The organism is Streptomyces sp. NPDC021225 (assembly GCF_044332865.1).
GTDB lineage: Bacteria > Actinomycetota > Actinomycetes > Streptomycetales > Streptomycetaceae > Streptomyces.
This window is the reverse complement of the sequence record NZ_JBIRPV010000002.1, coordinates 1188957-1246627: the sequence shown is the minus strand read 5'-3', so window position 1 is coordinate 1246627 and position 57671 is coordinate 1188957. Positions and strand designations below refer to the sequence as shown.

Annotated in this window: 47 protein-coding genes and 1 pseudogene (1 of these 48 only partly in view); 16 read left to right on the top strand and 32 right to left on the bottom strand. The window is 72.0% G+C overall.

From position 1 onward, the window contains the following. Positions 1-940, top strand: partial view of an MFS transporter gene (locus ACH4S9_RS13625; protein ID WP_361192427.1) — the 3' portion only. It extends 542 nt beyond the left edge of the window; the window shows 940 of its 1482 coding nt (coding positions 543-1482); its start codon lies off the left edge, out of view; it ends in the stop codon at positions 938-940. Positions 941-975: 35 nt separating this feature from the next. After that, the gene (locus ACH4S9_RS13620) at positions 976-1491 is read left to right on the top strand and encodes a TIGR03618 family F420-dependent PPOX class oxidoreductase (RefSeq protein WP_311730721.1); all 516 of its coding nucleotides are present in this window, start codon (positions 976-978) and stop codon (positions 1489-1491) included. Here ACH4S9_RS13620 and ACH4S9_RS13615 read toward each other — a convergent pair whose 3' ends face one another. Next, the gene (locus tag ACH4S9_RS13615; RefSeq protein WP_311730722.1) at positions 1492-2898 is read right to left on the bottom strand and encodes a PLP-dependent aminotransferase family protein; all 1407 of its coding nucleotides are present in this window, start codon (positions 2896-2898) and stop codon (positions 1492-1494) included. A gap of 67 nt (positions 2899-2965) precedes the next feature. Here ACH4S9_RS13615 and ACH4S9_RS13610 point away from each other — a divergent pair, with 67 nt between their 5' ends. Further along, complete coding sequence (locus ACH4S9_RS13610; protein WP_398371765.1) at positions 2966-3574, top strand: TIGR03086 family metal-binding protein; 609 nt, start codon at positions 2966-2968, stop codon at positions 3572-3574. A 444-nt stretch (positions 3575-4018) separates the two neighbouring features. Here ACH4S9_RS13610 and ACH4S9_RS13605 read toward each other — a convergent pair whose 3' ends face one another. The 8 genes from ACH4S9_RS13605 to ACH4S9_RS13570 form a co-directional block, all read right to left on the bottom strand. Further along, complete coding sequence (locus ACH4S9_RS13605; RefSeq protein WP_311730725.1) at positions 4019-5518, bottom strand: MFS transporter; 1500 nt, start codon at positions 5516-5518, stop codon at positions 4019-4021. A 102-nt stretch (positions 5519-5620) separates the two neighbouring features. Continuing rightward, on the bottom strand, positions 5621-6343 hold the full coding sequence (locus ACH4S9_RS13600; RefSeq protein ID WP_311730726.1) for a helix-turn-helix domain-containing protein: 723 nt from the start codon (positions 6341-6343) through the stop codon (positions 5621-5623). Between the two features lie 264 nt (positions 6344-6607). After that, positions 6608-8212: a phosphoglycerate dehydrogenase gene (gene serA / locus ACH4S9_RS13595; protein ID WP_311730727.1), complete on the bottom strand. Its 1605-nt coding sequence runs from the start codon at positions 8210-8212 to the stop codon at positions 6608-6610. A 246-nt stretch (positions 8213-8458) separates the two neighbouring features. Then, a complete protein-coding gene (gene ilvC, locus ACH4S9_RS13590; protein WP_352129389.1) occupies positions 8459-9457 on the bottom strand; it encodes a ketol-acid reductoisomerase in 999 nt (332 codons plus the stop codon). 129 nt (positions 9458-9586) lie between these two features. Next, positions 9587-10114, bottom strand: a complete 528-nt coding sequence (gene ilvN / locus ACH4S9_RS13585) for an acetolactate synthase small subunit (protein WP_311730729.1) — start codon at positions 10112-10114, stop codon at positions 9587-9589. Between the two features lie 28 nt (positions 10115-10142). Next, entirely contained in the window at positions 10143-11999 is a 1857-nt protein-coding gene (locus ACH4S9_RS13580) for an acetolactate synthase large subunit (RefSeq protein WP_311730730.1), read from the bottom strand. A 214-nt stretch (positions 12000-12213) separates the two neighbouring features. After that, positions 12214-15198 (bottom strand): putative bifunctional diguanylate cyclase/phosphodiesterase, encoded by a 2985-nt coding sequence (locus ACH4S9_RS13575; RefSeq protein WP_385348942.1) that lies wholly within the window; start codon positions 15196-15198, stop codon positions 12214-12216. 286 nt (positions 15199-15484) lie between these two features. Next, positions 15485-16483, bottom strand: a complete 999-nt coding sequence (locus tag ACH4S9_RS13570) for a 2-hydroxyacid dehydrogenase (protein WP_385348945.1) — start codon at positions 16481-16483, stop codon at positions 15485-15487. Between the two features lie 73 nt (positions 16484-16556). Between ACH4S9_RS13570 and ACH4S9_RS13565 the strand changes: the two genes are divergently transcribed. The 3 genes from ACH4S9_RS13565 (at position 16557) to ACH4S9_RS13555 (ending at position 19182) form a co-directional block, all read left to right on the top strand. After that, a complete protein-coding gene (locus tag ACH4S9_RS13565; protein ID WP_385348948.1) occupies positions 16557-17555 on the top strand; it encodes an aldo/keto reductase in 999 nt (332 codons plus the stop codon). A gap of 163 nt (positions 17556-17718) precedes the next feature. Continuing rightward, a complete protein-coding gene (locus tag ACH4S9_RS13560; protein WP_398371760.1) occupies positions 17719-18900 on the top strand; it encodes a PQQ-dependent sugar dehydrogenase in 1182 nt (393 codons plus the stop codon). A gap of 96 nt (positions 18901-18996) precedes the next feature. Next, the gene (locus ACH4S9_RS13555; RefSeq protein ID WP_311730735.1) at positions 18997-19182 is read left to right on the top strand and encodes a DUF6191 domain-containing protein; all 186 of its coding nucleotides are present in this window, start codon (positions 18997-18999) and stop codon (positions 19180-19182) included. Between the two features lie 269 nt (positions 19183-19451). Here the strand turns inward: ACH4S9_RS13555 and ACH4S9_RS13550 are convergent. From ACH4S9_RS13550 to ACH4S9_RS13535, 4 genes and pseudogenes are all read right to left on the bottom strand, one after another. After that, a pseudogene (locus ACH4S9_RS13550) lies at positions 19452-19589 on the bottom strand (LuxR C-terminal-related transcriptional regulator); the annotation flags it as partial. Positions 19590-19635: 46 nt separating this feature from the next. Further along, on the bottom strand, positions 19636-22713 hold the full coding sequence (locus tag ACH4S9_RS13545) for an AAA family ATPase (RefSeq protein ID WP_398371858.1): 3078 nt from the start codon (positions 22711-22713) through the stop codon (positions 19636-19638). A 134-nt stretch (positions 22714-22847) separates the two neighbouring features. Further along, positions 22848-23042: a hypothetical protein gene (locus ACH4S9_RS13540; RefSeq protein ID WP_311730736.1), complete on the bottom strand. Its 195-nt coding sequence runs from the start codon at positions 23040-23042 to the stop codon at positions 22848-22850. A gap of 126 nt (positions 23043-23168) precedes the next feature. After that, entirely contained in the window at positions 23169-24368 is a 1200-nt protein-coding gene (locus tag ACH4S9_RS13535; protein WP_311730737.1) for an MFS transporter, read from the bottom strand. Between the two features lie 74 nt (positions 24369-24442). Between ACH4S9_RS13535 and ACH4S9_RS13530 the strand changes: the two genes are divergently transcribed. Beyond that, the gene (locus ACH4S9_RS13530) at positions 24443-25417 is read left to right on the top strand and encodes a winged helix-turn-helix domain-containing protein (protein ID WP_311730738.1); all 975 of its coding nucleotides are present in this window, start codon (positions 24443-24445) and stop codon (positions 25415-25417) included. A 13-nt stretch (positions 25418-25430) separates the two neighbouring features. Here the strand turns inward: ACH4S9_RS13530 and ACH4S9_RS13525 are convergent, their stop codons facing one another. Beyond that, positions 25431-27680 carry an MMPL family transporter gene (locus tag ACH4S9_RS13525; protein ID WP_398371756.1) on the bottom strand — a complete coding sequence of 750 codons (2250 nt, stop codon included), beginning with the start codon at positions 27678-27680 and terminating at the stop codon, positions 25431-25433. 446 nt (positions 27681-28126) lie between these two features. Here ACH4S9_RS13525 and ACH4S9_RS13520 point away from each other — a divergent pair, with 446 nt between their 5' ends. Beyond that, positions 28127-29599, top strand: coding sequence for a M81 family metallopeptidase (locus tag ACH4S9_RS13520; protein WP_398371754.1), 1473 nt, complete (start codon positions 28127-28129; stop codon positions 29597-29599). A gap of 89 nt (positions 29600-29688) precedes the next feature. Here ACH4S9_RS13520 and gatB read toward each other — a convergent pair whose 3' ends face one another. The 11 genes from gatB to ACH4S9_RS13465 all read right to left on the bottom strand — a co-directional run bounded on the left by gatB (position 29689) and on the right by ACH4S9_RS13465 (position 45122). Continuing rightward, on the bottom strand, positions 29689-31197 hold the full coding sequence (gatB, locus tag ACH4S9_RS13515) for an Asp-tRNA(Asn)/Glu-tRNA(Gln) amidotransferase subunit GatB (RefSeq protein WP_311730300.1): 1509 nt from the start codon (positions 31195-31197) through the stop codon (positions 29689-29691). Positions 31198-31211: 14 nt separating this feature from the next. Next, the gene (locus ACH4S9_RS13510; protein ID WP_311730301.1) at positions 31212-31451 is read right to left on the bottom strand and encodes a hypothetical protein; all 240 of its coding nucleotides are present in this window, start codon (positions 31449-31451) and stop codon (positions 31212-31214) included. 112 nt (positions 31452-31563) lie between these two features. After that, entirely contained in the window at positions 31564-33057 is a 1494-nt protein-coding gene (gene gatA / locus ACH4S9_RS13505; protein WP_385344412.1) for an Asp-tRNA(Asn)/Glu-tRNA(Gln) amidotransferase subunit GatA, read from the bottom strand. A gap of 5 nt (positions 33058-33062) precedes the next feature. Continuing rightward, the gene (gene gatC, locus ACH4S9_RS13500; protein WP_311730303.1) at positions 33063-33359 is read right to left on the bottom strand and encodes an Asp-tRNA(Asn)/Glu-tRNA(Gln) amidotransferase subunit GatC; all 297 of its coding nucleotides are present in this window, start codon (positions 33357-33359) and stop codon (positions 33063-33065) included. 302 nt (positions 33360-33661) lie between these two features. Beyond that, positions 33662-35845: a putative bifunctional diguanylate cyclase/phosphodiesterase gene (locus tag ACH4S9_RS13495; protein ID WP_385344408.1), complete on the bottom strand. Its 2184-nt coding sequence runs from the start codon at positions 35843-35845 to the stop codon at positions 33662-33664. 333 nt (positions 35846-36178) lie between these two features. After that, the gene (gene ligA / locus ACH4S9_RS13490) at positions 36179-38365 is read right to left on the bottom strand and encodes an NAD-dependent DNA ligase LigA (RefSeq protein ID WP_398371751.1); all 2187 of its coding nucleotides are present in this window, start codon (positions 38363-38365) and stop codon (positions 36179-36181) included. A gap of 15 nt (positions 38366-38380) precedes the next feature. Next, positions 38381-39418 carry a methionine synthase gene (locus tag ACH4S9_RS13485; protein WP_398371749.1) on the bottom strand — a complete coding sequence of 346 codons (1038 nt, stop codon included), beginning with the start codon at positions 39416-39418 and terminating at the stop codon, positions 38381-38383. After that, entirely contained in the window at positions 39415-40800 is a 1386-nt protein-coding gene (locus ACH4S9_RS13480) for an MFS transporter (RefSeq protein ID WP_385344402.1), read from the bottom strand. The genes ACH4S9_RS13485 and ACH4S9_RS13480 overlap by 4 nt, the downstream gene beginning before the upstream one ends. A 235-nt stretch (positions 40801-41035) precedes the next feature. Then, entirely contained in the window at positions 41036-41485 is a 450-nt protein-coding gene (locus tag ACH4S9_RS13475; RefSeq protein ID WP_311730308.1) for a MarR family transcriptional regulator, read from the bottom strand. Positions 41486-41551: 66 nt separating this feature from the next. Next, a complete protein-coding gene (locus ACH4S9_RS13470) occupies positions 41552-42241 on the bottom strand; it encodes an SDR family oxidoreductase (protein ID WP_311730309.1) in 690 nt (229 codons plus the stop codon). 82 nt (positions 42242-42323) lie between these two features. Then, positions 42324-45122, bottom strand: coding sequence for a BTAD domain-containing putative transcriptional regulator (locus tag ACH4S9_RS13465; RefSeq protein ID WP_398371746.1), 2799 nt, complete (start codon positions 45120-45122; stop codon positions 42324-42326). Positions 45123-45297: 175 nt separating this feature from the next. On the opposite strand from ACH4S9_RS13465, the gene ACH4S9_RS13460 reads away from it, so the two are divergent. Beyond that, on the top strand, positions 45298-46512 hold the full coding sequence (locus ACH4S9_RS13460; protein ID WP_398371744.1) for a hypothetical protein: 1215 nt from the start codon (positions 45298-45300) through the stop codon (positions 46510-46512). Positions 46513-46568: 56 nt separating this feature from the next. Here the strand turns inward: ACH4S9_RS13460 and ACH4S9_RS13455 are convergent, their stop codons facing one another. Continuing rightward, positions 46569-47093, bottom strand: a complete 525-nt coding sequence (locus ACH4S9_RS13455) for a TIGR00730 family Rossman fold protein (RefSeq protein WP_352129407.1) — start codon at positions 47091-47093, stop codon at positions 46569-46571. A 53-nt stretch (positions 47094-47146) separates the two neighbouring features. Next, positions 47147-47608 (bottom strand): ATP-binding protein, encoded by a 462-nt coding sequence (locus tag ACH4S9_RS13450; protein WP_385344389.1) that lies wholly within the window; start codon positions 47606-47608, stop codon positions 47147-47149. 159 nt (positions 47609-47767) lie between these two features. Between ACH4S9_RS13450 and ACH4S9_RS13445 the strand changes: the two genes are divergently transcribed. The 3 genes from ACH4S9_RS13445 (at position 47768) to ACH4S9_RS13435 (ending at position 51392) form a co-directional block, all read left to right on the top strand. Further along, entirely contained in the window at positions 47768-48622 is an 855-nt protein-coding gene (locus ACH4S9_RS13445; RefSeq protein WP_398371741.1) for a helix-turn-helix transcriptional regulator, read from the top strand. A gap of 12 nt (positions 48623-48634) precedes the next feature. Continuing rightward, entirely contained in the window at positions 48635-48838 is a 204-nt protein-coding gene (locus ACH4S9_RS13440) for a DUF397 domain-containing protein (RefSeq protein ID WP_398371739.1), read from the top strand. Between the two features lie 250 nt (positions 48839-49088). Continuing rightward, positions 49089-51392, top strand: a complete 2304-nt coding sequence (locus ACH4S9_RS13435) for a peptidoglycan recognition protein (protein ID WP_398371737.1) — start codon at positions 49089-49091, stop codon at positions 51390-51392. A gap of 69 nt (positions 51393-51461) precedes the next feature. Here ACH4S9_RS13435 and ACH4S9_RS13430 read toward each other — a convergent pair whose 3' ends face one another. Next, positions 51462-52064 (bottom strand): hypothetical protein, encoded by a 603-nt coding sequence (locus ACH4S9_RS13430; protein ID WP_398371735.1) that lies wholly within the window; start codon positions 52062-52064, stop codon positions 51462-51464. A gap of 60 nt (positions 52065-52124) precedes the next feature. On the opposite strand from ACH4S9_RS13430, the gene ACH4S9_RS13425 reads away from it, so the two are divergent. Both ACH4S9_RS13425 and ACH4S9_RS13420 read left to right on the top strand, forming a co-directional pair. Continuing rightward, the gene (locus ACH4S9_RS13425) at positions 52125-52778 is read left to right on the top strand and encodes a phosphotransferase family protein (protein ID WP_398371733.1); all 654 of its coding nucleotides are present in this window, start codon (positions 52125-52127) and stop codon (positions 52776-52778) included. Between the two features lie 16 nt (positions 52779-52794). Beyond that, positions 52795-53205 carry a GNAT family N-acetyltransferase gene (locus tag ACH4S9_RS13420; RefSeq protein WP_385344375.1) on the top strand — a complete coding sequence of 137 codons (411 nt, stop codon included), beginning with the start codon at positions 52795-52797 and terminating at the stop codon, positions 53203-53205. Positions 53206-53224: 19 nt separating this feature from the next. Here the strand turns inward: ACH4S9_RS13420 and ACH4S9_RS13415 are convergent, their stop codons facing one another. After that, positions 53225-53626: a nuclear transport factor 2 family protein gene (locus ACH4S9_RS13415; protein ID WP_398371730.1), complete on the bottom strand. Its 402-nt coding sequence runs from the start codon at positions 53624-53626 to the stop codon at positions 53225-53227. A gap of 96 nt (positions 53627-53722) precedes the next feature. Between ACH4S9_RS13415 and ACH4S9_RS13410 the strand changes: the two genes are divergently transcribed. Continuing rightward, positions 53723-54313, top strand: a complete 591-nt coding sequence (locus ACH4S9_RS13410) for a TetR/AcrR family transcriptional regulator (RefSeq protein WP_398371728.1) — start codon at positions 53723-53725, stop codon at positions 54311-54313. Between the two features lie 8 nt (positions 54314-54321). On the opposite strand, the gene mnmA is transcribed toward ACH4S9_RS13410, so the two are convergent. Together mnmA and ACH4S9_RS13400 are read right to left on the bottom strand one after the other, a co-directional pair. Next, complete coding sequence (mnmA, locus tag ACH4S9_RS13405; RefSeq protein ID WP_385344366.1) at positions 54322-55491, bottom strand: tRNA 2-thiouridine(34) synthase MnmA; 1170 nt, start codon at positions 55489-55491, stop codon at positions 54322-54324. An 80-nt stretch (positions 55492-55571) separates the two neighbouring features. Further along, positions 55572-56474 carry a TIGR03619 family F420-dependent LLM class oxidoreductase gene (locus ACH4S9_RS13400; protein WP_398371726.1) on the bottom strand — a complete coding sequence of 301 codons (903 nt, stop codon included), beginning with the start codon at positions 56472-56474 and terminating at the stop codon, positions 55572-55574. Positions 56475-56635: 161 nt separating this feature from the next. Between ACH4S9_RS13400 and ACH4S9_RS13395 the strand changes: the two genes are divergently transcribed. Next, a complete protein-coding gene (locus tag ACH4S9_RS13395) occupies positions 56636-57361 on the top strand; it encodes an N-acetylmuramoyl-L-alanine amidase (protein WP_385344362.1) in 726 nt (241 codons plus the stop codon). A 34-nt stretch (positions 57362-57395) separates the two neighbouring features. Here the strand turns inward: ACH4S9_RS13395 and ACH4S9_RS13390 are convergent, their stop codons facing one another. After that, positions 57396-57632, bottom strand: coding sequence for a hypothetical protein (locus ACH4S9_RS13390; protein WP_385344359.1), 237 nt, complete (start codon positions 57630-57632; stop codon positions 57396-57398). Positions 57633-57671: the final 39 nt, after the last annotated feature.

The following is a 57671-nucleotide window of genomic DNA, read 5'->3' as shown; positions in this document are numbered from 1 at the left end:
CGGGCTGGTGGCCCTCGCGATCGCCGTCCCGGTCCTGCCCGCCGACCGCGGGCTCGGCCTGCGCGCCGGAGCCGATGTCATCGGCGCCATCCTCGTCACGGCGGGGCTGATGCTGGGCATCTACACCGTGGTCAAGGTCGAGGAACACGGCTGGACTTCGGCTCACACCCTCGGCTTGGGAGCCCTCTCGCTGCTTCTGCTCGCCGGGTTCGTCGCCCGCCAGGCCACCGCCCGCACCCCGCTCATGCCGCTGCGGATCCTCCGGTCGCGCAGCGTCGCGGGGGCCAATGTCATCCAGGTCCTGATGGTCGCCGCCCTGTTCTCCTTCCAGATCCTGGTCGCCCTCTATCTCCAGCGGGTGCTGGAGTACGGCGCCGCCGAGACCGGCCTGGCCATGCTCCCGGCCGCCGCCGTCATCGGCGCCGTCTCCCTGGGCGTCTCCGCCCGGCTCAACGCCCGCTTCGGCGAGCGCAAGGTGCTGCTGGCGGGGATCGTGCTCCTGATCGGGGTCCTCGGGCTGCTCACCCGCGTCCCCGTGCACGCGGACTACGTCACCGACCTCCTTCCCGTGATGCTGCTCGCCGCCGGCTTCGGCCTCGCGCTCCCGGCGCTGACCACCCTCGGCATGTCCGGCGCGAAGGAGGACGACGCCGGTCTCGCCTCCGGGCTGTTCAACACCACCCAGCAGATCGGGATGAGCCTGGGCGTCGCGGTCCTGTCCACCCTGGCGGCGTCCCGCAGCGACAGCCTGCTGGCCCAGGGCCGGAGCCGGGCCGAGGCGCTGACCGGCGGCTACCGGCTGGCCTTCACCGTCGGTGCCGGGCTGCTCGTCGCCGCCTTCGTCGTCGCGTTCACCGTGCTCGCCCAGCCCCGGCCGCGGCCCACCGCGGTGACCGAGGAGGCCGCCGACCCGGCCGCCGCCCCCGCCCCCGTCGCCTGACCCCCTCCCCCACCACCACCGAAAGGCCCGGCCCCATGAACACGAACGTGGTCGAGAACACCAGCCCGACGAACGAGGAAGAGCACAAGCCGGGTTCCGGACCCGAGCCCCGGCCGCTCACGGACGAGGAACTGTCCCGGGTGCTGCGGGAGGGGCAGTTCGCGGTGCTCGCCACGGTCAGGCGCAGCGGCCACCCCCACCTTTCGACCGTGATCTACCGCTGGAGCCCCGAGGAGCGCGTGATCCGGATCTCCACCACCGCCGACCGCCTCAAGGTGCGTCAGCTGCGCCGCGACCCGCACGCCGCCCTGCACGTGGGCCCGGATGTCTGGTCGTTCGCCGTCGCCGAGGGCGACGCGGAGATCTCCGAGGTGACGACCGTGCCCGGCGACGCGGTCGGGCGGGAACTGCTCTCCCTGACGCCCGGCTTCGACGACCCGCGGGACGAGGCGGCCTTCCTGGAGCAGGTGGTGGCGGACCGGCGCGTGGTGATCAGGATCCGGGTGTCCCGCCTGTACGGAACGGCCCTCGACATCCCCGCCGCCGACTGATCAGACAACTGCCAGCCGCCGCAGCGCCGGACCGATGTCCGGCGCTGCGATCGCGCCGTAGCCGAAGACGAGACCCGGGCGTACGGAAGGGCTCATGGCGACCTCGGACAGGGTGTGGAGCGCCACCCCCGAGGCGCGGGCCCGGCCCACCAGTTCGGCGAGGTCGCCCGTGGCGTAGGCGGTGACATGCAGACCGGCCGAGGACGGGACGACGTCGAGCCGATCCGGGAAGTCCTGGGCGAGCGCGGTCGTGATCCGCTGGTGCCGCGCCGCGTACTCCTGCCGCATCCGGCGGATGTGGCGGGCCAGCAGGCCGTCGTCGATGAACCGGGCCAGCGCCGCCTGAGTGGGCAGGGAGGTGCTCCAGTCGGTGACGTACTTCGCCGCGCGCAGCGCGTCCCGCAGCGGGGCCGGCGCGATCAGGAAGCCGAGCCTCAGCGAGGGCAGCATGACCTTCGAGAAGGAGCCCACGTAGATCACATGTCCGGCCCGGTCGACGCTCTGCAACGGGTCGATCGGCCGCCCGCCGAACCGGAACTCGCTGTCGTAGTCGTCCTCGATCACGACCGCGCCGTGTCGCTCGGCCCACTCGACGAGCGCCATCCGGCGCCGCAGCGACATCGGCATGCCCAGCGGGAACTGGTGGGAGGGCGTCACATAGACCACGCGCACCCCGTCCGGCAAGGCGTCGACGCACAGCCCCTCGGCGTCCACCGGGACCTCCACGACCGTGGCGCCCAGCGAGCGGAAGAGCATCCGGGCCGGCGGATAGCCGGGGTCCTCGACCGCGACGCCGTCGCCCGGCCCGACCATCACCCGGCAGATCAGGTCGAGGGCCTGCTGGATGCCGTTGGTCACCACCACATCGTCGGCAGACGCCCGCACCGCCCGGGAGAGGCCGATGTGGCGGGCGATCGCCGCGCGCAGCCCGCCGTGGCCCGCCGGATGTCCGAGGCCCCGCGCGGCCGAGGCCGACGGGCGCAGCTCGCGGGCCACCAGCCGCCGCCAGGTCTGATACGGGAACAGCCGGGCGTCCGGCAGCCCCACGCGCAGGTCGTACGCGACGGAGGCCGGCTCGTCGTCGGCCCGGGCCCGCCATAGCGACACCCCGTCCCAGACGGGGCGCGGCCGCAGGACGGACGGGGTGCTCCCGGCGCCCGACGTCCGGCCGACCGCCCGTACGAACGTCCCCGCGCCGACCCGGCTCTCCAGATAGCCCTCGCTCGCCAGGCGGTCGTAGGCGACGCCGACCGTGTTGCGGGCCACCGCGAGACGCCGGGCCATCTCCCGGGTGGGCGGCAGGGCGTCGCCCGGTCGCAGCCGCCCGTCGAGGATGGCGGCACGGACCTGTCGATAGATCTGGCCGGACAGGTCGCGATGCCCGTCCAGGCTGACGTGGACCTCCATATTGGCTCAATCGTATGAGGGTTTATTGGACCTGGTGTTGGTCCACTGCCATTTTTAGGCTCGGGCCATGGAAATTCACAAGGCGGACGTCCAAGAGCTCGACCGCCGCGCGCTGACGCTCCTGGGCGAGGTCGTGGGCAGGATGAAAGACGATCAGCTGCCGCTCCCGACGCCGTGCCCGGACTGGACCCTGCACGGCCTGATCCGCCATCTCGTCAGCCAGAACGAGGGTTTCGCCGCCGCGGCGCGCGGCGCGGGCGGAACGCTCTCCGTCTGGCGCGAGGGCGACCTCGGCGGCGACCCTCGCGCCGCGTTCGAGGCGTCGGCGGCGCTGGTCGGCGAGGCCTTCGCGGAAGACGGCGTGCTTGACCGGCCGTTCGTCCTGCCGGAGGTGCGGGAGGGCGGGGCCTTCCCCGGGCGGGTCGCGATCGGCTTCCACTTCCTCGACTGCGTCGTCCACGCCTGGGATGTCGCGGTGACGGTCGGCGTCCCGTGGGAGCCCGATGAGGAGCTGACCGCCGCCGCGCTGCGGATCGCCGAGAGGGTGCCGGAGGAGGGCCGCGGCCCCGGCGCCGCCTTCGACCGGCGCCTCCCGCACCCGGACGGCGCACCGCCGCGCCACCGGCTGCTCGGCCTGCTCGGCCGTACCCCGCGCGGGGCGGGCGGGTCATGCTGAGAACCGGCTGGCGCCCCGGGCCGGAGGCGGGCACGGACGGCCCGGTGCTGGTCAGCGTCACCGACTTCACCTTCGCCAGACGGCTGGACCTGCCCGGCATCGCCCGCGCGGCCGTCCGGCTGCGGCGCGGCTGGCCCACGCTCGACGGGGCGGTCGGCCTGCGGCTGTGGACGGCGCCGTGGGCCCGGCGCTGCGGCGCGGTGTCCGTGTGGACCGGCGATCAGGCCCTGTACGGATTCGTGGGTCTGCCGGACCACGTCGCGATCATGCGCAAGTACCGTACGCGCGGCGAGACCAGGGTGACGACCTGGATGTCTCCCGGGTTCGACGAGGCCCGCGTCTGGCGGGACGCCTATCGCGTGCTCATGGGATCCGAAGACGCCGGAGCCGCCCCTGACGGGGGTAGGGGCGGCCCCGGCGCGGATGTTTCCACCCCGGACGGGGCTATCCCAGGTGCGCCGGAAGCGGCGCCACCTGCTCCGCGTCGGGCTGACGGCTCGGCCGCGGGGTGTTCATCAGCAGGCCCACCACGACCGCCGACACCGCGAGGATGACCGAGGACCAGACGAAGGCCTGGGAGAACCCCTCGACCAGGCCTTCCTTGGCCATCTGCGGGCTGACCTCACCGGCGCGGACCGCCGGGGCCAGGTAGTCGTTGGTGGCGCTGGTGGCGATCGTGTTGAGCATCGCCGTGCCGATCGAGCCGCCGATCTGCTGGGCGGTGTTGACGGTGGCGGAGGCGATGCCCGCGTCCTGGGGCTGGACGCCGTGGGTGGAGTAGTTCATCGACGGCGCCATCGTCAGGCCCATGCCGAAGCCGACGAGAAGTTCGGCGGGCAGGATGCCCGCCGCGTACGAGCTGCCGGGCTCCAGGGGGACCAGCAGCGCGACGCCGAGGGCCGCGATGAGCATGCCCGGGACCATGAGGACGCGGGGCGCCACCTTGGGGAGCAGCCGGGACCCGACGCCGGCGGCCGAGACCAGCACGGCCGCGGTCATCGGCAGAAAGGCCACGCCGCTGACCAGCGCCGAGTAGCCCTTGACGCGCTGCATGTAGTACGTGAGGAAGAGGAACATCGCGAACATGCCGACGACCGCCATCCCGACCGCGAGATAGGCGCTGCCGCGCGTACGGTCCGTGATCACCCGCAGGGGCAGCAGCGGGCGCGGGACGACGCGCTCGGTCAGGACGAACGCCGTCAGCAGGACCACGCCCAGGGTGAGCAGCCCGGTCACGGTCAGCGAGCCCCAGCCCTCGGACTCCGCCTCGCTGCACCCGTACACCAGCGCGACAAGACCGGACACGGCCAGCAGCACGCCGGGCACGTCGAAGCGGGCGCGCTCGCCCTTGGCGGGCTCGTCGGCGGGCAGGACGTACCAGCTGAAGACGGCGACGGCGGCGACGGGCACGTTCACATACAGGCACCAGCGCCAGTTCAGATACTCGGTCAGCAGCCCGCCGAGCACCAGCCCGACCGCGCCGCCGCCCGCCGCAATGGCGCCGAAGACGCCGAAGGCCTTGGCGCGCTCGCGCGGTTCGGTGAAGTTCACCGAGATCAGGGACAGCACCGTGGGGGCAAGCAGGGCGGCGAACACGCCCTGGAGCGCGCGGGCGGCGAGGAGCATCCCGAACCCGGAGGCCGCGCCGCCGAGGGCGGAGGACGCGGCGAAGCCGATCAGACCGATGAGGAAGGTGCGCCGGCGGCCGGTGTAGTCGGCGATCCGTCCGCCGAGGAGCAGCAGGCTGCCGAACGCCAGGGTGTAGGCGGTGACCACCCACTGCCGGTCGCCGTCGGAGATCCCGAGGTCCTGCTGGGCCGAGGGCAGGGCGATGTTCACGACGGTGATATCGAGGACGATCATCAGCTGGGCCAGGCCGATGAAGAGCAGTGCCAGCCAGCGCCGGGGGTTGACCGCGGGCTGCGTGTCGAGGGGCTGGGCCATAGCGGTGCCTTTCTGGGGCGAATGCGAAGATTTCGGGCTTAGAGAGGCTTCCCCGGCGGGGTTTGCCCGGGCATGGGGGTCCTCCGGAAGCGACTGGACGGGTCAGTCCGACCCGCCGCCCATCACCCGTCCTCTGAGCCGCTTGAACGCGGCGGAGTCCAGCGCCGGACCGGACAGCGGGGTGTTGGGCCGGGGGCTGCCGGCGGGGCGCAGGCCGTCGAGATATACGTCCAGATGGCGGTGCGCGAGCGCCTCGTCCTCCGGGATGAGGCCGCCCGGCAGCGGGCGGGCCAGCCGGATGAGCAGCAGGGTTATGTCGCCGAAGACGACGTCGGAGCGGACCAGCCCGGCCTCGCGGGCCTGCCGGAGCAGCTCGTCCACGGGGTCGGCGGCGTCCTGGCTGACGGCGTCCACGAGCTCGTCGACCGTGACCCGGCCGAGGAGCGAGGGCACCACCGAGCCGATCTTGAGATCGAGGGCCGCGTGCATGAAGCGGCGCAGCGCGTCCAGCGGGTCGCACGCCTCCTCGGCCGCCCGGTGCGCGGTCTCGACCAGCGCGGTGAACACGTCTATCGCCACCGCGCGGATCAGATCGGCGCGCTCGGGAAACCGCCGGTAGAGCGTCGCGATGCCCACGCCGGCCCGGCGCGCGATCTCATCGAGGGGGGCGTCGGGGCCCTGTTCGGCGAAGACCGAGCGGGCGGCGCACAGGATCTGCTCGCGGTTGCGGCGGGCGTCGGCCCGCATCCGGGGCGGCCCGGGCCGGTCGGCGGCACCGGGCACTTCGGGGGCCTCGGCCGCGTCGGCGTCGGGGGTGGTGGACACGGCGGACCTCCCACGGGCAGCGCACATGGCGAGCTAGGTGGAGAATTTTTCTCCACTTAGCTGTTTCAGCGTAGCCTCTGAGCGCACGTCATTCAACACATGATGAAAAACCCCGGCGAGTCCCGAACACACCCACGAACGCACCCGCGGACGCACCCGCGGACGCACCCGCGGCCCCCGGGCACGACAAAGCCCGGCCCCCGCCGAAGCGGGGGCCGGGCCCTGTGCTGCTCTGTGCTGTCGGAGGCCGCCCTGCGGTCTCGCTCAGTCGACCAGGTTGACCGAACGGGCCGACGTGGCGCCGATCTCCTCGGCGATCTCGGTGAGGACCGTCTGCGGGATCGTGTCGTCCACGGTCAGCGCCACCAGCGCCGCGCCGCCCGCCGCCGAACGCGAGACCTGCATACCGGCGATGTTGATGCCCGCCTCGCCGAGGATCCGGCCGAGCGTGCCGACCACGCCCGGGCGGTCGGTGTAGCGCAGGAAGGCCATGTGATCGGCGAGCGCGAGGTCGACGTCGTACTCGCCGACCGCGACGATCTTCTGCTGGTGCTTGGGGCCGGCCAGGGTGCCGGAGATCGAGACCTCGTCGCCCCCGGAGAGGGTGCCGCGGACGGTCACCACATTGCGGTGCTCCGAGGACTCCGAGCTGGTGGTCAGACGCACCTCGACGCCGCGCTCCTGCGCGAACAGCGGGGCGTTCACATACGACACCGTCTCGTCGACGATGTCCTCGAACACGCCCTTGAGCGCGGAGAGCTCGAGCACCTTGACGTCGTGCTGGGTGATCTCGCCGTACACCTCGACGTCCAGCCGGACCGCGACCTCGCCCGCGAGCGCGGTGAAGATCCGCCCGAGCTTCTCGGCCAGCGGCAGCCCGGGGCGCACCTCCTCGGCGATGACACCGCCCTGGACGTTCACCGCGTCCGGGACCAGCTCGCCCGCAAGCGCCAGGCGCACCGAGCGGGCGACCGCGATGCCCGCCTTCTCCTGGGCCTCGCCGGTGGAGGCGCCCAGGTGCGGGGTGGCGACCACGTTGTCGAACTCGAAGAGCGGGGAGTCCGTGCACGGCTCCTTGGAGAAGACGTCCAGGCCGGCGGCCGCGACCCGGCCCTCCTTGAGGGCCGCCGCCAGCGCCTCCTCGTCGACGATCCCGCCGCGCGCGGCGTTGACGATCCGGACCTCGGGCTTGACCTTGTGGAGCGCCTCGTCGCCGATCAGGCCGACGGTCTCGGGGGTCTTGGGGAGGTGGACCGTGATGAAGTCGGAGACCTCGAGCAGCTCGTCGAGCGACAGCAGCTTGACGCCCATCTGGGCGGCGCGCGCGGGCTGGACGTAGGGGTCGTACGCGACGATCTTCATGCCGAAGGCGGACATCCGCTGGGCGACCAGCACGCCGATGCGGCCGAGGCCGACGACGCCGAGGGTCTTCTCGCTCAGCTCCACGCCGGTGTACTTGCTGCGCTTCCACTCGCCGTTCTTCAGCGCCGCGTTCGCCTGCGGGATGTTGCGGGCGGTGGCGACCAGCAGACCACAGGCCAGCTCGGCGGCGGTGACGATGTTGGACGTCGGGGCGTTGACGACCATCACGCCGGCCTTGGTGGCGGCGGAGACGTCCACATTGTCGAGACCGACGCCCGCGCGGGCGATCACCTTGAGCTTCTTCGCCGCGGCGATGGCCTCGGCATCGACCTTGGTGGCGCTGCGCACGAGGATCGCGTCCACGTCGGCGATGGCGGGCAGCAGCTCGGCCCGGTCCCCGCCGTTGCAGCTGCGGATCTCGAAGTCCGGGCCCAGGGCGTCCACCGTGGCAGGCGACAACTCTTCGGCGATGAGTACGACGGGTTTACCCGTGGAAGCAGTGCTCACGTGGTCTTCAGTCCTCACTAGTCCTATGCGGACGGCCGTCCCGACGGCCGCAGGCGTGAAGGGGGGCAGCCGCGTGAAAGACACACGACGCTGTGAGCCCTGACGCGCTTGTTCCCGTCAGTGTAGTGGCGTACCACAGGCGTTTTGCGCCATAGCGGCAGGATCACCCGCACGTGGTCTTGCATGATGGACAAGTCCGGGACCGGACCCCCGAGGTGCGGGCTCGCGGGTCCGGTCCCTGAGGGCTCAGGCCTCGTCGTCGACCCAGCTCATGAGCTTGCGCAGCTCCTTGCCGGTGGTCTCCAGCAGGTGGTCGCCGTCGGCCTTCTTGTACTCGTTGTACTTCGGCAGACCCGCGTGGTACTCGTCCATCCAGTTCTTGGCGAAGGTGCCGTCCTGGATCTCGGCGAGGACCTTCTTCATCTCGGCCTTGGTCTGGTCGTTGATGATCCGCGGGCCGGTGACGTAGTCGCCCCACTCCGCGGTCTCGGAGATCGACCAGCGCATCTTCTCCAGGCCGCCCTCATACATGAGGTCCACGATCAGCTTCAGCTCGTGGAGGCACTCGAAGTACGCGATCTCCGGCTGGTAGCCGGCCTCGACCAGGGTCTCGAATCCGGCCTTGACCAGCGCGGAGGTGCCACCGCACAGCACCGCCTGCTCGCCGAAGAGGTCGGTCTCGGTCTCCTCGGTGAAGGTGGTCTTGATGACGCCGGCGCGGGTGCCGCCGATGCCCTTGGCGTACGACAGGGCGAGCGCGAAGGCGTTGCCGGTGGCGTCCTGCTCGACGGCCGCGATACACGGCACGCCGCGGCCCTCCTCGTACTGGCGGCGGACCAGGTGGCCCGGGCCCTTGGGGGCGACCATGCAGACGTCGACGCCGGCCGGCGGCTGGATGAAGCCGAACCGGATGTTGAAGCCGTGGCCGAAGAACAGCGCGTCGCCGTCCTTCAGGTTGGCCTTCACCGACTCCTCGTACACCTTGGCCTGGATCGGGTCCGGGACCAGGATCATGATCACGTCGGCCTCGGCGGCGGCCTCGGCCGGGGTGACGACGCGCAGCCCCTGCTCCTCGGCCTTGGCCTTGGACTTCGAGCCCTCGTGCAGGCCGACCCGGACGTCGACGCCCGAGTCGCGCAGCGACAGCGCGTGGGCGTGGCCCTGGCTGCCGTAGCCGAGGACCGCGACCTTGCGGCCCTGGATGATGGACAGGTCGGCGTCGTCGTCGTAGAACAGCTCGGCCACTTCGGGATTCTCCTAGCGTTTTCGGGTTGTGCGTCCCACCGTATGACGGGCGGGCGGATGAAGGTTGCGGGGTCTCGCCATACGGGCCCCGGGTCGGCCATGATCGGCCGCCCGGCGCCCCAGGGCCCGTCAGGCGGTTCGGTCGAGCGCGCGCAGGCTCCGGTCGGTGATGGAGCGGGCGCCGCGCCCTATGGCGATGGTGCCGGACTGGACCAGTTCCTTGATGCCGTACGGTTCCAGCATCTTGAACATGGCCTCGAGCTTGTCGCTGCTGCCGGTGGCCTCGATGGTCACGGCCTCCGGGGAGACGTCCACGGTCTTGGCGCGGAACAGCTGGACGATCTCGACGATCTGGGAGCGGGTCTCGTTGTCGGCGCGGACCTTCACCAGGACGAGTTCCCGCTGGATCGCCTGGCTGCCCTCCAGCTCGACGATCTTCAGAACGTTGACCAGCTTGTTGAGCTGCTTGGTGACCTGCTCCAGCGGGAGCTCGTCGACATTGACCACGATGGTGATCCGGGAGATGTCGGGGTGCTCGGTGACGCCGACCGCGAGCGAGTCGATGTTGAAGCCGCGGCGGGAGAACAGCGCGGCGATCCGGGCCAGGATGCCGGGGGTGTTCTCCACCAGGACGGAGAGTGTGTGCTTGGTGGACATGGTCTCTCTTCTCTCTGCTGTCCTGGCCTCAGTCGTCTTCGCCGTCGCCGAAGTCCGGACGGACGCCGCGCGCCGCCTGGATCTCGTCGTTGGAGGTGCCGGCCGCGACCATCGGCCAGACCATGGCGTCCTCGTGGACGATGAAGTCCACGACCACCGGCCGGTCGTTGATCGAGTTGGCCTTCTCGATGACGGCGTCGAGGTCGGCCGGGTCCTCACAGCGGATCCCGATGCACCCCATGGCCTCGGCGAGCTTGACGAAGTCGGGGACGCGGGTGCCCGCGTTCTGCTGGGCGGGGGTGTCCGGGCCCGAGTGCAGCACGGTGTTGGAGTAGCGCTGGTTGTAGAAGAGCGTCTGCCACTGGCGGACCATGCCCAGCGCGCCGTTGTTGATGATCGCGACCTTGATCGGGATGTTGTTCAGCGCGCAGGTGACCAGCTCCTGGTTGGTCATCTGGAAGCAGCCGTCGCCGTCGATCGCCCAGACCGTGCGGTCCGGGGTGCCGGCCTTGGCGCCCATCGCGGCGGGGACCGCGTAGCCCATGGTCCCGGCGCCGCCGGAGTTCAGCCAGGTCGCCGGCTGCTCGTAGTCGATGAAGTGGGCGGCCCACATCTGGTGCTGTCCAACGCCCGCGGCGAAGATCGTGTCCTCCGGCGCCAGCTGTCCGATCCGCTGGATGACCTGCTGCGGGGACAGGCTGCCGTCCTCCGGCTGCTCGTAGCCCAGCGGGTAGGTCTCCCGCCACCGGTTCAGGTCCTCCCACCAGCCGGAGTAGTCGCCGACGTGGCCCGCGTCGTGCTCGGCCTGGACCGCGACGACCAGGTCCGCGATGACCTCGCGGGCGTCGCCGACGATCGGCACGTCGGCGGCGCGGTTCTTGCCGATCTCGGCCGGGTCGATATCGGCGTGGACCACCTTGGCGTTCGGGGCGAAGGAGTCGAGCTTGCCGGTGACCCGGTCGTCGAAGCGGGCGCCCAGGGTGATGAGCAGGTCGGCCTTCTGGAGGGCGGTGACGGCGGCGACGGTGCCGTGCATACCCGGCATGCCCAGGTGCTGGCGGTGGGTGTCGGGGAAGGCACCCAGCGCCATGAGGGTGGTGGTGACGGGCGCGCCGGTCAGCTCGGCCAGCACCCTCAGCTCAGCGGTGGCCTGGGCCTTGAGGACGCCGCCGCCCACGTACAGCACCGGGCGCTCGGCCTGGGTGATCAGGCGGGCGGCCTCGCGGATCTGCTTGGCGTGCGGCTTGGTGACCGGGCGGTAGCCGGGCAGATCGGTCTGCGGCGGCCAGGAGAAGGTGGTCCGCGCCTGGAGGGCGTCCTTGGCGATGTCGACCAGGACCGGGCCGGGGCGGCCGGTGGAGGCGATGTGGAACGCCTCGGCGATCGTCCGCGGGATGTCCTCGGCCTTGGTGACCAGGAAGTTGTGCTTGGTGATCGGCATGGTGATGCCGCAGATGTCCGCCTCCTGGAAGGCGTCCGTGCCGATGGCCTTGGAGGCGACCTGACCGGTGATCGCGACGATGGGGACCGAGTCCATGTGCGCGTCGGCGATCGGGGTGACCAGGTTGGTGGCGCCGGGGCCCGAGGTCGCCATGCAGACGCCGACCTTGCCGGTGGCCTGGGCGTAGCCGGTGGCGGCGTGGCCCGCACCCTGCTCATGGCGGACGAGCACATGCCGGACCTTCGAGGAGTCCATCATCGGGTCGTACGCGGGGAGGATCGCGCCGCCGGGGATACCGAAGACGGTGTCGGCGCCGACCTCCTCGAGCGAGCGGATGAGGGACTGCGCGCCCGTGACGTGCTCGACGGGGGCGGGGTGGGAACCGCCGTTTCGGGGCCGCGGCTGGGGATGGTGGGCCCCGGTGGCCTGCTCGGTCATCGGCATTCTCTTCTCGGATGAGGGTCTGTGCGGGGAGTGGGAGAGCGGTACGACTTGTGCCAGTGCAACAAAAAACCCCTCGTGCCGTGAGGCAAGCGAGGGGAGCGCGCCGGAGAGGTCCGCAGGGCTTTCGGGGTGGCCCTGCTCAGCCGACGCGCTGTCCAAGTACGAGAATTCGGGTGCGCATGGCTCCGACCCTCCCCCCGGCGCATATCGGGTGTCAAGTGGGTGGGACGGGCGTCTCAGTATTTGAACGGGACGGGGGGTGGGTGTGAGGCTCCGCCCGCCGCGGCCCGTGACCCGCGCCATGCCCGGCGGCGTGTCCCGCCGGGTGCCCGGCCCCATGGAGCGCGACATGGCCCAGGTGGCGCACCGGCAGCGCGCCGCCGACCAGCACGGGGCTGTCCGACCGCGACACAGGGTACGAGCCGCGGTTCAGGGCGCGCCGCAGCCGGTGCTCGTCCAGCGGCCCGGAGAAGGCCGCCCCCTGGGCATGGGAGCACCCCATGGCCCGCAGGGCGACGATCTGCTCGGGCAGGTCGACCCCCTCCGCGAGGGACTGCATGCCCAGGTCTCCGGCGATCCGCAGCAGCCCTGATGTGATCTTGTGCAGCCGGGAGGACTCGACGACGCCCTCCACCAGCCCCCGGTCCAGCTTGAGCACGTCGATGGGGAGCCTGCGCAGCGCCCGGATCGCGGCATAGCCGCTGCCGAAGCCGTCGAGGGCGACGCGCACGCCCAGCCGCCGCAGCGCGCTCAGCCGGTGCTCCAGCTCGTCCAGCGGCACCCGGGGGTCGCTGTCGGTCAGCTCCAGGATCAGCGCGCCGGAGGGCAGGCCGTGCCGGGCCAGCAGAGCCTCGACGCTCTTCGGCGGCATCGACCTGTCCACCAGGCGGCTCGCCGGGAGCCGTACGCACACCGGAACCGGGAATCCGTCACGGCGGCGCTCCGCGGCCTGCTCGACGGCCGCCTCCAGCGTCCAGCGGGCCAGCTCGGCGGTGCGGGCCGCGTCCTCGCCGCCGCGGCCGCCGCGCGCGGTGTCGTGCCCGCTGTCGGCGACCCGCAGGAACTCGGCCGGGGTGAACAGGATGCCCTGGGCGGAGCGCCAGCGGGGCTGGGCGGCGACGGCGGTGATCCGGCCGCCGGCGAGCTCGACGACGGGCTGGTTCAGCAGCACGAACTCGCCGTCGTTGAGCGCGGTCCGCAGCCGGGTGGCGAACTCGGCGCGGCGCGTCACATCGGCCTGCATCTGCGGCGCGTACAGCTCGACCCGGTTCTTGCCCGCGGCCTTGGCGCGGTACATCGCCAGGTCGGCGTTGCGCATCAGCTCTCCGGGGCTGGTGCCGGGCTCGGCGAAGGCGACGCCGATGCTGGCGGCCACCCGGACCTCGGTGCCGCCCACGACCTGGTAGGGCTGGGAGAGCCGGGCGCGCAGCCGGTCGGCGATCTCCAGGATGCGGCACTCGCGGGCGGCGGTGTCCCGGTCGCCGTCGCCGAGGATCAGCGCGGCGAACTCGTCGCCCCCGAGCCGGGCCGCGCAGTCGCCGGACCCGGACCGCACGGACTCCTGGAGCCGGCGGGCCGCCTGGACCAGCAGTTCGTCGCCCGCCTGGTGGCCGACGGTGTCGTTGACCGCCTTGAAGCCGTCGAGGTCGATGAAGAGCACGGCGGTGCCCGCGTCCGTGCGGCGCCGCCCGGCGAGCGCGTGGCTGACCCGCTTGGTGAACAGGGAGCGGTTGGGCAGGTCGGTGAGCGGGTCGTGCTCGGCGCTGTGCTGGAGCTGGGCCTGGAGCCGCACCCGCTCGGTGACGTCCCGGCTGTTGAAGATGAGGCCGCCGTGGTGGCGGTTGATCGTCGACTCCACGTTGAGCCAGTCGCCGGAGCCGGAGCGGAAGCGGCACTCGATGCGGGTGGTGGGCTCCTCCCCCGGCGAGGCGGCCAGGAAGCGCCGGACCTCGTGGACGACCGAGCCCAGGTCCTCGGGGTGGATGAGGGAGGCCAGCTCGGAGCCGACCAGATCGTCGGCGTCGCGCCCGTAGACCCCGGTGGCGGCCGGGCTCACATAGCGCAGGATCCCGGTGGGCGCGGCGATCATGATGACGTCGCTGGAGCTCTGCACCAGGGAGCGGAAGTGGTTCTCCTTCTCCGCCAGCTCCTGGGTGAGCGAGATGTTGTCGAGCAGCATGATGGCCTGGCGGACGACGAGGGCGAGCACGACCGCGCAGGCGGTGAAGAGCATCACCCCGTCGATCGGCCGGCCGTCCATCACGTTGTAGAGGATCCCCAGGGTGCAGACGGCGGCGGCGAAATACGGCGCCAGGGCGGCGAGGGAGCCCGCGCTGGCGCGGCTGGGCTGCGCGGGGCGCGCGGGGCGGCGGACCGTGGTGGGCGGGGCCTGAGCGGCTTCGCGCCGGGCCACCCAGGGGGCGTACGCGAGCAGTATGGAGCCCGCGAACCACCCGGCGTCAAGGATCTGTCCGGAGCGGTAGTGCTCGCGCAGCAGCGGCGAGGTGAACAGCGCGTCGCACAGCACGGTCACGGCGAAGGCGGCGATCGCGGTGTTGATCGCGGAGCGGTTGGTCGAGGAGCGCCGGAAGTGGACCGCGACGACCATGCTGACCAACACGATGTCCAGCAGCGGATAGGCGAGCGAGAAGGCCCTGCGCGCCACGGACTCGCCGCCCCCGCCGAACTGGGCGGTGTGCGCGAGCGCCAGGCTCCAGGACAGGGTCAGCAGCGAACCGGCGATCAGCCAGGCGTCCAGCGCCAGGCAGATCCAGCCGGCGCGGGTCACCGGGCGCTTGGCGAGCACCAGCATGCCGACGATCGCGGGCGGGGCGAAGAGCAGGAAGCAGAAGTCGGCGGGCGAGGGGCTGGGGACGGGGCGGCCGAGCACCACCTCGTACCAGCCCCAGACGCCGTTGCCCAGCGCGGCCATGAACGAGGACGCCGCGAACAGCAGCCAGGCGGGACGCAGCCGCCCGGAGCGCGTACGGCCGTACCACAGGCAGGAGACGGAGGCGGCCAGGGCGGCGGCGCTGAGCCCGAAGTCGCCCATGAACACGGCCAGTCCGGACGAGCCCCAGCCGAGCACCGCGCCCGCCGCGTATCCGCCGCACACCAGGGCCAGCATGACCTGAGGCAGCAGCCCCGCCCCGCCGCCGGAGACCGACGGCCGGGCGAGCACCGCTCCGGTGGCGCTCACCGGACGGCCTTCGAGTGCCGCGCGAGGGCGCGGGAAGCTAGCTGTCGACGCCTGAGTCGCGTCGGGTCGTCGGTCCATTGGCTCCACCGGCCATGCATCGCCCGTCGCCCCCCTTGAGTTCCGGTCCATCGCTGACGCCATTCGGTCAGTGGCGCCAGCCCCCGCTCGGGACGATACACCAGACCCGTCACTCAGGGACATAGGTCATCTACGCACCGTAACCGACAACGGCGTTGTTTATACGGAGTGCAGTCATACCGTGTCTGTATGTGGTGCCACGGGCATTTCATCCGGTCGTTGTGACGATATGACTCAGCGGTTCACCGGCCGCGAAACGGCGCAGCTGGTCACGCAGCAGCCGCTTCGCGCGGGGCAGGAAGGCCGACGAAGGACCCCCCACGTGCGGGGTGATGAGCACTCCTGGAGCGTGCCACAGCGGATGCCCGGCGGGCAGCGGTTCGGGGTCGGTCACATCCAGCGCGGCCCGCAGCCGGCCCTTCTCCAACTCGACGAGCAGCGCCTCGGTGTCCACCACCGGACCGCGCGCGACGTTCACCAGCAACGCGCCGTCCTTCATCCGGGCCAGGAAGTCTGCCCCGGCCAGGCCGCGGGTGGCAGGGGTGAGGGGCGTGACGAGCACCACCACATCGGCGTCCGGAAGCAGTCGGGGCAAGTCGTCGATCGGGTGCACCGGACCGCGCTCGGTCGTGCGCGGGGAGCGCGCGACGCGAAGGACCCGCTCGCACTCGAACGGCACAAGCCGGTCCTCGATCGCGGCGCCGATCGACCCGTAGCCCACGATCAGCACGGACTTGTCGGCGAGCGCGGGACGGAAGCCCTGGCTCCACCGCCCGGCGTCCTGCTCGCGCACAAAGCCGGGGATGCCGCGCAGCGAGGCGAGGATGAGGGTCAGGGCCAGCTCCGCGGTGCTCGCGTCGTGCACCCCGCGCGCATTGCACAGCCGCACGCCGGGCGGCAGGTCCGCGATGACCGACTGCACATGGTCTATGCCGGCGGTGAGGGTCTGCACGACGCTCAGATTGGTCATGGCGGGCAGCGGCCGCACACCCTCTTTGTTCTTCATGTACGGCAGGCAGTAGAACGCGCAGCGGGCGGGGTCGGTGGGGTAGTCGGACTCGCCGTCCCAGTAGGCGTATTCCAGGCCGTCGGGCAGCCCGTCGATCTCGTCCGCGGGGTAGGGCAGCCACGCGAGGGGGCGCGAGTCGTCGGGAACCGGGTTGTCGGGGACCGGGTTGTCGGGGTTGTCGCTGTGATCTGCGCTCATGCCTGGAGGCTATGCGATCACCGGGCGCACGCAGACGTTAGTTTGGTGCGGGAAACGGGAGGGGTCTGGCCAGGTGGAGCGCAGGAGAATCGGGGCGGCGACGCTCGAGGTGGGCGCGATAGGCCTCGGGTGCATGCCCATGAGCTGGGCGTACACCGCTTCGCAGCGGAGCGGTGAGGACTCGCTGCGCGCCATGCACGCCGCGCTCGACGCGGGCGCGAGCCTGCTGGACACCGCCGACATGTACGGGCCGTTCACGAATGAGCGGCTGGTGGGGCGGGTGCTCAAGGAGCGGCGCCGGGACGCCTTCGTGTCCACCAAGTGCGGGCTGCTGGTGGGCGAGACGCACATCGTGGCCAACGGCCGCCCCGGCTATGTGAAGCGGGCCTGCGACGCCTCGCTGCGCCGACTCCAGACCGACGTCATCGACCTCTACCAACTGCACCGGGCCGACCCGGAGGTGCCGATAGAGGAGACCTGGGGCGCGATGGCGGAGCTGGTCGCGGCCGGAAAGGTGCGGGCGCTGGGGCTGTGCGCGCTGGGGGTGCGGGCACAGCGGCGGGCCGGGGGCGGGATGCACGACGCCACGGTGCGGCAGCTGGAGCGGGTGCAGCAGGTCTTCCCGGTCAGCTGTGTGCAGGCGGAGCTGTCGGTCTGGTCGCCGGAGGCACTGGAGGCGCTGGTGCCGTGGTGCGCCTCACGGGGGGTCGGTTTCCTGGCCGCGATGCCGCTGGGGAACGGCTTCCTGAGCGGGACGCTGACACCGGGGCAGGGCTTCGAGCCGGACGATGTACGGGCCAGACATCCGCGCTTCACGGCGGAGATGATGGCGGCGAACCAGCCGATCGTGGCCGGGCTGCGCCGGGTGGCGCGGCGGCACGGGGAGTCGGTCACGGCGGCGCAGGTCGCGCTGGCGTGGCTGCTGGGGCAGGGGCGGCATGTGGTGCCGGTGCCGGGGACCAAGCGGGAGCGGTGGGCGACGGAGAACTGCGGCGCCGCCGGGCTCCGGCTGACGGACGCGGACTTCGCGGAGATAGCGGCGCTGCCACCGGCCCAGGGGTCATGGGACTAGAACTCGGGCGGCTCGGGTTCGGGGCCTCGCGCTCTTGGGGGCCGGGCTTGTGTGCGGGGGTTTCCGCGGTGGGAACCGGCGGCGGGGCTGCGGTGTATAAGAATCAGTGCCGTGCCGAGGCACATGTGCCCACGGAGAGGAACCGAAGGTGCGACGTCCTGGTGTGATCCCTGTGCTCGCCTCCGCTGCCGCGCTGCTGCTCGCGGCGGGCTGCTCGTCCGGTGACGGACAGGGCCCCTTCAACCGCCGCCCCAGCACGCCCGGCCCCGAGAAATCCGGGTCCGACGGCGATTCCCCACCCAAGGGGGGTCCTTCCTCCTCTCCCTCGTCCTCCGCCCCGGCAGCCCCGGCCAAGGGCTCGGTGAAGGTGGACCGCACGCTCACCACCAAGCTGGACTCTCCGTGGGGGATCGCCCCGCTGCCCGACGGAAATCTGCTGGTCTCCTCCCGGGACACCGGCAAGGTCTTCAAGGTCGACGCGGACAGCGGCAAGAAGACGGAGGTGGGCTCGGTCGCGGGTGTCTCCCCCGGCGGCGAGGGCGGTCTGCTGGGCCTGGCGATCTCCCCCGACTACGGCTCGAACCCGATGGTGTACGCGTACTTCACCACCGCCTCGGACAACCGCATCGCCCGCATGTCGTACGACGAAAAGCGCCCCACCGGCTCCCAGCTCGGCGCCCCGGACACGGTCTTCAAGGGCATCCCCAAGGGCGCCATTCACAACGGCGGGCGGATCGCCTTCGGCCCCGACAAGATGCTCTATGTGGGCACGGGCGACAGCGGGGACCGAAGTCTCGCCCAGGACCAGGAGTCGCTCGGCGGCAAGATCCTGCGGATGACCCCGGAGGGCGAACCCGCCCATGGCAACCCCGAGGCCGACTCGGTGGTCTATTCCTACGGCCATCGCAATGTCCAGGGCCTGGCCTGGGACACGGACAAGCGGCTGTGGGCCTCCGAGTTCGGGCAGGACACCTGGGACGAGCTCAACCAGATCGAGCCGGGCAAGAACTACGGCTGGCCGGATGCCGAGGGCAAGGCCGGCAAGGAGGGGTTCGTCGACCCGGTCGAGCAGTGGAAGCCGGAGGACGCCTCGCCCAGCGGCATCGCCTACGCCAAGGGCTCGATCTGGATGGCGGGGCTGCGCGGGGAGCGGCTGTGGCGCATCCCCCTGGACGGCACCCGCTCGGCGGGGAAGCCTCAGTCGTTCCTCGATGGGAAGTACGGGCGGCTGCGGACGGTGGTGGCCACGGACGACGGCAGGCTGTGGGTGACGACGAGCAATACGGACGGGCGCAAGAAGCCGGGCGCGGAGGACGACCGGATCCTGCGGCTGGAGATCTCCTGACGGGAGGCCCTTGTGGCGGGCGGATCCCCTGGTGGGAAGGGTCTCCGCTACGCCAGGGGAGATCACCGGGGCAGCGCCTAGACTGGCAGAAGTCGCTTGCCCCTGGGGGTCACCGTGTTCAACATCATCGAGGAACTGTTCTCGCCGGGCCGAAAGCACACCGAGGAAGAGCGCAACCGCCTGGAGTTGACCGTGGACGACGTGGGCGATGGCGACAAGCCGTGGCGGGGGCCGATCGACCTGGACTCCGGCCGGGTGGTCGTCCGCCCTCGCGAGGGCTGAACCCGCGGCCTGGGCTCCGTCGGGCTGAACCACCGCCCGCCGATCGCAAGCCGCCGCGCGGGCGCTGAGTCCGCGCGGTCCGAAGACCGCCGTGCGGGCCGAACCGCTCAGGGGTCTCCGGCGGATCTTTCCTTCACCCGCACCTTCCCGGCTCCGGTCGGCCCCGCCGAAACGCGGCTCCGCCGTGTGGCCACCGCAGGCATCGGGATCCGCCGGGCACGCCCCTGCCCGGGCGCGCGGCGGCGGGCCGCGGCCTGCGGCCCGTCGGCTCAGCGCACCGCGGCCTCGTCCACCAGGCCGTCCACCAGCCGCAGTCGATGTGCCACCGCCGCCGCCTCACCACGGCCCGACACCTCCAGCTTGGCCAGGATGTTGGACACATGCACACTCGCCGTCTTCGGCGAGATACTGCAATCCCCCGGGGGATAACCCCCGTACCCCCAGCCAACGCCCTCAACGCGCCACCACCCCATCCCCCAAACCATCAACCAACCTCAACCGGTGTGCCACCGCCGCCGCCTCACCACGGCCCGACACCTCCAGCTTGGCCAGGATGTTGGACACATGCACACTCGCCGTCTTCGGCGAGATGAACAGCTCCTCGGCGATCTGACGGTTGCTGCGCCCCAGGGCCACCAGCCGCAGCACATCGCGCTCCCGGGGGGTGAGCCCGAGGGCCGCGGCGGGGTCGGCGGGCTCGGCGGCGGGGTCCGCGGGGGAGGCCGCGGGAAGGGCGGCGATCGGGGTGGTCGCGGCGGCCGCCGGGCCGGATGCCAGCGGCAGCCGGGCGCGGCGGGCCAGCAGCTCGATGCCCTCGCGTAGCGGGCGCGCCGCCAGCCGGACCGCTGTGGCGTGGGCCGCCGCCAGGGGCTCCGCGACCCGCTCGCGGGCCGCGCCCGAGGCCAGCAGCGCCTCCGCCCAGCGGAAGCGGGCCCGCGCCAGGGGGTCCGGGCGGTCCAGCCGCTGGAAGGCGGCCACCGCCTCCGCCCAGCGGTCGGCGTCGTCATGCCCCTCGGCGCGCGCCAGTTCGGCGTCCAGCAGCAGGCCGTAGGCCCGCCACACCGGCACCGGCTGCGCCACCTGCTTGGCCGTCGCCCGGATCCGGGCCAGGGCCTCGCCCCGGCCCGGCTCGGCGGCGGGCAGCCCACGGGCGTCCGCCTCGGCCGCGGCGGCGGCCGTCAGCAGCGGCCAGGTGTAGCGCTGCATGCCGACGCGGAGGCTGTCCTCCAGGGTCCGGCCGAGAAGCTCGCGGGCCTCCAGGATCCCGCCGCGGGCCGCCGCGAGTTCGAGGGAGAGGTGGGTCAGCGGAATGGAGAACTGCGGCTCGGGGATGAGGTTCTGCTGCTCCCGGGCCACCGACAGCTCGCGCTCCGCGGTGTCCCAGTCGCCCCGGGCCAGCGCCAGCCGGGCGAAGCGGTTCAGCGCGATACGACCCGTCTTGTTGCCGATCGCCATGCGCCGGGTGGTGGCCGCGGCCTCCTCCGCCTCGGCCCAGCGGCCCAGCGACAGCAGCGACTCGGCCATGTTCCCGAACACCCACGCCAGGGAGTCCGGCAGCCCGAAGCGGTCCAGTATCCGCACGCCCTTCTCGGCGACCTCGACCGCCTCGGCCGACCGGCCGAGCCCCTCGAGCCCGGAGACCAGATTGATGAAGCAGCGCCCCACGATGCTCACATCGCCCATCTCGATGGCGGCCTCGCAGACCTCCCGCATCTCGGCGAGGCCGCCCTCCACGTCCCCGGACTCGGCCTTGAAATAGCCCAGCGTCAGCCGGGCGTGGAGCTCGGTGCTCCGGGCGCCGACCAGCCGGGCCAGCTCCACGGCCCGCTCGGCCACCGCGAAGCCGTCCGGCCCGTGCTTGCGGACCATGCTCCAGCTCGCCGCCTCCGCCAGCACATCGGCGTGCACGGCGGACGGCGGCAGTCCGCGCACCAGCTCCTGGGCCCGGCCGAGCTCGGCCCAGCCGTCGCCCCGCCCCAAAGACCCCACCAGCTTGGATTTCTGGGTCCAGAACCACGCGGCCCGCAGCGGGTCCTCGCTCTCGTCCAGATTGCGCAGCGCCCGCTTGGTGACGGTCAGCGCCCGCTCCCGCTGCCCTGACCTGAGCGCGGCCACCACCACCTCGGCCAGCAGGTCCAGATGGCGCAGCGCCGTGTCGTCACAGCCGCACGCGGGATACGCCTCGGCGTAGTCGAGGGGGCGCTGCTCCTCGCGGATCCCCTCGGGGACGTCTTCCCACAGCTCCATGGCGCGCTCCAGCAGCCGCAGCTGCTCGGCGTGCGCATACCGCCGACGGGCCTCGACGGAGGCCCGCAACACGGCGGGCAGGGCCTTGGCCGGGTCGTGTGCGTGGTACCAGTAGCTGGCCAGGCGGGCCGCGCGCTCATCGGCCCGCACCAGCGCGGGCTCGTCCTCCAGCGTCTCCGCGTAGCGCCGGTTGATGCGGGAGCGCTCGCCCGGCAGCAGATCGTCGGCCACGGCCTCGCGGACGAGGGCGTGGCGGAAGCGGTAGCCGCTGTCATCGCCCGTGGGCCGCAGGATGTTGGCGCCGACGGCGGCGCGCAGCGCGTCGATCAGGTCGTCCTCGCCGAGCCCGGCGACCGCGCGCAGCAGTTCGTACTCCACGGTGGAGCCGCCCTCGGCGAGGAAGCGCACCACCCGCTGGGCCCCCTCGGGCAGCGCCTCGACCCGCACCAGCAGCAGATCGCGCAGCGATTCGCTGAGGCCCGTGGCGCAGCCCTCGCTGATGCTGCGGGCGATCTCCTCGACGAAGAAGGCGTTTCCGTCGCTGCGCTCGAAGATGCGGTCGACCAGTGCCCGGTCGGGCCGGGCGCCGTGGATCCCGGCTATCTGGGCGCGCACTTCGGAGCGGTTGAAGCGGGGCAGCTCGATACGGCGCACCGCCCGCATCCGGTCGATCTCGGCGAGGAAGGGGCGCAGCGGGTGGCGGCGGTGGATGTCGTCGGAGCGGTAGGTGGCGACGACCAGCAGCCGGGCGCCGATCAGGGAGCGGAAGAGATAGCCGAGCAGCTCGCGGGTGGAGCGGTCGGCCCAGTGCAGGTCCTCGATCACGACGACCAGCGTCCGGTCGGTGGCCAGCCGCTCCAGCAGCCGGACGGTGAGCTCGAAGAGCCGGGCGCGGCTGTCCTCGTCACGCGACTCGCGGGCGGTCTCGCCCAGCTCGGGCAGCAGCCGGGCCAGCTCGCCCTCCTGCCCGGCGGCGGCCCGGTCGAGTTCGTCCCCCAGCTTGCGGCGCAGCGCGCGCAGCACGGTGGACACGGGGGCGAACGGCAGGCCGTCGACCCCGATCTCCACACAGCCGCCGACCGCGGCGGCGGCCCCGGCGGCCGTGGCCCCGGTCAGGAACTCGTCCACGAGCCGGCTCTTGCCGACCCCCGCCTCTCCTCCGACGAGCACCACCTGCGGCTCGCCCCCGGCGGCGCAGGCGAGCGCGTCGGTGAGAACGGCGAGTTCCTGGGCGCGGCCGACGAACACCGGGCTGACTGACGTGTGCTGCACGACGTCGAGCATCGCACAGGGGTCCGACAGCCGGGGGGCGAGGGACCGGCCCCGGGACTGACCCCGGGACTGGCCCCGGGCGGCGCCCTGGGCGATGCCGGGGACCGGCGCGGTGCGCGGTACGGGCAGCACGGCGCGGCCCGGTCTCAGGCCACGGTGCCGTACGCGCGCGGCGTACGGCGGCCGCCGCCCCGCCGGTTCACGGCCTTCACCCGCCCTTCGGGTTCCTCGACACCGGACCGGCCGCCGCCCTCGCGCCGCGCCTGGCGGGCCACCCGGTACTCGGCGGCCTCGCGCAGCGCCTCGGCCTGGCGGATCTTGTACAGCTCGTGGTGGAACATCGTTTTCTCCTGGGTGGTCGTTCACGGATCCCCGTGGTGACGGGGTTCTCAACGTCCCTCCACTTTCGTCCGCTAGGGGGGTCCACCACATCGGGAGAGTGCCTGATCTCCGCCCGCGCCGGGGCCTTAGACCTCCTGAGCCCCACCCGGCACCGGGTCCTTAGGACGGCTCAGGGGCCTTAGGCCCGGGGCCAGGGCCAGGGTGACCGTGACGGATGCCGCCGCCATGAGGGCCATCGCGGTCGAGGGTGAGGTGTGCTGGGCGACGGCGCCCGCGAGGGCGGCCCCGACGCCCTGCATGGTGAGCATGCCCGAGGAGTGCAGCCCGAGCGCGTGCCCGCTCAGCTCGTCGGGCGTCAGGGCCATCAGCCGCTCCTGGAGCAGCAGGCTCGCCGCGAAGCCGACCGACGCGAGGGCGACCGCGGCCGCCGCGAGCGGCAGCGGCGGGTGCAGGGCGAAGACCAGGTACGGGGCGGCGAGCAGCAGCCGCAGCGGGGCGCCGAGCCGCTCGCGCCACCACGGCGGTACGAACCGGCCGGTCAGGGTGTCGCCGACGAGCATGCCGAGGGCCGCGCAGGCCAGCAGCAGCCCGGCGTGCCCGGGAGCGTAGGGGACGAAGAGGGATTCGCAGCCGACGATCAGCCCGTTGGGCACCCACAGCGCGAGATAGACATAGCGGCGTGGAACCGAGGACCACAGCCGGGCGTTGTTCCGCCAGGTCTCGGCGACCGACGGCCGCCCCGCGGCCCGCGCCGGCCGCCGGCTGAGCCCGAAAAGCGCGACGAACGCCCCGACGAGATACAGGGCGGCGGCGACGAGGAGGGTGCCGCGCGGCGACAGCGCGGTCACCAGGACGCCGCCGGCCGCGTAGCCGCAGATCTGCATGGTGCCCGTGGACATGTTGAGCACGGAGCGGCCGAGCAGATAGCCGTCCCGCACCAGGATCTCGTTGAGCAGCCCGTAGCTCACCCCGCCGCCCAGCGAGGCGGTCGTTCCCAGGAGCAGGAGGATCGCGAAGACGGCAGGCACCGGCAGGCCCGGGACGGCCTGGGCGGCGGTGCCCAGGGCGAACAGCAGCCCCAGGCCGCACAGGGCGGCGCGCGGCGGCAGCCGGTCGGCGGCCGACAGCAGCACGGTCGCGCCGATCACATGGGCCAGGGAGGGGCCGAACATGCTGAGGGCGGACAGCAGCGGTGAGCCGGTCGCCGCGTACACCAGCGTGCCCAGGGCCAGCCCGCTCATCGTCGAGGCGGCCGCCTTCAGGGTGCCGGTGAGGAAGAGCGGAGTGAACTCCGGTACGGCGAACAGCTCTCGGTAGGTGCGCATGGCCCGGAGTCTCGGCGGCCCCCGCCCGCCGGCGTTACAGTTTCGCGCGCACGCGAAACGATTGGGCTGAGCTGATGGGCTGGTGGCAGGTCAACGCGGACACCCTCGCCGGGAGCCGGTTCGTGGTCTCACCGCTCGCCGAGGCCGTCGCGGGCCTGATCTCCCTGCACCGGGGCGTGGCCGAACACGCGGGCCAGCGCGCCTGGCTCGACGCCCATCTGCCCGCCTACCGGACGCGGCTGGCCGGCGACCCGCTCACCGCGCTGACCGTACGGGCGGCGGTGGGCCACCGCTGGCTCGCCGACTTCCTCACCCCCACGCCCACCGGCGACGGCGAGCCGGGCTTCGCCGAGGAGCTGGCGTACGTCCGCGCGACCCCGCCCGAGGCCGCCCGCGCCGATCTGACCGTCTCGCTGCGCGGCCCGCTCCCCGACCCGCTGCGCCGCTGCGATCCGGCGGAGCGCGCCGCCGACATCCTGGAGTGGGTGTGGACGCGGACCGTGCTGCCCAGCTGGCCCCGTCGCCGGCGGATCATCGAGGCCGATGTGGTGGCGCGCACGGCGCAGCTGAGCCAGGGCGGCTGGGCCGCGGTGGTGGACGCCATGCGGCCGGGGATGCGGTGGCTCGGGGAGAGCCGGCTCCAGATCAACCCGTACGACTACCCGCCGCGGGAGATCTCCGGGGCGCGGCTGCTGTTCGTCCCGGTTACCCCGCACACCGGCTGGGTCTCCTGGGACGCTCCGCGCCGGTACGCCGTGGTCTACCCCTGCTCGGGCGCGCTGGCCGAGGCGGACCGGGCGTCGGTGCCCGAGTCCCTGGGCAGGCTGCTCGGGCCGGGCCGGGCGGCCGTCCTCGTGCTGCTCGACAGCCCGAAGAGCACCACGCAACTCGTCGCGCTGACCGGCCAGGGGCTGGGCTCGGTGGGCCGCCACCTCAAGGTTCTGCTGGACGCCGGCCTGGTGCGGCGGCGGCGCGCCGGGCGGTCCGTGCTCTACTACCGGACGGCCGCGGGCGAGGTGCTGGTGACGGCGCGGGAGACCGGCGAGTGACCCGAAGTCCCCCTCAGCGCACGCCTGCCCGTACGGCCCCCGCGTCTTCTTCCTCCTCGGGTGCGCGCTGTCCCGGCAGCAGGGACGGTCCGTCCGCCGCGCGCTCGCCCGGCCCCTCGATGCTGATCCTCGGCAGCCAGCGGTCCAGCCGGCGCGGCAGCCACCAGTTGGCCCCGCCCAGCAGATGCATGACGGCGGGCACCAGGAGCGTACGGAGGACGAAGGCGTCCAGGGCGACGGCGGCGGCCAGGCCGATGCCGAACATCGCGATGATGCGGTCGCCGCTGAGCACGAAGGCCGAGAAGACGGCGATCATGATGACGGCGGCGGAGTTGATGACCCGGCTGGTCTCGGCGAGCCCGACCCGCACCGCGACCCGGTTGTCCCGGGTCTGCCGCCACTCCTCGTACATCCGGCTGACCAGGAAGACCTGATAGTCCATGGACAGCCCGAAGAGCACCGACACCATGATCACCGGCAGGAACGGCTCGATCGGGCCGGCCCGGCCGAGCCCCAGCAGCTCGCTCCCCCACCCCCACTGGAAGATGGCGACGACGACCCCGAAGGACGCGGCGACGGCGGCCACGTTCATCACGGCCGCCTTGACCGGAATGCCGATGCTGCGGAACGCGAGCAGCAGCAGGACGCAGCCGAGGCCCACGACCACCCCCACGAACAGCGGCAGCTTTCCGACGATCACCATCGCGAAGTCGTCGTAGCCCGCGGTCAGCCCGCCGACGTACACCCGGAGCGAGGTGGCCTCGGCGGCCCTGGGCAGCACCTCGTGGCGCAGCCGGGACACCAGCTCGGAGGTGGCGCGCGACTGCGGGGCGGTCTCGGGGACGACCGTGATCACGGCCGTGTCGCCGCTGGTGCTCAGCTCGGCCCGGCTCACCGAGGCGACGCCCTCGGTGCCGCGCAGGGTCTCCGGGAGCTTGTCGAACGCGAGCCGGTCGGCGGCGCCGTCGATCCGGCCGACGAGCGTCAGCGGGCCGTTGAAGCCGGGCCCGAACCCCTCGGCGAGGAGGTCGTAGGCCTTCCGGGTCGTCGAGGAGGCCGGGTCGTTGCCCTGGTCGGAGGTACCCAGCCGGAGCGAGAGCGTAGGCAGCGCGAGGACCAGCATCAGCACGGCCGCGATGGCGCCGAGCAGCTTCGGGCGCCGCTCGACCAGGGCCGACCACCGGGCCGCGAACCCGCCACGCGCCTTGGTCCGCGGCCCGCGCTCGGCCAGCCGGCGCCGCTCGCGCCGGCTCAGGGCCCGGGTGCCGATCACCCCGAGCAGCGCGGGCAGCAGGGTGACCGACGCGGCGACGGTGAGCAGGACGGTCAGCGCCGCCGCGACCGCGACCCCGTTCAGAAAGCTCAGCCGCAGCACCAGCATGCCCAGCAGCGCCACACAGACGGTCGCCCCGGCGAAGATCACCGCGCGTCCCGAGGTGTGCACCGCGCGCCGGGCGGCCTCGTCGACCGGCAACCCCGCCTTCAGCCCCTGGCGGTGCCGGGTGACGATGAACAGCGCGTAGTCGATGCCGACGCCGAGCCCGATCAGCGTGCCGAGCATCGGCGCGAAGTCGGCGACGGTCATGGCGTGGCCGAGCAGCCCGACGCCCGCGTACGCGGTGCCCACGCCGACCACCGCGGTGGCGATCGGCAGGAACGCCGCCGCGAGCGAACCGAAGGCCAGGAAGAGGACGACGGCGGCCACGGCGACCCCGATGACCTCGCTGAGGTGGGCGGAGCCCATCCCTTGGGCCGCGCCGATGCCCGCGCCGCCCATCTCCACCTCGAGCCCGTCGGCCGCCGCGGCGCGGGCGGTGTCGACCACTTCGCGCACCTGAGCCTCGCCGAGTTCGGAGGCGGGCTTGTCGAAAGCGACGGTGGCGTAGGCGGTGTGCTCGTCGGCGCTGATCCGGGCCGCGTCCACAGCACTGTCGCCGTACGGCCCGGTGACGGAGACGACTCCGGGCAGCTTCTCGACCCGCTCCAGCGCCGCCGCCATGCGCTGCCGCACGTCCACCGCGCGCACGGTGCCCGCGTCGCGCGCCGTGTGCCAGACGATGGTGTCGCTGTCCCCGGCCTGCCCCGGGAACTCCCGCCCCATCAGCTCGGAGACCCGCGCCGAGTCCGTCCCCGGGATGCCGTAGTCGTTCGAGTACGCGGACCCCGTGACCGCGGCCGCCACCGACACCCCCGCGAAAGCGGCCAGCCACAGCGCGATGACGACGAAGCGGCGCCTGAGACACCACCGGGCGAGTGCGGCCATGGCCTGCTTTCCGGGTAACGCGCCGAACTCGCCGGGCCCGGGGGGAGACCGGCCGGACCCGTGGCGGCTAACGCACTGATGAACATGTGAAGGAACGCCGCACGTCCTGAAGCTGGACCGGCGGCGAACTCCCCTGCACTCTGACAGCCGGAAAAGATCCTTTGCCCCCTTTGTGGACTTTCCCACACCGCCCGCGGGAATGCGGTCCGCCACTGGTCCGCCACCCGTCAGCGGCCGTTCACCAGGGCGGCGGAGCACGGCTGGGGGCGCCGCTCCGTCAGGGCGCCGATGCCGCGTGGCGGGTGGCGCGGAGCCGTCGTCCGGGCATGAGCAGCCCGGCCCGCCCGCCATAGGCGGTCATTACCCCCACATCGACCGATACCCGCATAAGATCCGTGGTCACATGCCCGCCCGCCGCGCGAGCCGGGAAAGGATTCCGCATCCGCATGAGCACGCCGTTCCCCACCGGCCGCCGCCCGCGCATCGGCATCGGCGGTATGTCCGTCCGATCCGCCACCTTCAGCCCGCACCGCACCACGTACGACGACTTCCGCGTCACCCGCGGCGCCGAGCTGCTGGCCCGCGACGCCTGGACCCGCCCGGACGGCGACCTGAGCGGCCCGGTCGAGTGGGTTCCGCTGGTCCACGCCGTGGCGGTGCCGGGCGGGCCGGTCGAGCCGGAGGCGTACCGGCGCCTCAAGGGTGAACTGGTGGACCGCATACGGCAGATCGGCCCTCTCGACGGCCTCGTCCACGAACTCCACGGCGCGATGGGCGTCGTCGGCCTGGAGGACGCCGAAGCCGACCTGACCGAGGCCGTACGGGAGGCCCTCGGCCCTCGCGCGCTGATCTCCGCCGCCATGGACCCGCACGGCAATGTCTCGCGCCGGCTCGCCACCGCGCTGGACCTGGTCACCGCGCACCGCCCCGCCGCGGGCCAGGACGCAGCCCGGACCCGCGAGCGCGCCGCCCGCAAACTCGTCGAACGCCTCGCCGCCGGCAAGGGCCGCCCCCACCTGGCCTGGGTGCAGGTGCCGGTGCTGCTGCCCGGCGAACGGACCAGCCCGCGCCTGGAGCCCGCCAGATCCCTGTACGGGCGGCCGGCCTCCATCGAGGAGCTGGACGGCATCGTGGACGCGGCGGTCTGGGCCGGCTGGCCCTGGGCCGACGAGCCGCGCTGCAAGGCGGCCGTCGTCGTCACCGGCGACGACCCCGCACTCGCCGTCGAGCAGGCCCGCTCGCTGGCCACGGAGTACTGGAACCTGCGCCACGACTTCGTGTTCGCCGCCCCCGCAGGCGACGCCGACGAGTGCGTCGAGGCGGCCGTCGCCTCCCCCGCCCGCCCGTTCCTCATCAGCGACACCGGCGACAACCCGGCGGCGGGCGGCGCGGGCGACCTCCCGTACATGCTGGGGCGGCTGCTGGCCCACGAGGACCTGGCAGCCGGGCGCGTCACCGCCCTGCACGCCGGCATCACCGATCCGGCGGCGGTCGCGGAGTGCTTCGCCGCGGGGGTGGGGGCGGGGGTGCGGCTGTCGGTCGGCGGTACGCACGGGCCGTACGAGCCGTACGAGCTCGCCGGCGAGGTCGTGGCCCTCCGCGAGGCCGACGAGGTCGGCGGCGACGTGGCCGCCGTGCGGCGCGGCGGGGTGACCGCGGTCCTGGTCAGCCGCCGCAAACCGTTCCGCTCCCGCGCGGACTTCGGCGAGCTGGACCCGCGCGGATACGACCTGGTCGTCGTGAAGGCGGGCTGCCCGGCGCCGGAGTTGTCCGACCTGGCGGCCGACTGGCGCCTGGCCCTCACCCCGGGCGCCGTCGACCAGAACCTGCGGCGGCTGGGCCACCGCCGCGTGGAGCGCCCCCTGTTCCCCCTCGACCCGCACATGCCGGCCCCGGACCTCACACCGGAACTGCTGTAGCGGCGGCCGCGCGGCCCCGCCACGTGACGCAAAGGTCGGCGGCGGGGTGCGTCCAAGGACGCACCCCGCCGCCGTGCCGTGTCCGAGGGTCAGCCCTGGACGCCGAGCTTCTCCAGGATCAGCTCGCGCACGCGGGCCGCGTCGGCCTGGCCGCGCGTGGCCTTCATGACCGCGCCCACCAGCGCGCCCGCCGCCGCGACCTTGCCGCCGCGGATCTTGTCGGCGATCGCCGCGTTGCCCGCGATGGCCTCGTCGACGGCCGCGCCCAGCGCGCCCTCGTCCGAGACGACCTTCAGGCCGCGGGCCTGAACGACCGCGTCCGGGTCGCCCTCGCCCGCCAGCACGCCCTCGATCACCTGGCGCGCCAGCTTGTCGTTGAGCGAGCCCTCGGCGACCAGGGCGCACACGCGCGCGACCCGGGCCGGGGTGATCGGCAGGGACGTGAGGTCCACGCCGTCCTCGTTGGCCCGGCGGGCCAGCTCGCCCATCCACCACTTGCGCGCCGACGCCGCGTCGGCGCCCGCGTCGATGGTGGCGGTGATCAGCTCGATCGCGCCCGCGTTGAGGACGGACTGCATCTCGTGCGCCGAGATGCCCCACTCCTCGCGCAGCCGGGTGCGGCGCACCCGCGGCAGCTCCGGCAGTCCGGCCCGCAGCTGCTCCACCCACTCGCGCGCCGGGGCGACGGGCACCAGGTCCGGCTCCGGGAAGTAGCGGTAGTCCTCCGCCTCCTCCTTGATCCGGCCGGACGTCGTGGAGCCGTCCTCCTCGTGGAAGTGACGGGTCTCCTGGATGACCGTGCCGCCGTCCCCGAGCACGGCCGCCTGCCGCTGGATCTCGAAGCGGGCCGCGCGCTCGACGGAGCGCAGCGAGTTGACGTTCTTGGTCTCGGAGCGGGTGCCGAACTTGTCGGCGCCGTGCGGCCGCAGCGACAGGTTCACGTCGCAGCGCATCTGGCCCATCTCCATGCGCGCCTCGGAGACCCCGAGCGCCTTGATGAGCTCGCGCAACTCGGCCACGTACGCCCGGGCGACCTCCGGGGCCCGGTCCCCGGCCCCCTCGATCGGCTTGGTGACGATCTCGATGAGCGGGATACCGGCCCGGTTGTAGTCGAGGAGGGAGTGCTGGGCGCCGTGGATACGGCCCGTCGCGCCGCCCACGTGGGTGGACTTGCCGGTGTCCTCCTCCATGTGGGCGCGCTCGATCTCGACCCGGAAGACCTCGCCGCCGTCGATCTCGACGTCCAGATAGCCGTTGAAGGCGATCGGCTCGTCGTACTGCGAGGTCTGGAAGTTCTTCGGCATGTCCGGATAGAAGTAGTTCTTCCGGGCGAAGCGGCACCACTCGGCGATCTCGCAGTTCAGCGCGAGGCCGATCTTGATGGCGGACTCGATGCCGGTCTCGTTGACGACCGGGAGCGAGCCGGGCAGGCCGAGACAGGTGGGGCAGGTCTGCGCGTTGGCCTCGGCGCCGAGCGCCGTGGAACAGCCGCAGAACATCTTGGTCGCGGTGCCGAGCTCGACGTGGACCTCGAGCCCCATGACGGGGTCGTAGGCGGCGAGGGCGTCCTCGTACGACACCAGTTCAGTGACGGTCACGGAAAACTAACCTCTCAGTCCGCCAGGACGTCGTCGTCGCCCATGCGCTTGAGCTCGCGGACGAGCAGCGCGATGGTGGTGACGATCGCGGCGGCCGAGACCACCGCGTCGACCAGCTGGAGCTTGTCGTTCTCGGATCGTGCCTTCTTGACCTGCTTGGCCACGCTCACCGCGCCGAAGAGCGCGGAGCCGATGGACAGGTAGGTGCCGGGCTTGGACTTCTTGAAGCTCTTGGCCTTCTTCAACGCGCTCACAGTGTCTCTCCGTTCGCCCCGCCGCGGCAGCGGCTGATGTTACAGCCGCCCGCGCGGCGCAGAGGTGCGGCTTTCGAAGTCATCTGCGGCCCGGCGGCCGCGCGTGCGTCGCTCACAGTGACTGTGCCTCCTCGAGCAGCGGGTGCCCCCACTTGTCGACGAACGCGGCCTCGACCGCCGCGCCGACCTTGTAGAGCCGGTCGTCGGCCATGGCGGGAGCGATGATCTGAAGGCCCACCGGCAGACCGTCCTCCGGCGCCAGGCCGCAGGGCAGCGACATGGCCGCGTTCCCCGCGAGGTTCGCCGGGATGGTGCACAGGTCGGCCAGGTACATCGCCATCGGGTCGTCGACGCGCTCGCCGATCGGGAAGGCGGTGGTGGGGGTGGTCGGCGAGACCAGCACGTCCACCTGCTCGAAGGCGCGCTGGAAGTCCTGGGTGATCAGGGTGCGGACCTTCTGCGCGGAGCCGTAGTACGCGTCGTAGTAGCCGGAGCTGAGCGCGTAGGTGCCCAGCATGATCCGGCGCTTGACCTCGGGGCCGAAGCCCGCCGCGCGGGTGAGCGCGGTGACGTCCTCGGCGGAGCGCGAGCCGTCGTCGCCGGCCCGCAGGCCGTAGCGCAGGCCGTCGAAGCGGGCCAGGTTGGACGAGCACTCCGACGGCGCGATCAGGTAGTACGCGGCCAGAGCCTTGTCGAACGACGGGCAGGACAGCTCCACGACCTCGGCACCGAGCTCGCGCAGCAGCTCCACCGACTCGTTGAAGCGCTGTACGACGCCGGCCTGGTAGCCCTCGCCCCCGAACTCCTTGACCACGCCGATGCGCATGCCGCGCACGCTGCCGTTGCGGGCGGCCTCGACGACCGGCGGGACCGGGGCGTCGATGGAGGTGGAGTCGAGCGGGTCGTGCCCGGCGATGGCCTCGTGCAGCAGCGCCGCGTCCAGCACGGTCCTGGCACACGGGCCGCCCTGGTCCAGGGACGAGGAGAAGGCCACCATGCCGTACCGGGACACCGCGCCGTACGTCGGCTTGACGCCGACCGTGCCGGTCACGGCCGCGGGCTGGCGGATCGAGCCGCCGGTGTCGGTCCCGATCGCGAGCGGGGCCTGGAAGGACGCCAGCGAGGCGGAGGAGCCGCCGCCGGAGCCGCCCGGGATACGGGTGAGGTCCCAGGGGTTGTTGGTGGGCCCGAACGCGCTGTTCTCCGTCGACGACCCCATGGCGAACTCGTCCATGTTGGTCTTGCCGAGGATCACCACGTCCGCGTCCTTCAGGCGGGTGACCAGCGTCGCGTCGTACGGCGGGACCCACCCATCCAGGATCTTGGAACCGACGGTGGTCGGGATCCCCTTGGTGGTGAAGATGTCCTTCAGGGCGAGCGGAACGCCGGCCAGCGGGCCGAGCTCCTCGCCACGCGCGCGCTTCTCGTCCACGGCCCGGGCCTGGGCGAGCGCGCCCTCCCGGTCCACGTGCAGAAACGCGTGCACCTTCTCGTCGACGGCCTCGATACGGGCCAGGTGCGCCTCGGTCACCTCGACGGCGGTGACGTCGCCGGAGGCGATCTTCTCGGCGATGCCGGAAGCGGTGAGCTTGATCAGATCAGCCATGCGGGTCACTCCTCCCCCAGGATCTGCGGCACCTTGAACCGCTGCTGCTCCTGGGCGGGGGCGCCGGAGAGCGCCTCCTGCGGGGTCAGCGACGGACGGACCACGTCCGCGCGCATGACATTGGTCAGCGGCAGCGGGTGAGAGGTCGGCGGTACGTCTTGGTCGGCGACCTCGGAGACGCGGGCGACCGCGCCGATGATGTCGTCGAGCTGTCCGGCGAAGTGATCGAGCTCTTCGTCCTTCAGCTCCAGACGCGCCAGCCGTGCGAGGTGGGAGACCTCCTCGCGCGTGATGCCAGGCATGCAGCGATCCTCAGGGTGAGTGTGGTGAGTTTTCGCCCCAATCCTATGGCTCCGGCCACGCTGCGGGCGAAACGCTTACCCAGGCCGGCCTCCCGCCCGACGGGTCCGCGGAAGGATCCCCGGCAGGGGTGCGGGCGGGGTGAACCCCTAGGGGCGGTGTCTGGCGGATCTTTTCCCCACCCGGCCCCTTCCCTGACCAGGGGCTTTGCCCCCGGGGGCTGCGGCGGAGCCCCGCCTGACGGGGCCCGGGGGCCGGGGCAGGGACCCGGGTCGGGGAGGGGCGGGGTGGGGGAGAACCTTGGCTAGGTGACCGGCTGGTCCGCGTCTTCCTCGGCCGGGGCCGTGGCGGCCGTGGCAGCCGGGGCGACGGCAGGCGCAGAGGCTGGAGCAGGGGCAAGGGCAGGGGCAGGGGCCGGGGTGGCGGGCGTGACCGCGGTGGCCTCCTCGCGGTGCCACCCGCGCTCACCCCGGGCGCGCAGCCACGCCGTCATCTCGTCGGGCGGCATCGCCGCCGCGACCAGCCAGCCCTGCACCGCGTCGCACCCCAGATCCCGCAGCCGCTCCCAGGTCTCGTCGTCCTCGACGCCCTCCGCGACGACCAGCAGCCCGAGCGAATGCGCGAGGTCGACCGTGCAGCGGACGATCTCCGCGTCCTCGGTGTCCACGGCCAGCCGGGCCACGAACGACCGGTCGATCTTGAGCTCGCTCACCGGCAGCCGCCGCAGGTGGACCAGCGAGGAGTAGCCCGTGCCGAAGTCGTCGAGGGACATCCGCACGCCGTGTCCGGTGAGGCTGGCCAGCGTGTCGGCGGCCCGCTGCGGGTCCTCCAGCAGGACGTGCTCGGTGATCTCCAGCTGGAGCGCGCCCGCCGGGACCCCGTGGCGGGCCAGCCGCCCTGCGACCGCTCCGGCGAAGCCGGGGGTGTGCACATCGCGCGGCGAGACATTGACCGCGACGGGTACGTCGAGGCCGTCGGCGCGCCAGCGGGCGACCTGGCCGAGCGCCGTCTCCAGGACGTACTCGGTCAGCCGCGGCATCAGCCCGGAGGTCTCGGCCATGGAGATGAACTCGTCCGGCGGGACGCGCCCCCGGTCGGGGTGCACCCATCGGACGAGCGCCTCCAGGCCGGCGACATGGCCGTCGAAGCCGACCTTGGGCTGGTAGTGGAGCTCGACGTCGCCCGCGTCCAGCGCCCGCCGCAGATCGCCGAGGAGGCCGAGCCGATCGGGCGTGTTGCCGTCGCGCCGGGCCTCGTACAGCTCGACGCCGCTGCGGTCGCGCTTGGCCTGGTACATGGCGACGTCCGCGCGGCGCAGCAGCCCCTCGGCGTCGAGCGCGTGGTCGGGGTAGACGGCGACACCGGCGCTGGCTTCGAGGACGAGGGTGAGCCCGTCCAGGTCCAGCGGCGAGCCGAGGTCGCCGACCAGGCTGCGGGCCGCCCGCTGGGCGCTGGTCAGGGAGTCGGTGGTGGGCAGCAGCACCGCGAACTCGTCGCCGCCGAGCCGCGCCACCTCCGCCCCGCGCGGCAGCGCGACCCGCAGCCGGTCCGCGATCTGGAGCAGCAGCCGGTCGCCCGCGAGATGGCCCAGGGTGTCGTTGACCGAGCGGAAGCGGTCGAGGTCGAGCAGGACGAGCGCGGAGCGGGTGCCGCTCCGCTCGGACTCGTCCAGCGCGGTCCAGGTGCGTTCGAGCAGCCACTGGCGGTTGGGGAGTCCGGTGAGCGGGTCGCGCAGCTGCTCCTCGGCGCGCACCCGGGCGATCCACAGGGTGGAGTCGAGGGCGATCAGGGGCACCGCGAACAGCGGGAGCAGCAGGGGCATCTCGTCGGCGACGACGACGATCAGCGGGGCGATGCCGAGCAGCGCGATGCCGACGAGGGCCTGCCGGACCAGGGCCGTGCGGGCGAGGGTGGGCAGTCCGGCGCCGGGCGGGGCGAGGGAGTACCACAGGAGGGCGCGGGTGACCGCGAGATAGCCGAAGGCGGCCAGGGCCGTCTGGGGGATGGCGGACATCTCCCAGCTCGCCGGCCGCCAGGGGTGCTCGACGGTGGGGACGGTGCCGAAGGCGGCGAGGGTCAGGGCGGCCGCGCCGACGCCGAGGATGTCGACCGCGCCGTGCAGCGCCGCCTGCCGCCAGCGGTGCCGCCGGGCGGCGCCGACCAGGACGACGACGGCGAGGCTGACGAGCCCGGCGGGCAGCCAGCCGTACAGCAGCAGCGCGGCCAGGGTTAACGCGGAGCCGGATCCGGTGCCGCCCCACCAGCGGTCCCGGCCCATGGCGACCAGATGGCCGACGATGATTCCGGTGAGGACGGCGAGGGACCAGCCCACTGTGCCGTCGGGAAAGAGCGCATGGCCCGCGTCGAGCACCCGGAATACCCCGATGCCGAGTGCGAAAGCGGCCATCGCGACGGCCGCGGCGGGCAGCGCCGGCAGCACGAGCCGGTGCAGCCGTGACGCCGGGGCGGCGCTTTCGGTCGGTTTCATACCCGTCCCTCTCACAGCCGGCGGTGCCAGCGCCACGGCAGGCGCACACCATCAACAGTAGGCGGCAGATGGCTTTGACGGGCGGCGATCGGCGACGGTTGCCCGAATGCCGCCCGACGATCCATAACCATCTGGTATGCGCTGTAAGGGTGATGCCCGCTCGCGATGCCCGGGAAGTGCTCCCAGTCGTAATCCGGCCAGGTTGGACCGGAACCCACTTGGTACTCCACCGGACAGTTCGTCCGGACGGGTCATGCGGAGTCATCCGGAGTCGGGCGGAGCCCATCCGGATGACTCCTGACAGCTCGTTACTTGGTCCCGACTTGGCCCCGACTACTCCGCGGGCGTCACCGCGACCTCTCTCGCGGCCTCGGGCCCCTGTTCGAGCAGGACCGCAAATCCATCCTCATCGAGCACGGGAACCTTCAACTGCATGGCTTTGTCGTACTTCGATCCTGGATTGTCGCCGACAACAACAAAACCCGTCTTCTTCGAAACGGAACCCACGACTTTCGCGCCGCGGTTCTGAAGCGCCTCCTTCGCCCCGTCCCGGGTGTGCGATTGCAGGGTGCCGGTGACCACGACCGTGAGCCCTTCGAGCGGCCGCGGCCCCTCGTCCTCGGCGGCCTCCTCCTCGAACCGGACCCCGGCCCGGCGCCACTTCTCCACGATCTCGCGGTGCCAGTCCTCGGCGAACCACTGCTTGACCGAGGCCGCGATGGTGGGCCCCACGCCCTCCACGGCCGCCAGCTCCTCCTCGCCCGCCTCGGCGATCCGGTCCAGCGAGCGGAACTCGCGGGCCAGCGCGGCGGCCGCGACGGGCCCGACATGACGGATGGAAAGGCCGGTGAGGATACGGGCCAGCGGGCGCTCCTTGGCCGCCTCAATGTTGGCCAGCATCGCCAGGGTGTTCTTCTTCGGCTCGCCCTTCTGATTGGCGAAGAAGGTGACGACTTTCTCCTCCCCCGTCTTGGGGTCGCGCTTGGGCAGTCCGCTGTCCGGGTCCAACACATACGACCGGATGGGGAGGAGTTGTTCGACCATCAGGTCGAACAGATCGCCTTCGTCCTTCAGTGGCGGCTCGGCGGGCTCCAGCGGCTGGGTGAGCGCACCGGCGGCGACATAGCCGAAATTCTCGATGTCCAGACACTTGCGGCCCGCCAGGTAGTAGACGCGCTCGCGGACCTGGGCCCGGCAGTAGCGGGCGTTGGGGCAGCGCAGATCGACGTCGCCCTCCTTCATCGGCTGGAGCGGAGTGCCGCACTCCGGGCACTCGGCGGGCATCACGAACTCCCGCTCGGTGCCGTCCCGCAGATCGACGACCGGCCCCACAATTTCCGGAATGACATCGCCCGCTTTACGCAGCACCACGGTGTCGCCGATCAACACGCCTTTGGCCTTGACGACGTCCTGATTGTGCAGGGTCGCGAATTCGACTTCCGAGCCCGCCACCGTGACCGGCTCGACCACGGCGAACGGCGTAACGCGCCCGGTGCGCCCGACGCCGACCCGGATGTCGACCAGCTTGGTATTGACCTCCTCCGGCGGGAACTTCCAGGCGATGGCCCAGCGCGGCGCCCGCGAGGTGGAACCCAGCCGCCCCTGGAGCGGGATCTCGTCGAGCTTGACGACCACGCCGTCGATCTCGTGCTCCAGCGAATGCCGCCGCTTGGGGTCCCCGTAGTACGCGATGTACTCACGGACGCCGTCGAGCGAATCCACGACCTTGTAGTGCGCGGCCGTCGGCAGCCCCCACTCGTGCAGCAGCTCGTAGGCCTGCGACTGCCGGTCGATGGCGAAGCCGTCGCGCGCTCCGATGCCGTGGACCACCATGCGCAGCGGGCGGCTCGCGGTGACCTTGGGGTCCTTCTGGCGCAGCGAGCCCGCCGCCGCGTTCCTCGGGTTGGCGAACGGCGGCTTCCCCGCCTCCACCAGCCGCGCGTTCAGCTCCTCGAAGCGCTCCCCGGGGAAGTAGACCTCGCCGCGGACCTCCACCAGCTCCGGAACCCGGTCGCCCTTGAGCCGGTCGGGGATCGCGGAGATCGTCCGCACATTGGGCGTGATGTCCTCCCCGGTGCGGCCGTCGCCGCGCGTCGCGGCGCGGGTCAGCCGGCCGCGCTCGTACGTCAGGTTGACCGCGAGGCCGTCCACCTTGAGCTCGCACAGGAAGTGGTACGGGGTCTCCGCCAGCTCCCGGACGATGCGGTCGGCCCAGCCGGCCAGCTCGTCGTTGTCGAAGGCGTTGTCCAGGCTGAGCATGCGCTCGCGGTGCTCGACCTCCGTGAACTCCGTCTCGTACGCCCCCGCGACCTTCTGGGTCGGCGAGTCGGGCGTCCTGAGCTCCGCGTATTCCTCCTCCAGCGCCTCGAGCGCCCGCAGCAGCCGGTCGAACTCGGCGTCGCTGACGACCGGGGCGTCCTTGACGTAGTACCGGAAGCGGTGCTCCTCGACCTGCTCAGCGAGCTTGGCGTGCTTGTCCCGTGCCTCCGCGGGCACTGTCGACTGCTGTTCGCCGGCCACCGTGTCGTCCTCCCGTTACTCAGGGTTGTCCGCGAGCGATCTCGCCGCCTGGACGCAGTGGGCCAGCGCGGCGCGCGCGTACGCGGGCGAGGCGCCCGCGAGGCCGCACGCCGGGGTGACCACCACGGACTCCGCGAGAGTCCCAGGCGAGAGCCCCAGCCTGCGCCACAGCGTCCTGACACCCATGACGCTACCGGCAGGGTCCGACAATGGGGTGTCGGTCCCCGGCACCGCGCCGACGAACAGCGAGGTGCCGGCCTCGACGGCCTCCCCGATCGCCTCCTCCTCACGCTCCGTGAGCAGGGAGAAGTCGAAGGAGACCCCGGCGGCCCCCGCCCGCCGCAGCAGCCCGAAGGGCACGCCGGGCGCGCAGGAGTGGACGACCACCGGCCCGTCCGCCACCGCGATCACATCCCGCAGCGCGCCCTCCAGCACGCCCCGGTCCACTGCGGCGTAGGTGCGGTAGCCGCTGGCCGACCGGACCCGCCCGCGTGCCACCGCCGTCAGGGACGGCTCGTCGAGCTGGAGCACCACCTGGGCCCCGGGGACCCGGCGGCGCACCTCCGCCAGGTGGCCGCGCAGCCCCTCCGCGAGCGAGGCCACCAGGTCCCGGCAGGCGCCCGCGTCGTTCAGCGCGGCCTCCCCGCCCCGCAGTTCGAGCCCGGCGGCCAGGGTCCAGGGCCCGACGGCCGACACCTTGAGCGCGCCCTGATAGCCCTGGGTGAACTCCTCCAGGGCGTCCAGGTCCTCCCTCATCCAGGAGCGCGCCCGCCGGGTGTCGCGCCCGGGGCGGTCGCTGATCCGCCAGCCGCTGGGCTCCACGTGCGCGTACACCTCGACCAGCAGGCCGGCGGTCCGCCCGATCATGTCCGCGCCGGGACCCCGCGCGGGCAGCTCCGGCAGGTACGGCAGCGTCTCCAGCGACCCGGTGACGGTCTTGGCGGCCTCCCGCGCGTCACCGCCCGGCATCGACCCGACGCCGGTCGCGGCCCCCGCGCCCCAGCTCGGCCCCTTCGCGTTGTCCGCGCTGTTCGCGGTGCTCTTCTCGCTCACCCCGGAAGGGTACGAGCCCCGCGGCCGCTCGCGTGAACCGCTCGGTCGGCCCTCGGCGCCCGCAGGCCGAACCACGCCAGCAGCGCGGCGCCCGCGTACGCCGCGCCAGCCAGTCCGAAGGATGCCGCGGCGCCCGCGTACCAGCCGCCCGCGCCCGCGAGCACCGCGCCCATGACAGCGATGCCGACCAGCGTGCCGATCTGCCGGTTCGCGTTGAGCGTGGCCGAGGCGATGCTCGCGTGCTCGCGTCCGGCGGCGTCCATGAGTGCGCCGGTCATCGCCGGGGAGGCGACACCGAGGCCGGTGTTGAAGGCGCCCAGGATCACGGCGAGCGCCCAATAAGGCAGCCCCGGGGAGATGACGACCGCGAGGGCGGTCGTCCCGGCCGCCGCGTACAGCAGCGACCCGGCGAGCGCGGCCCGGTTGCCCACCCGGTGCCCCGCCTTGGCGTACAGGACATTGCCGAGCAGGAAGACCATCTGGGTGGGGAGCAGTTGCAGGCCCGCCTCCATGGGGCTCGCGCCGCGCGCGTTCTGCAGGAAGAGCCCGAGCATGAACATCCCGCCGTAGCAGCCGAGGTTGAAGAGGAAGCCGACGGCGTTGGCGGTCGAGAAGCGCGCGTTGGCGAAGAGTGCGCCGGGCAGCACCCGGGCCGTCGTCCCCGCGGCCCGCTCCCGTACCGCGAAGGCGGCCCCGGCCAGCAGCGCGACCGCGAACGCGGCGAGCACCGGCGCCGCGCCCCACCCCGTCTCCGGCCCCTGGATGAGGCCGTACGCGAGCGCCGCGAGCGCGACCAGACCGAGCGCGTGCCCGCCCGCGCCCAACGGCATGGCGCGGCCGGGAAGCGGCGCGACGTAACGGCGCGCGAGCACCAGGGCGGCGAGCCCGACGGGCAGGTTGACCAGGAAGATGCTGCGCCAGCCCAGGCCGCCGACCAGCAGCCCGCCGACCGCGGGCCCCACTCCGGCCGCCGTCGAGACGATCGCGGACCAGATGCCCAGGACCCGGGCGCGCTCCGGGCCGCCCGGGAAGGCGTTCATGAGGAGGGTGAGCGAGCTCGGCATGAAGAGCGCGGCCCCGGCCCCCTGCGCCAGCCGCCCGGCCACCAGCACCCCGGCGACCGGGGCCACCGCGCACACCAGCGAGGCCGCGGTGAACAGCCCGAGCCCGGCCAGATAGATCCGCCGCGCCCCGAAGCGGCCCGCCAGTGACCCGGCGAGCAGCAGCAGGGACGCGAAGACCAGGACGTAGCCGTCGACGACCCAGGTGAGGCCGGAGAGGGTCAGATCCAGGCCGGAGCGCAGCTGGGGCCCCGCGACGTTCATGATCGTCACGTCCAGGGTCGCCATCACGAAGCCGAGGGCCAGCGCGAGAAGTTGCACGCCCTGCCGCTTCTCTGTCGCCCGCCCCTCCCCCTCTGCCTTCCCGTTCGACTTCGCCTTCACGGAATGTCCGGGCTCGTCCGCCCTCTGCCGTGCCCTGTCCGTACGAGTGATCATGCACGAAAACTTATAGCTGTATCCATTACAGCTGCAATAGATACAGCTATAACTTTACTGGCGCCATACGAAAGCCCCTGGGACCCACGCCCTGGGCTCCCGGGGGCTCCCGCGATGCCTACCCCACCCGGTCGAGCGCCTTCAGCAGCTGCGCCCGCAGCTCATCGCGCCCCTCGTCGGTCAGGTGGTCCAGTGGCGAGTCCTTCCCCATCCGCCGCAGCAGATCCAGCCGCAGCTCCCGCCCCTCCTCGGTCAGGACCAGCTGCTTGGCCCTGCGGTCCGTGGGGTGCGGCTGCCGTACCACCAGCCCCTGCTTCTCCATCTTGTCCATCACATAGGTCACGTTCGGCGGCTCACAGCACAGCACCGCTGCCAGCTCCCGCGCCGTCTTCGGCTCCCCCAGCTCCTCCAGGGCCTTCGCCTGGGTGGGGGTGAGGCCGAGCTCGGCGATCCGGCTGCGCCGGTGCGCGTCCATCCGCCGGGACAGTTCGGTGACGAGCCCCCGGATCTCCCTGACCCCGCACCCCGCTTGCGCGTCGGTCGCTCTCGCTTCGGCTTCGCTGCTCACCTCGTCAGCGTACGTCGGCGGGCGCGGTTCGCCGCCGACGCGTCGGGACTCCGCCCCGCTCGGCCGTCAGGCGATCGGCCGCACCGACAGGTCCGTGATCTCCGCGTCGCGCGGCAGGTCGAGGGCCGCCAGGACCGTGGTCGCCACCGACCCGGCCGTCATCCAGCGCTCCGGGTCGTACTCCTTGCCCTCCTGCTGGTGCACCTTGACCTGCATGGGCGTGGCCGTACGCCCCGGATAGACGGTGGTCACCCGCACCCCGTGGCCGCTCTCCTCCCAGCGCAGCGCGTCGGCCAGCGCCTTGAGCCCGTGCTTGCTCGCCGCGTACGCGCCCCACTGGCTGCTGGCCCGCAGCCCGGCACCGGAGTTGACGAAGACCACATGCCCCTGGGCCACCCGCAGCTGTGGCAGCAGCAGCCGGGTCAGCTCGGCGGGCGAGACCAGATTGACGGCGAGCTGGCGGGTCCACACCTTGGGGGTCAGCTCGCCGACCTCGCCGAGGTCCACCACGCCGGCGATGTGCAGCAGCGAGTCCAGCCGCTCGGGCAGCGCCTGCTGCCCCAGCGCCCAGGACAGCCGGTCCGGGTCCGCCAGGTCACCGACGACCGTACGGGCGCCGGGAAAGCGCGCCGCCAGCTCCCGTGCCCGCCCGGCGTCGCGGGCCAGCAGCCACAGCTCCTCGCCCCGCTCGACGAGCCGCTCGGTGACCGCCTCGCCGATGCCCGAACCTGCTCCAGTGATCAGATGCGTTCCCATGCCCCCAGCTTGCCGCACCGGGCGGGGCCGCGGCGGCGCGGGTGCGCGGGCCGCCGTCGTCCGGAGGGCACCGAGAAGACGGTCATGGTCCGTCCAACTGTTCCTGGACGTGCCGGGCCTGCGCTGCGCGGCGCTGGGCGCGGAACAGCGCGAGGGCCCGCAGCCGGTTCTCCCGGGCCTCCTCGGGCCGCCCCAGGGCCTGCTGGGCGTCGGCGATGTTGGCGAGGGTGTCGGCCTCGTCATACGCGTTGCCCGCCTCCTGGAACAGCTCCAGAGCCTCGCTGTAGTGGACGAGCGCCCGGTCGTGGCGGCCGGTCCGGTGGGCGATGTAGCCGAGGCTGTCCAGCGTCGAGGCCTCGGCGCCCCGGCCGGCCTCGGCACGGAACAGCGCCAGGGCCCGCTCGCAGTGGTCGCGCGCCTCCTCGAAGCGGCCCAGCTGGGCATGGCACCAGCCGACCGCGTTGAGCTGGCCCGCCTGCCAGACGGGGTTGCCGAGCCCCTCGTACAGGCGCAGGGCCTGGCCCGCGTGGGTCAGCGCGGCCTCTTTGTCGCCCTGTTGCTCCCAAACCCATCCAAGGGTGCGATGTGTGTGGGCCTGGCCGGGGACGTCGCCTGCCTCCTCGTACACCGCCAGCGCCCGGCCGAGGTGGTCCAGGGCCTCGGCGCCCTGCCCCAGGTGCGAGGCGGCCTGGCCCAGGCGCCAGTGGGCGAGCGCCCGCGCGGGCGGATGGCCCTGGCGCTCGGCGGCGGTGAGCCCCGCCCGCCAGACCCTGAGGTGGTCCCGGAAGTGGGCGCCACGCCAGTGGTAGGAGATCAGCGTCCAGGCCAGCTGCCAGACCGGGGTGTGCCGTTCCTGCTTCAGGGCCAGCCGCTGGGCGGCGAGAACGCAGGCGTGTTCGGCGTCGAACCAGTCCAGGGCCGCGGCGGGGTCCTCGAGGCGGACCGGGACGCAGCCGGGCGCGGCCGGGTCGAGCTCGGGTCTGAACGGCGTGTTCGGCCCGTCCACCAGGCTGTTGGCGGCGAAGGCGGTGTGCAGATAGAAGTCGACCAGCCGACGCAACGCGTCCCGGCCACGCCCGCGCTCGTCCGCCTGACCGCGCTCGGCGGCGTACAGCCGGACGAGATCGTGCATCCGGTAACGGGCCGGGGCGTGCCGCTGGACCAGGTGCGCGGCCTCCAGCTCGCCGAGCAGTACGCGGGTGCGGGGCGCGTCGAGCCCGGCGAGGGAGGCCGCGGCGGGCAGGCCGATGTCGGGGCCCGGCGCCAGGCCCAGCAGTCCGAACAGCTCGGCCGCCGGGGCGGAGAGGGCGCGGTGCGAGGCGGCGAAGACGGCGCGCAGGTTCGCGGTCAGATCGCCGGTGTCCAGCGCGTCCAGCCGGGTCGCCGCCTCCCTCAGCTCCTCGGCGAGCGCGGCGAGGGGCAGGTCGGGGTGGGTGGCGGCGCGCGCGGCCACGATCCCCAGGGCCAGCGGAAGGCCCGCGCAGTGCTCCAACAGCACGTCCACCGCGTCCGGTTCGGCCTCGACCCGCGCGGCCCCCAGGTGCCGCACCAGCAGCTCGCGCGCCTCGGCCGCGCCGAAGACGTCGAGCGGCAGCGGCAGCGCGCCGTGCGTGGTGACCAGGGAGGTGAGCCTGGAACGGCTGGTCACCAGCACGGTGCAGCTGGGGCTGCCGGGCAGCAGCGGCCGCACCTGCCCGGCGTCGCGGGCGTCGTCCAGCACAACCAGCACGCGCCGGCCCGCCAGCAGGCTGCGGTACAGCGCGGTCTGCGCGTCCAGGTCCACCGGGATCGAGTCGGGCGCGACGCCGAGCGCGTCCAGGAACCCCCGCACCGCGACCGCTGTCGGCACCGGTTCCGCCGACGGGTCGAAGCCGCGCAGGTTGACGTACAGCTGCCCGTCGGGGAACCGCGCCGTGTTCTCGTGCGCCCAGCGGACCGCCAGCCAGGTCTTGCCGACCCCGCCGATCCCGCCGATCGCCGAGATCACGACCGTCTCGCCGCCGGCCTCGGCCCGTACGTCGCACACCTCGCTCAGCCGCAGCAGCTCCCGCGCGCGGCCGGTGAAGGCGGGCGGCGGGGCGGGCAGCTGACGCGGCACCGGGATGTGGGCCTCCGGGCCGAGGCTCGTGTCGCCCGCAGGCGGTTCCGCGAGCGCGGGGTCCCCCTCCAGGATCCGCTGATGCAGCTGGTCCACCGCCCGGCCCGGGCCGATGCCCAGCTCCGCAACCAGCAACTGCCGTGTGCGCCGATAGTGCTCCAGCGCCTCGGCCTGGCGGCCACAGCGATACAGCGCGAGCATCAGCTGCCCCGCCAGCCGCTCGTCCAGCGGGCGCTCCCCGGCCCGGGTGAACAGCCCGGCCAGCAGCTCCCCGTGGCGCCCGCGGCGCAGCCCGGCGTCATTACGGTCCAGCTCGGCCGCGAACCGCTCCTGGGCGAGGGCGTCGCGCAGCGCGTTGAACCAGGGCGTGTCGATCGCGCCGAACGCGTCGCCGCGCCACAGCCCGAGCGCCTGCTCCAGCAGCGCCTCGGCCCCCTCGTCGGCGGCGCTGCGGGCCTCGGCGACCAGCTCACGGAAGCGGTGCAGGTCGATGGCCGCCTTCTCGGCCGCCAGGACGTAGCCCCCCGCTTCCTTCCCGATCTCCACCCCGACAGCGGTCAGGACGGCCCTCAGCCGCGAGAGATAGCTGTAGAGCGCCGTACGGAACCGCTGCGGCGGCCGCTCACCCCAGATCCGGTCCGCGAGCTGATCGACGGAGACCGAACGGTTGGCATCGACGAGCAGCGCCGCCAGAACGGACCGCTGCCGCACATGCCCGACGTCCATCGGACGGCCGTCGGCCCACACCTCGATGCCGCCCAATAACCCGAACGTGACCGCCATTTCGCTCCCACGGTGGAAACAGCCTGCCCTGTGACAGCCCATCCGATCAGCCGATTCAAGGTCCGCACAAGGTCTCTGCAACACCGGCCCGAAAGGCTGTCCTATGCGGCGCCCGGCAGGGGGGCGGGCGCCGCCACTCCCCCGGCCCGAATACCGAATGGGGGATGCGTCTGTCATGGACGTCACACGCCGAACACTTCTCTGCGGCATCTCCGCCGCTCCGCTCGCCGCGGCCGCCGGCGGCCTGGTACTCCCGTCCACGGCGCACGCGGCTTCTTCCGAGGCAGCGTCCGAATTCCGCGTGAAGATGCGCGACCGCCCGAAGAGGCAGGTCGGCTACACCTACCCTGAGGCGATCGCCGGTCTCGCCCGTGCACTCCCGGCAGCGCCCCTGGTGGCAGAGGTGCTGCGGAACGCCGACCGCAAAGCGGTGGTGAACCACCGCTGGCCCGCGGGGGGCAAGCCGGACAGGCTCAAGTACTCCTTCGGCTGGGACCCTGACACCAGTGACGGCACCACTCCGGCGTGGTATCCGCAGGGCATCTCCACCAGCTACGACGCCTACCACGGACCGATTCCGGGCACGAACACGGAGCCGGAGAAGCGGGCGGTCCTGGTGTCCTGGTACGGAAAGGGCATGAACGCGTGGCGGGGCGCGCGTATCACCTTCGTCGATGTGACCCTCCCGAGCAGGCCGCGATACCGTCACGTGCTGCTCGTGGAGCCCCTGAAGCGTCTCGGCCAGCCCAATGACTTCCGGCCGGTCAAAGCCCACGCGGGAGGCCTCGCCTGGTACGGGGACAGGCTCTATCTCGCTGACAGCGCGAATGGCGGGTTGCGCGTATTCAACATCAACCAGATGTTCCGGGTTTCCGCCAGCGGGCTCGCGGCGGCGGGCTACTGCGGATACCACCGGGGAGACAAGAAGTACTACGCGTGGGGCTACCAGTACGTGCTTCCGCAGAGCCGTGCCTACGACAACGCGGGAGCGGACCTGAGGTATTCACAGGTCGCGGTGGACCATACGACCCCGCAGCCTTCCCTCCTTGTCAACGAGTACTTCGGCGGCGGCAGCACCCGGTGCATACGCTGGAACATGAACTCCAGCACGAGTTCCATCACCTCCGAAGAGGCCGTGGAGGAGCGGTCGTTCGAGCGGGCCAACGTCCAGGGGGTCGTCAGTGTGAACGGCTCCTACTACTTCTCGGTCAGCAAAGGTTCCAACCCCGGGCACCTGTACCGCTGCCCGCGCGGCAGCTTCGAGAAGCCCAAGAAGCACGGAAAGCTCTCGATCGGCCCCGAGGACCTCAGCTACGACGGTGACCGGAACGGCATCTGGAGTCTGGGCGAGCACCCGCGCAGGCGCGCCGTGTACGTGGTGGGCCGCTGAGCCTCGACATCACCAAGGCGTGGCTCCGCTCCGGCGGAGCCACGCTCACGGCTATCTCACTGCTCCAGGTGCGCCAGCGCGTCCGCGCCGCTCTCCGCGAAGAAGACCAGCTCGCTGAGGGGGAGCGGCAGAAAGCCCTCGTCCTCCATCCGCTGGAACTGCTGCTTCAGCCCGTCGTAGAAGCCCGCCGTGTTGAGCAGCACCACCGGCTTGATGTGCAGGCCGTGCTTCTTCAGCTCCAGGATCTCGGTGGCCTCGTCCAGCGTCCCCGTGCCGCCCACCATGACCACCACCGCGTCCGCCCGGGCGAGCAGCTGCGCCTTCCGCTCGGCGAGATCCTTGGCGATCACCATCTCGTCGGCGTTCTCCCTGGCCTTCGCGGACAGGAACTCCACCGATATCCCGACGAGCCGCCCGCCGTTCTCCTGCACCCCGTCCGCCATCACCTTCATCAGCCCGACGTCCGACCCGCCCCACACGAGAGTGTGCCCACGCTTGCCGATCAGCTCGGCGAACTCGCGGGCCGGGGCGGTGTAGCGGTCGTCCAGGTCGGCGGCGGAGCAGAAGACGCAGATATTCATGCTCGCCACTGTACGGCGCGGGTGCGACAGCGCCCCGGATCCGCGCGGCTGATTCAGGCGGCCAGCGCCGCCATGGGCGTCGGCGACGGCCCGCCCCAGGCCAGCTCGAACCACACCGTCTTCCCGCCGAGCCCGAACGGCTCCTCCCCGATGGCGCAGCCACCCCACCGGTCCGCGAGGACGTCGAGGATGAACAGCCCCCGGCCGCCGTCCACCTCCACGGACGGCTTGAACGGCTCAGGGAGCTCGGGGTTGGTGTCGGTGACGCTGACCCGCAGCACGGGGTGCCTCCACAGCAGACGAACGGACGCGCAGTCGTCTGAGTATCGGACGGAGTTGGTCGCCAGCTCGGAGGTGAGCAGCGACGCCAACTCGACCAGTTCACGCAGCCCGTGAGCCGTCAGCACGGCGCGCAGCGTGGCCCGGACGATGCCCGGACCGCGGGGGTCTCGGGGGAAGCGGAGTTCGTACTCCCAGGGCTCGGTGAACAGCAGCGGTGGCGGTTGCGGGGTCACGTGGCACCTCCGGTGGGCGTTGCGTTCGCGGTCACAAGCTAGAGCACTTTGAGTAACTTGTGAGTCACTCAGACACGAACGAGTGAAACAAAACTCGACTCAGTAGACCCTCACTTAGCCCCCTGCCAGACTGCCTGGACGGGCAGCGAGAGAGGACTCATGGCACCAAGAAGCGCCCCTACAGGCCGTCAGCGCCGCCTCGCCGTGGAACTACGGCGCATGCGCGAGCAAGCCGGGGTTTCCATCCAGCAGGCGGCCACGATGCTGGGCGCCGACCGGACGATGATCTCCAACGTCGAGGCCGCGCGCACGAGGCTGAGCGAAGAGCGCGTCCGTCAGCTCGCATGCAATTACGGATGCGCGGACGAGCCACTGATCAACGCGCTGGCCTCCATGACGGGCAGCCGTCGGAGCCGGGACTGGTGGGCGGAGTACAGAGGCAAGCTGCCGGACGGCTTCCTGGACATCTCCGAGATCGAGCACCACGCCACGCACATCCGCACCGCGCAGACGGTGCACCTGCCAGGCCTGCTGCAAACCGAGGAGCACGCCCGTGCACTCTTCGAGCTGGTGGTCCCGAAACTGCCGCGCCTGGAAGTCGAGCTGCGCGTGGCACACCGCCTGGAACGCCAGAACATCCTCGACCGGGAGCGGCCGACCCCCTACGTCGGCATCATTCACGAGGCCGCACTGCGCATGCAGTTCGGCGGGCGGGACGTGGCCAGGACACAGCTCGAATACCTGGCCGACGCAGCAGACCGCGACAACATCACCCTGCTCGTCATCCCGTTCAGCGCCGAAAGTTTCCACGGCGCCGGACAGTCGATCCTGTACGCAGAGGGACCCGTACCGCAGCTCGACACCGTGCAGTTGGACACCGCCTACGGCCCCCACTTCGCCGATGCCCCGACTCCGCTCGCCAACTATCGTGCCCTGCTGGACCTGATGGAAGACTCGGCGTTCCCATCCGATGAGTCTCAGAAGCTCATCCGGTCCATCGCCCGCGATATGTGAGAGGGGCCATCAGTGCACGAGTCCACCTGGCAGCGGTCATCGTTCTGCGGCGGCGGCGGCAACAACTGCATAGAGGTCGCCATTGATGGCAGCGCCATAGCCATACGCGAAAGCGCCGAGCCCGAAGCAGTCCTGATCACCGACCGCACCGCGCTGCGCGCGTTCGTCCTCGGCGTGAAGGACGGGCGCTTCGACCCCCTGCTGGACCGCCGGTAGCCGACGCGGCAATACGACCATGGGCCCCGGTGCGACACGCACCGGGGCCCCTCGCATGCTGCGACTCACGCCGATGGGTGACGCGCATCACCCAGATGAGCCAGCAAAGTGACCTTCCAGCCCCATAAGCTGCCCAATACGCGTACCGGAATAATTCAATCCGCTTCCCCCACACGCGGCAGCGGTCACGACGACCGTTCACGCCTGATCAGACAGCCGGAACGCCCGGACAACCGTGGGCTGGGAGAGAATGTTGAGAGCACGACGCATAAGGGGAGCGGCTGCCGCAGTGGCAGTCGGCGTGATGGGGGTGCTGGCCTTCGAAGGGCTGGCCGACGGCTCGGCCGACACCGGAAGGGCAGCGACCTCCGGGCCGGTCAAGGCCGCCGTCCACCGCATCGCATTGAAGCCCGGCACGGACGGGAACGTGGCGCTCGGGGATCGTTCCACCGAGCCCTTCAGTCTGCTCGGCGTGAGCTGGACCAACCCCAGGGCCAAGGCGCCCAAGAAGGTCGAAGCGCGCACCCGTGACGCGAAGACCGGTGCGTGGTCGCAGTGGTTCACCGTGGGAGAGAATGACGCCCGGGGGGACGTTCCGGTGAAGGGCGAGCGGGGAGCGACCGAGCCCTACTGGGTCGGGCCTTCCAACGGCGTCCAGTTGCGCGTCCTGGCGGGCAGCAAAACCTCGACCGCCCTACCGCACGGCCTGCGCCTCGACCTGGTGGATCCCGGAAAGGCCGCCACCGCCGACCCCGCCCCGGCCGCGTACACCCTCGATGATCCCAGTGCCTCCGCCTCCGCCTCGGACAGCGCGACGCCCGCCGATACGCCGACCGGCACGCCCACGGACGCGGCGACCGACACCCCCACTCCGGCCGACACTCCCACCACGGCGACGGACTCCCCCTCGCCGAGCGACACGCCGACCCGGGCCCCGACCAGCGATGCCCCGTCCGCCTCGCCGAGCGACACGGCGACGGCCTCGGCCTCACCTTCGCCGAGCGCCTCCGCCACCAGCGGGCCGCCCTCCACCGCACCCGAGCCGCCGATCGTCTCGCGCTCCACATGGGGCGCCGACACCACGGGCATCACACCGGAGGACCCTCCGACGTACAACACGGACGTGAAATCGGTCTTCGTCCACCACACGGACGGGACCAACGACTACAGCTGCGCAGATTCCGCCTCGATTGTGCGTGGTATTTACATCTATCACGTCAAGACCAACGGCTGGAACGACATCGGGTACAACTTCCTGGTCGACAAGTGCGGCACCATCTTCGAAGGCCGCGCAGGCGGCGTCGATATGCCGGTACTCGGCGCGCACACCTACGGCTGGAACCGCGAGAGCGCCGGCATCGCCGTCCTGGGCAACTACACCTCCACCGGCGCGTCCACGGACGCGCTGACGTCGATCGCCCGGCTGGCCGGATGGAAGCTCGGTCAGTACGGCGCCGACCCCGCCGGCACCGTCCAGCTCACCGCTGGAGCGACCCAGAAGAACTACTTCGGCACCAGCTACACGGCCGACACGAAGTACACCTTCAACCGGATCTCCGGACACCGCGATGGCTACAACACCGAGTGCCCCGGCAACTCGCTGTACGCCCAGCTGCCCACCATCCGCAGCTTGGCATCCGGCCCCGTCGCCGGTTTGAAGATCACCTCGGTATCCGGGGCCGGTCTGTACAACTCGGCCTACTACACCAAGTCCGGCATCACCGTTCGCTGGTCGGCCACCACTCCCGCAGTCCTGATCAAGAGGTACGAGCTGCTGGTCGACGGCAAGGTCGTCGCCACCACCTCCGGCACCAGCGCCTCCGCGTCGGCCACCCTGGCGCTGGGCACGCACAAGGTCGCGGTGCGGGCCGTGCACCAGTCGGGGAAGACGGCGACCACCGCCGCCACCACCGTCATCGCCGAGACCACCGCCCCGACCTTCACCACGACACCGAAGCTCACCCTGCGGACCGGCACGGTCAACACCACCGCCGTCCCGGTCCGCCTGGACTGGAAGGCAACCGACAACGCCGCCCTCCAGAACGTCAAGCTGCTGTCCCCGACCACCGCGACGTTCGGCCCGACGACCACCACTTCCAACCGCACGGTCGCGTCCGGCACCGCGTCCACCTGGTCCATGCGCGCCTACGACTACGCGGGCAACTACCGCACCTCCTCGCCCTCCTACACGCCCGTCATCCTCCAGGAGTCCTCGGCGGTGAAGTCCGGTAGCTGGACGACCAAATCCTCCTCCAGCTACCTGGGCGGCAAGTCGTACTCGAGCGGCAGCAAGGGCGCCAGCCTGACCTGGACCTTCACCGGCCGTTCCGCGGCCTGGGTGGTCTCCCGGGCATCGACCTCCGGCCAGGCGTACGTCTATGTGGACGGCACCAAGGCCGCCACCGTCGACCTGCGCTCCTCCTCGACGATGTACCGCAACGCCATCTGGACGAAGTCCTGGTCCACCAGCGCCAAGCACACCGTCAAGATCGTCGTCGTCGGCACCAGCGGCCGCCCGACCATCACCTCCGACGGCCTGGTCTACATCAAGTGACCAGCCGCGCCTGACCCACGAGAACGGGGCGCGGCCGGTGGCCGGCCGCGCCCCGCACACATCTCAAGCTCAGTGACCGGAGGGCGGCTCGAAGCAGCCGGTCTCCATGTACGGGCCATTCGTCCGCACCTCGTAGTTGGTCTTCTGCACAAAGGCCGTGACGCAGGCGTCGTCATGTACGCGAAGGCCGACCAGGGCTCCCTCAGGCGTCACGTAGTGGTCGGTCTCGAAGCGTGGTGACATCCCCTTCACGGTGAGCGTCCCGCCGAGCCGCTTGCCCCCGGCCCCGGTCCGCTCCTCCTCGTACCCGAGCTTCAGCATCGCCGCGCGCACGCTTTCGACGTCCCACTTCTTCTCTTTCCAGAGCCGCCTGAGCACGGGCTCGATGCGGTCGGCCTCCTTGCGCGCGGCCTCCGCGCTGTCGGCGGACATCGCACCGGGGCGGCGGAAAGCGTTGTTCTCGTTGTAGTGCGGGGCGCCGTCGCCCGCTCCGGGCTCCACATAGGGGGTGGCGCCGGGGGAACTCTGGCCGGAGCTCGGGGGCGGGTTCGGGACGCCGGCCGCCGAGTCCGTGACGCGCTGCTCACCGCAAGCGGTCAGGGATATGGCGGTCCCCAGGAGGAGAGCGACCGCGGCGAAGCGTCTTCGCCGCTCGCGCGTTGAGGTCAACATGGTCGTGACTCTGCCACGAATTGGGTAGCGGCGTGCCGGCCCGTGGCTGATCATCGAAGGATGCGTCCGCTGAAGCACGGCTACACCAACCGCACCATCGGCGACGGCGCTGTCGTGCGGAAGACCTACGCGGGTCCGGACGCCGAGCTCAGGCTCGACCGTGAGCGCACGCTGTTGACCCGGCTCCAGGGACGGCTCCCCGTGCCACCGGTGCATGAGGCCGACACCGGCACCCTCACGCTCGGCTTCATGACCGGCGTGCCCGGCCAGGAGCTGCTGGACGCCGGCCGCGCCGCGGAGGTCCTGGAGGCGTGCGGGGCGCTGCTGCGGCGCATCCACGGGACTGAGGCGAGCGTGCGGGGCGCGGTGTTGGTGCACGGCGATTACGGGCCCAACAACCTGCTGCTCGACCCCGTCACCTTCCGGGTCACCGCCGTGGTCGACTGGGAGTTCGCCCATCTCGGGGACCCGGTCGAGGACCTGGCCTGGTGCGAGTGGATCGTACGGATGCACCACCCCGAGCACCGCCACGCCCTCGACGCCTTCTTCCGCGCGTACGGCGAGGATGCGGTGCCGCCCTGGCCGGTCCGCCAGGCCGCCATGCTGGCCAGATGCGAGTCCCTGCGGGAGTTCTGCCACCGCTGGGAGCCGAACGGCGCGGGGGTGACCCTGTGGCGGGAGCGTGCGGCCGCGACGGCGGGTTGGCAGGAGTAACCGAGGAGACGAAGACGTGGTCAATGGTTCCGCGCACGACGGCGATACGGTGCTGACGGTGCGCCCCGAACTCGCGGACGAGGAGCTCAACGAGCTGTTCAGCGCCTCATGGCCGGATCACAGCCCGACCGCCTTCGCACCGCTGCTGGCCCGCAGTCTGTTGTGGATCGCCGCGCACCGGGACGACCGGCTCGTCGGATTCGTCAACGTCGTCGGCGACGGAGGTCTCCACGCCTTCATCCTGGACACCACCGTGCACCCCGACGAGCGTCGGCAGGGGCTCGGGGTGCGGTTGGTGCGTGTGGCGGCGGATGAGGCGAAGGCATATGGCGCGGAGTGGCTGCATGTCGACTACGAGCCGCACCTTGAGTCCTTCTACGGGCAGTGCGGATTCCGGCCCACCGCCGCGGGTCTGATGCGGCTCTGAGCGACGAGCTGCCCGATCATCACCCGCCCAGGGGAACCCGTCGCGCGAGCACCTTTCGGTGGCTGATCCGCCAGCCCTGGTCCATGCGCACGATGGTGTCCTCGTATGTCAGACTCCCGGTCGTACCGTCGGCGTAGACGCCGATTCCCTTGGAGCGCGCGTGCACCCGGCCGTCGGCCTGCTCGCTCAGGACGGTGTTCGTGACATGGTGTCCGACCGGGTTCAGCTCGCCCAGGGCGCGCCCGGCCTCGGCGCAGGCCGCCACTCCCCTCAAGACCTCGTGCCCGAAATCCGTGACGTCGTAGATGACGTCGGTGGTGAACACCTCGTCGAAGCGGTCGAGTTCTCCGCTGTCGCACAGATGCCCGTGCATCGCGATCAGCTCGGTGATGGCGCAGCGATCTTCGCAGGTGAGAGTCATTGGCGATCCTCAAGGCGGCAATACGGGGAGTTCCCCGGTTCATTGCGCGGTACTGTAAACAGGGACGTCCCCGTATCGCAACCAGGGAGCATGGCGATGACGCGTCCGGATCCGTTGATGGCCCCGCGACCACGCAGGGCGGACGCGGCAAGGAGCGTCCAGTCGCTACTCGCCGCGGCGAAAACGCTCTTCGACGAGCACGGCCCCGACGTCGCGCTGGACGAGGTGGCGCGCCGGGCGGGCGTCGGCAACGCGACGCTCTACCGCCACTTCCCCACCCGCCAGGACCTGATCGTGGCGGTGTACGCGGATGAGGTGACGCTCCTCTGCGAGCAGGGCGCCGACCTGCTTGCATCCGAGTCGGCGGCTGACGCGCTGTTCATCTGGCTGGACAGTTTCGTCGTCCACGTCGCCGCGAAACGCGCCTTGGCGTTGGCCGGGACCGCGGACAGCGCTCAGCGGCGCACCACATTGTTCGACCACTGGCACACGGCCATGCGATCCACCGCACAGAAACTGCTCACCAGAGCCCAACACGGCGGGGCAGTCGACACGGACCTGACGGTGGACGACATGCTCGCGCTGACGAACGCCGCAGCTCTCGCCGGCAGCAGCGCGGATCACGCACGGCAACTCCTGCGCCTCCAGTGGCGCGGCTTCGCGAGTGGTGCCCGAGCACTCCCGTAGCTACCGCCTCAGCTCGCCGACGCGGCCCGCTCCGCGCGCTCCGCCCGCTCCGTCGTCGCGATCGTCGCCGACCCCACGACCCGCGTCCCGTCGTACAGCACGATCGCCTGGCCCGGGGCCACGCCCCGGACCGGCTCGGTGAAAGTCACGCGCAGTTCGCCGGCGCCATCGACGGGCTCGGCCGTCACCTCGGTCTCGCCGCCGTGGGCGCGCAGTTGGGCGGTGTATGTGGCGGGGCCGGTGGGTGGGGTGCCGCACCAGCGGGGGGTGATGGCGGTGAGGGCCGTGACGTCGAGTGCCTCGACGGGGCCGACGGTGACGGTGTTGTTCACCGGGGAGATGTCCAGGACGTAGCGGGGCTTGCCGTCGGGGGCGGGGTGGCCGATGCGCAGGCCCTTGCGCTGGCCGATGGTGAAGCCGTACGCGCCGTCGTGGGTGCCGAGCCTGCGGCCGTCCTCGTCGACGATGTCGCCCTCGGCCGTGCCGAGGTGCTTGGCCAGGAAGCCCTGGGTGTCGCCGTCGGCGATGAAGCAGATGTCGTGGCTGTCCGGCTTCTTGGCGACGGCCAGGCCGCGCCGCTCGGCCTCCGCGCGGATCTCGTCCTTGGTGGTGAGGGTGTCGCCGAGCGGGAACATGGCGTGGGCCAGCTGGCGCTCGTCGAGGACGCCGAGGACGTACGACTGGTCCTTGGCCATGTCGGAGGCGCGGTGGAGCTCGCGGCTGCCGTCCTCGTGGTGGACGACGGTGGCGTAGTGACCGGTGCAGACCGCGTCGAAGCCGAGCGCCAGCGCCTTGTCGAGCAGCGCCGCGAACTTGATCTTCTCGTTGCAGCGCAGGCAGGGGTTGGGGGTGCGCCCGGCCTCGTACTCGGCGATGAAGTTGTCCACCACGTCCTCGCGGAAGCGCTCGGCGAGGTCCCACACGTAGAAGGGGATGCCGATGACGTCCGCGGCCCGGCGGGCGTCGCGCGAGTCCTCGATGGTGCAGCAGCCGCGGGCGCCGGTGCGGAAGGACTGCGGGTTGGCGGAGAGCGCGAGGTGGACGCCGGTCACGTCATGGCCCGCCTCGGCCGCGCGCGCGGCCGCCACCGCGGAGTCGACACCGCCGGACATGGCGGCGAGGACGCGCAGGCGACGGCCGTCGCGGGGACCTGTGGGCGCACCGGGGAAGTCATTCATAACCCCTCCAGGGTAGGCCCTGGGGAGTGGAGGCCCGGCGCCCCACCGGGTCGTTACGGAATGTTGCGGGACACCTGCCGTCAGTCGCCGTTCGCGCGGTCCAGGATGCGCTGTGCCAGGTCCAGGGCCTGGTCCACGTCCTTGGCCAGATAGATCAGATCCACGAAGGCGTGGCCCACCCCCGCCTCCGCCTCCGCCCTGGCCAGCACCGTCGCGATGTCCTCGACGGAGGCCTCGGCGTAGGGGTTGACCCGCAGGATCGCGTCGAGCGCGGCGGGGTCCCGGCCCTCGCGCCCGGCCGTCTCCCGGATGAGCTCCATGGGGCGGACGACGTCCGCCTCGGGGTCGAACGGGGCGGGCGGGACGGCGATCGGCAGCCAGCCGTCGGCGCGCCGGGCCACCCGGCGGAGGGCGGCGGGGGCGAAGGCCGCGAGGTAGACGGGCGGGTGGGGGCGGGAGGCGGGCTTGATGTCGACATACGAGGCGGGCACGGTCCAGTGCTCGCCGCGGTGTTCGACGGGGTTGGCCGTCCACCACGCGGTCAGGACGTCGAGGGTTTCGTCGAGGCGGCGGCCGCGCTCGGCCATCGGGACGTTCACGGCCTCGTACTCCTCGGGGGACCAGCCGGTGCCGAGCCCGACCAGCAGGCGTCCCCCGCTGAACGCGTCGATGGTGGTGAGGGCGCGGGCGAGCGTGCTCGGCGGGTACCAGGGGGCGTTGATGACGTTGCTGCCCAGCTGGACCCGCTCGGTGACGGCGGCCGCGGCGGCGAGGACGGCGAAGGGGTCCAGGGCGGCGCGGAATTCCGGCGGAATCGTGTCGGCTCCCGCGTATCCGACGGTCGGCTCGACCGGGTCGAGCAGCCGGTCGCCGACCCACAGACTCGCCGCGCCGAATTCCTCGGCCTGCCGCGCGAACCGCGCCACGTCCTCCGGGTGGTGCGCCAGAGCGCCGAACTGGGGAAGCGCGAACCCGATACGCATGCTGTTCACTCCTCATCGAATCGTTGAGTAGCCGGGCCTTAAAATGGTCCAACTTTCATCTACCCAGGGGTGGTGTGGTCGGCCCGTCGAACGCAGGGTTCACGCCATGATCGGACAGCGGCTGTGGAACCGGACGCGGCTCGCCGCCCGTTGAGAACTTCGTGAACGAGACCACGGACGCCGCGGAGCACGCGGGCTCCGGCAAGGACAGCGGCCAGGAGCCGCCCGGTGACGGGGCGCCCGGCGGCCGGCGCCGGCCCGGGCGGCGGACGCTGCTGTTCGGCGGGGTCGCCGCCGGTCTTGCCGCTGTCGGCTACGGAGCGCGGGACGAGCTGGAGCGGCTGTGGTGGCGGCTGCCCGGCGTCGACCAGCCGCGCGAGGAGGGCGCGGTCGACTACCCGGGCGCGCAGTGGGCCGCGGCCTCGCCGGAGAACTGGCGGCGGGCGGACCGGCCGTACGACTACACCGTCGACCGGGTGGTGATCCATGTCGTCCAGGGCAGCTTCAACGACGCGCTGGCGGCGTTCCGGAACCCGGAGCACGGCGCCGCGGCGCACTATGTGGTGCGCCGCGACGGACGTATCGCGCAGACGGTCCGCGAGTTGGACGTCGCGTTTCACGCGGGAAACCGCCCGTACAACGAGCGCAGCGTCGGCATCGAACACGAGGGGTTCGTGGACCGGCCGAGCTCCTTCACGGAAGCGATGTACCGCGCCTCGGCGCGGCTGACGGCCAGGATCTGCGAGCGGTACGGATTTCCGGCGGACCGCGAGCACATCGTCAACCACTCCGATGTGCCGGGCACCGACCACACCGACCCCGGGCGGCACTGGGACTGGGACCACTATCTGCGGCTGGTGCGTGCGGCCATGGCACCAGACCGGTGAGCTTCGGTTTTACGGGGTCGCGGGCTTGCGCGGTTTACGGGAGCCAGATGTGCCCGTTGTGCATGAAATCCAGCTCGCGCGGCGTCGTCACCGGCCGGCCGTTCGCGTCTTTCATCCCGGGAGCGAAGTAGGAGCCGTACGCGTTATAGACGGCGGAAGCGCGATTCCAGGGGCTGCGCACTTCATGCCATACGGAGTCCTTGGAGACGTCCACGGTCGCCACCGTGGGGTTTTGGTCCTCGCCGCCGGTGACGAAGGTCGAGATGTTCACCGGGGCCGGAGTTCCCTCTTCCCGGCGTATCCGGATAAC

Bases quoted from the DNA above. Each gene is read 5' to 3' on its own strand.
- ACH4S9_RS13620 (WP_311730721.1), top strand. From the start codon at position 976: ATGAACACGAACGTGGTCGAGAACACCAGCCCGACGAACGAGGAAGAG.
- ACH4S9_RS13615 (WP_311730722.1), bottom strand. From the start codon at position 2,898: ATGGAGGTCCACGTCAGCCTGGACGGGCATCGCGACCTGTCCGGCCAG.
- ACH4S9_RS13610 (WP_398371765.1), top strand. From the start codon at position 2,966: ATGGAAATTCACAAGGCGGACGTCCAAGAGCTCGACCGCCGCGCGCTG.
- ACH4S9_RS13605 (WP_311730725.1), bottom strand. From the start codon at position 5,518: ATGGCCCAGCCCCTCGACACGCAGCCCGCGGTCAACCCCCGGCGCTGG.
- ilvN (WP_311730729.1), bottom strand. From the start codon at position 10,114: ATGTCCACCAAGCACACACTCTCCGTCCTGGTGGAGAACACCCCCGGC.
- ACH4S9_RS13580 (WP_311730730.1), bottom strand. From the start codon at position 11,999: ATGCCGATGACCGAGCAGGCCACCGGGGCCCACCATCCCCAGCCGCGG.
- ACH4S9_RS13570 (WP_385348945.1), bottom strand. From the start codon at position 16,483: ATGAGCGCAGATCACAGCGACAACCCCGACAACCCGGTCCCCGACAAC.
- ACH4S9_RS13545 (WP_398371858.1), bottom strand. From the start codon at position 22,713: ATGCTCGACGTCGTGCAGCACACGTCAGTCAGCCCGGTGTTCGTCGGC.
- ACH4S9_RS13540 (WP_311730736.1), bottom strand. From the start codon at position 23,042: ATGTTCCACCACGAGCTGTACAAGATCCGCCAGGCCGAGGCGCTGCGC.
- ACH4S9_RS13535 (WP_311730737.1), bottom strand. From the start codon at position 24,368: ATGCGCACCTACCGAGAGCTGTTCGCCGTACCGGAGTTCACTCCGCTC.
- ACH4S9_RS13530 (WP_311730738.1), top strand. From the start codon at position 24,443: ATGGGCTGGTGGCAGGTCAACGCGGACACCCTCGCCGGGAGCCGGTTC.
- ACH4S9_RS13525 (WP_398371756.1), bottom strand. From the start codon at position 27,680: ATGGCCGCACTCGCCCGGTGGTGTCTCAGGCGCCGCTTCGTCGTCATC.
- ACH4S9_RS13520 (WP_398371754.1), top strand. From the start codon at position 28,127: ATGAGCACGCCGTTCCCCACCGGCCGCCGCCCGCGCATCGGCATCGGC.
- gatA (WP_385344412.1), bottom strand. From the start codon at position 33,057: ATGGCTGATCTGATCAAGCTCACCGCTTCCGGCATCGCCGAGAAGATC.
- gatC (WP_311730303.1), bottom strand. From the start codon at position 33,359: ATGCCTGGCATCACGCGCGAGGAGGTCTCCCACCTCGCACGGCTGGCG.
- ACH4S9_RS13495 (WP_385344408.1), bottom strand. From the start codon at position 35,845: ATGAAACCGACCGAAAGCGCCGCCCCGGCGTCACGGCTGCACCGGCTC.
- ACH4S9_RS13470 (WP_311730309.1), bottom strand. From the start codon at position 42,241: ATGGGAACGCATCTGATCACTGGAGCAGGTTCGGGCATCGGCGAGGCG.
- ACH4S9_RS13465 (WP_398371746.1), bottom strand. From the start codon at position 45,122: ATGGCGGTCACGTTCGGGTTATTGGGCGGCATCGAGGTGTGGGCCGAC.
- ACH4S9_RS13460 (WP_398371744.1), top strand. From the start codon at position 45,298: ATGGACGTCACACGCCGAACACTTCTCTGCGGCATCTCCGCCGCTCCG.
- ACH4S9_RS13455 (WP_352129407.1), bottom strand. From the start codon at position 47,093: ATGAATATCTGCGTCTTCTGCTCCGCCGCCGACCTGGACGACCGCTAC.
- ACH4S9_RS13445 (WP_398371741.1), top strand. From the start codon at position 47,768: ATGGCACCAAGAAGCGCCCCTACAGGCCGTCAGCGCCGCCTCGCCGTG.
- ACH4S9_RS13435 (WP_398371737.1), top strand. From the start codon at position 49,089: ATGTTGAGAGCACGACGCATAAGGGGAGCGGCTGCCGCAGTGGCAGTC.
- ACH4S9_RS13430 (WP_398371735.1), bottom strand. From the start codon at position 52,064: ATGTTGACCTCAACGCGCGAGCGGCGAAGACGCTTCGCCGCGGTCGCT.
- ACH4S9_RS13425 (WP_398371733.1), top strand. From the start codon at position 52,125: ATGCGTCCGCTGAAGCACGGCTACACCAACCGCACCATCGGCGACGGC.
- ACH4S9_RS13415 (WP_398371730.1), bottom strand. From the start codon at position 53,626: ATGACTCTCACCTGCGAAGATCGCTGCGCCATCACCGAGCTGATCGCG.
- ACH4S9_RS13410 (WP_398371728.1), top strand. From the start codon at position 53,723: ATGACGCGTCCGGATCCGTTGATGGCCCCGCGACCACGCAGGGCGGAC.
- mnmA (WP_385344366.1), bottom strand. From the start codon at position 55,491: ATGAATGACTTCCCCGGTGCGCCCACAGGTCCCCGCGACGGCCGTCGC.
- ACH4S9_RS13400 (WP_398371726.1), bottom strand. From the start codon at position 56,474: ATGCGTATCGGGTTCGCGCTTCCCCAGTTCGGCGCTCTGGCGCACCAC.